The following is a 57671-nucleotide window of genomic DNA, read 5'->3' as shown; positions in this document are numbered from 1 at the left end:
TGCCTCTCCCTGACGCTTCGCTCGTAATAAGGAAATCTCTTCATCAGAGAATGATAGATTGATTTTTTTAACCACATCTTCAACACCCTTATTGTCCAGTCCAAAAAATATTTTTGTGTGACTATTTTCAATCATAGCTGCCCCTAGGTTATCCTCGGTATCCAGTACGTCGATAATTTGTTGCGTACCTGCGATAGCACCGGCATTATACTTCCTAAATCGTTTATAAGCTTGATAAAAGAATCTCATCGAATCCGGGTTCTTTGATAAGAAGTGGAATTCATCAATAAATAGGTACACCAATTCCTCTTTTGTTTTCGTCACTTCGTCCCAAAGGAAACCAAAGATATTAAAGTAACAAGCAGCCTGCACATCCACTTCATTTTGTAGTGATTTTAGATTAAAAGAGAATAGAGAGTTATTGATATTCACGTTCGTATGGCCATTAAATAACGAGTTAGACCCATGAACATAACTTTCCAGGATAAAATAAAAATCCTGTATTTTTTCATAGCGTTCTAAATCATTTGTCTTCAATGTACCTAAATCTTCATAAAAGTCCTCGAGAATCGGGAAATCCTTTGCCATTAAACTTGTAAAATTGCTCTCTTCATTAATGGAAAAACGATTGTAAAGGTTGATCAGTGTCTTATCTAAAATACTAGATTCAACCTGGGATAAGTCAGCTTTTAGGACTTTGAAAAAGGCCTTAAGACGTTGAACCTTTTGTTTAACAAGGTCCCTTATGAATTCCGCATCGTCATTAAAATCTTCGGTGTCCGTAATTTCTGAGGAGAATATCTCCAAAGGGTTGATTTTCGTTGAACTATTACTACTGAGATGAACAACTTCACCTCCAAGGATTTTCACAATATGCGAATACTCATTTTCTGGATCAATGATATATATCTTGATTCCCATGGCGTAGCAGCGAAGAATCTTTTGGACCATAAAGGTAGATTTTCCAACACCTGATGTCCCAATGACCACCATATTTTGATTTAATGTACGCTGTGTATCCAAATAGTCTATGGCAACCAACGAATTGGTCGTCTTATTGATCCCTTCCACCTGAGCCGTCAGGGATAAATAGCAAATCTCTGAATCATCGAACGGAAAGAAAGATGAGGCCGCTTCACTGTTGCACATCTGATAGGTATAATCCTTTAATTGGTTATCCCCTAAAGGCAGAGCCGACCAGAATGCCATCGGTGTTGCGTAATGGGGGTTTAAAGCTTTCATTCTTAGTTTTGTTAAAATCCTCTGGACATTGTCTTCTAAGATCTTCAGCTCTTCTAAGGATGCAGCTTGAATGAAGATGTATGTATACAGATACATAAAGGTGGAACGGTTTGATAATACCTGATTTAGTTGATATTTTGCGCTTTCCAGTTCGGATTGCAACCTGATGCGTGTGGCTGGATCTCTTGTTTTTAATAGTTCCGCATCTTTATTTTTAATAGAGTCATTGTAATAGCTAATCATGCCTTCTGAATTGGACGGTTCTAGGTACTGGACAAAGGATATGTTTCCTTTTAATCGCTTCAGATCCGATAGCCAGTTCCCTTTTTGTTCTTTAGGATAAGCAACGACCGCCAGAACCTTAATAAAGTTGCCACCACTTTCGATATAATTCTTATTTTCCTTCCAGACAAAAGGATAAATGGAATTAAGTTCTTCGGTCTCTAACATCCCATGTAAAACATCTACGGGATATTGTTTCACCTGTTCGTCCTGCTTATTTTCACGTTTTATTAAAGAAAATAAAGTAGCTAAAGAAAAAGGCATTTGACTTGCTCCTTTCCGAACCGGTTATCCGTATAGTTTTGACATTTCAAAATCAAAATATCTATATAGCAACGATAACGTATTTTTCTCAGACAATTTTCTAATCGTGATATCGTACGATTCAAAAGTGGATCGCAGGGAGTTTGTCATTTCCTCCACCTTTTTTGTTAGAATAGTTTCAGCACGTTCTAAATCTTGGAACGTACGTTTATTCATTTTCTCCCTAATGACAACAAAATGTTGTTTTGTCGACATTTCATCTTTCATCCTTATCCTTTGGAAATGATCGATGTAAGATGTGATTAGGATTCGCTTGTATTCATTACCTGTGTTATCCTTATTCTCCAGTTCGTGCAAATAGCGTTTTTTCCAACCTAAGTTATAGGAACGGAAATCCACGGGAACCGTCATCGATATGGTTTGTAATTGATCATGGACTTGACTCATTAAGAATGAACCGTAATCTTCAAATAAACGATTCTGTTCATACTCCGCCAATAAATCTAGGTTGATACCACTCACTTGCAGGATGGACGTCAGATAACCATTTTTCAAAAGAACATAGTCTTTGTATATCCCTTCTATAATACTTATGTCTTGAATTGTCGATTTTCCTTTTTTTATAAGGGTTTCTACTTCATAGTCAAAGTCTTCCTTATCCATTTTCTTATTATGATTAACCACGGAAATCATCCCTTTTATTCGATTTCATAAAGAACATCTTCTGTCTATTGTTGTAATGAATAATTCGTTTTAAATAGCTACTATATGTGATATTTGGCCGAGCAGATATGGGACGTAAAACAGCAAAGGTTAAGGATCCTAACAGCAAAAGGGCCATAAAGAACAATTTAACCATCATAAATCCTAATGAATAAGGGGGAATGAACAGGATAGTGGCGGAAATAACGACCGCCGGTAATATATATCTAAAGAAATTCATTAATGATAAGCCCTTAACAATGTTATATGATCGATCGACATTATCAGGGAAAACAAACGTTTTCCCCTTGCGACTGTCTTTTTCTCCAAGTAACGTTTTGAGAGCCTCTCTAAGCTCTTCTTTTTCCGTCATCTAGTTCACCTCAATTAAGCGAATAACGCGTACATCCACGGAACAAGCCATACGATTGCGGCTGCTAACCCTACCCCTGCCAAAGCCATTCCTACTCCACGAAACATTTCGTTTTTGGTATGAGGATCATCCACGCCTGGTAATTTTTTAATGATGATCCATATGGATACACAAATGCCCACTGTAACAACAAGCCCTGTTAACAATGTTTGAACTTGTTTCAGTCCCTCTTTGATTTTTGCTGATACATTGGCGGCTGCAGATGCTTGCTCTGGTGCGATATGTAAAAGTAAAAGAATTGCAGCAAACATCAGTAAGATTTGTAATTTTTTTAACGAAGTCATATGTTTCCTCCTTAGTCGTTTTCCCTAATTTCTTTGAATGGAATATCGGTTTCCACCTCTTTTACCTGACTATCTTTCTGCTTTTCTAGTTGAATGTGATTATTTAAATTTCCCAACTGTTTCTCGGCCTCTTTCTCAGAGAAGTAAGGGGAAACTTTTTTCACTTTGCCATTGCCACTCAATTTCCCAATATACGAGCCAACTTGATTTGAAATCACCTCAAAATCATGTTGCTTCGCTTGGCTTTCTTTCTTTATTTCCATGCCATAAAAAGCAAGGAAACCTTCTGCAATGGAACGACTATCCATGATAACTTCATCAAACAAAACCTTCATTCCGGGGCTATCCCTTACTTTTTCCACCCACTTTTCTGCAATGTCAGGCAACCAGACGTCCCGTTCTTTCTGATTCTCCACTAATGACAGCCTTGTCCCTTGACCATCCATTGAAATATTTTGGATTGTAACGGTCTTTCCTAAAAGATCTGAAGGGATAAAATGCTCTTCTAAAGCCCTACGAAGAGATTGTTTTCTAAGTTTAGGATCATTTTTTAGTTCCTCTTTTACAACAGAGGAGCGTGCTTGTTCGATATTTTCATAGGTTTTTAGGGTTGTATAAGATTTTGCTAAATTTAGCCGAAGTTGTTTATTGTCATGGAGGGAGAAAGCTTTTCCATCTCCCATAAGGAAGAATGAGTGCATTCTAAACTTTTCGAATTGAGAAGTGCCGAGTGTTTTTTGAAGCAGGTCCTCTTTGGTTGGAAATCCTGGTGTGACGATGTGCGCTTCCTTAGATTCTTGTTTATAGACCCCGAAGTATGCATCTTTATCCTTCAGGATGAAAAAAACACTTTTTTCTTTATCGACTGGGAATGTTTCAATGTAATCCCCTTTTATTTCAAATAACTGAGGGTGATGGTCTTTTAACATAGCGTAATATAGCTCATATTCAGCCTCTGTCTTTTCTTTGGTAGACCAAGAGGTGGAATCTTGTTTCAAACTCATCTTTTCCTGGTTCATGAGACTTTTCCTATCTAAACTTTTTTGTTTAGTCTGTTCAATCATTTGTAGAATAGAGTCAGCAATCGTAAGCATGGAATCGTTGACCGATCTTTCAATCGAATCATTTCTCATAACAAGATCCTCTCCTTACTGGGTCGAAATGATTTTACAGAATGCAACAACTTAGAGTTCATCTGTATCTCATACACAAACAATTTTCCCTCTCCACTAAAAAGGATGCTATGGCAATACCTTTGACGTTTCTCTTGCTTGTATTTTACCAGTGATATTCCTTTTATTGATTAAATAAGCCAAAAAATTACAAAAAATGAACCTATTGATGGGATTCGTAGTCATATAACCCTAACTTTTCTGGTTAGTATTCTAGAGACTTTAGTCTTGTTATTATCCTTTTTACTAATCCTTGATCTATTTTTTTCTGGCTAGATCTAATTGCAATTAAGATTTTTAAGTTCATAACGGTAAAAACCTTCTTTTAACAAAATACGCGGCTGTATTATTCTCAAGGAATAATACAGCCGCGTATTTTTGTTTTTATATTATTGCTATTGTCCCATCATCTTAACGTCTTCCATATGCTTTGGAACATTTTCATTAAATTGGTTAAATAAATAATTAAGGTAGGAGTTTAGTTCGAATCGATCTTCCTGAATAAAATGGACAAATGGGGTTTTATTTTCTGCTTCCATCTTTTCCTCCCCTTTACTTTATCTTTAATATCATCCAGAACGATAAGCACACCCCAATTTGAAGTACATTACATTTTCCGTTTGGAAATAGTAATTTTTTAATGGATCATCATTTTTATAAATGTAGTATTGGCCCTGCCTACGTCAAGATACCATCGCCTGTTTTCATTATAAAAGAAAACGCTTACATTTTCTAGCGCTAACGTAATACAAATTTTGACAAAACTTTTAAATATAAAATGTGGGTCCTACTTTGTGAACTTTGTATAAGGATCCATCCACTCAATGGAACCCCCTATATATAACATTTCTAAAAGGGCTCTTTCATTTGAATTGGATGTAAGGTTAACAAAAAAAGAGACTGAATCAAATTAGTCGTTATTCAACGACCTTTTGATTCAGCCTCTTACATATAACTGAGCTCTATTTTTAAAAGTGTTTTATCCCTTTAAATTGGTCATCTTCCCCAACTTCAATAGTTTAGAAAGGGCTTCGTTTGATTGACCCTTACCTTCCTTAGCATCTTCTTCATGATTCACAGGCGCTTCAGATGGGACGATTGGTGAGGAAGCTGGCTCACTTTTCTGGGATACCGGCTGCACCATTTGCTGGGCAAGCGCCGTCCCTTCGGGATTCCCTACAATTAAAGAAACAATATTATAAAGAATCCTTTGCCCTTCCTCCGTTTTCAAAAGTGCTAATTGATCATTCGCAAAGGTGTCTAGTGGAAGGTAAATACCTTGTTCTTTATAAGATCCATTCCGAACCTTTAATCCATCTTCTATAAGCGCGCTAATAAGTTCATTTCTGCTTTTAAAGCTGTCTACCAACTCATTAAATTCATTAGCCCATTTTATCGAGGTTTTTGGGGTATATTGAATCCCCCTACCTGGAGTGATTTTTCTATTGGACAACGTTACCACCACCTTGTATCACAACTAAAAGAAGATGCTGCTCCTACTCTTGCAATTTTATGCTTCAATTGATTGCTTTTCAATTTCAGCAATAATATTTTTCAAGAGATATGCTTTACTTGTAAAGAAACTGGCTTGATCGATATTCGGAGGAAATAAACAATCTTCTTCTTTAAGTTCCGCTAGGTATTGATAAGCGAAGAGAAGCCCTCCCCCGACGATAATCATTTGCCCAACGTTTGTATCAACAAAATACCGGATGACTTTATCTTTCACTTCTTCGGCATATTGTTTTGTATATTTTTCTACAATCTTGGTGATATCTGCTGTTTTGGACTGCCATGTCGCTTTAAAGACAGGAGAATATTTAGGTTTTTTAACCATTTTATCGATTTCCGGCTTGATGAACTTCCTCATGAATTCTTCACGTGTAAACGAGATCTTAGGAGTTTTATTCACCCTTTCAAAACGGGCCCTTATGCTGTCGAATTCCTTTAGTTCAGCTGCTTCTTTCATGATTAAATCAATATATTTATTTGTACCTATCAGATGGTTTGTAGATTTAGTTGAATTTAAACCATTTTCATCATAAAGAGCTAAATCCAATGTTCCAGCTCCCAAATCAGCAATGGCAAACTCATCATGGATCTGTGATGAAAATTCAGTTTCCACCACTTCCCCATCCACTAAATCAAAGGCCAATGCTAAGTAGCTCGTTACGCCTTCCACATTAAGCTGAACATCTGTAATGTTAATGGTTATGGTTTTGCCTTTATAAGGCCCTTTTATTGCTGTAATTTCATGCTCACCCATATATAAGTTGATTTTTTCCGATGACGCCTGTTTGGCCTCTTCTATTGGAAGCCCAAAACTCAATGGAACGTCTACCTTATTGGTCTTACCCGATTTCCAAGCAGCTAAGGCTAATCCAGCTAAAGTTGTTACAACATGGATTTCATTCCCTAATTTATCTCTTGCATCACTGCTGGTTTCTCTTAAATTATTTTTGTCATTTGTTGAAATTTGAGCATATTCCCCTACTGTATAATAAGCATTTGTTCGATTCTTTGGTAAGGCTTTACTTTTAATATGTACATGAAGGATCATATCATCAGGAAAAGATTTATCTGCGCTTTCATCTGGCATATCTTCGGCAGTGGTTTCCGCGTTTTCCCCGATAATACTCGCGATATTTAATGAAACGACATTTCCATTTTGATCGATATACGTAATTTTATTGGAAATGTTCCCGCTATCTACTCCTGCAATTAAATAATCCTCTTTAAATAAAAAATCAAGTTTTGTCATGGTCTTCCTCCTTCGGACTAATCTAGTTTAGTCTACTTACTATCCAATATATAGAGATCCCCTGTTAAAGTCAATGAAAAACTAGCGATAAATTGACGTTAACGATACTTCAGCGCCGATTTAATATCGATAAACTATCGATACCCCGACGCTAACCATCAACCTTTGTGATCAGTCGGTTCATATTAACTATATATTTGACGGTGAATTGACGTTATCGATTTTTTAACTACTTTTATCACGAGAAAATTAATGGCAACTTATCGCTAAAATATTCGACATTATTGTTACTTATCGTCAAATTAACGTTATCGGTTCTTTAACGTTGGAGGTTCTAGGAGGAATCACTTCATATAAACCGCACTAAACTAGATTAGACTAGTTTGGTTATTATTGTACTTATAGATTAAACTAGACTAGATTGAAATTGGTCAAATATGTCCATTATTTCTATTAAAGCAAACAAACCTAGTTGATTAGTCTTTATCTAGTAGGTAAACTATAGATAAAGATAAATTGACGCTTAGCGATAGGTAGATAAAAATAAGCTATAGTTAAACTAGCGTTAAGAGGAGGGTTATCGTGACAAACAGAGTCCAGGCTAATAAGGATTTCATTACAGAAGCACTTCGTGACGATGCTTTATTCACTTCGTTGGTGCTTGATAAGGAATACAGTGCCAAACTATTTAAAGAAGATATACTAGAGTTGGATCCGAATGCCATGTATTCAACCACCGATTGTTCTGATAAGATCTTTAATATCGCTAATTCGACGTTAAGGTATTACGTTAGGATGCTAGAGGGATACTTAGAGATTTATGTAGAAGGTAGAAAGAAGCGATTGCCATTTCTCACCGTTTTTAAAATCCACATGACTTTACTGTCAATTGAGAGGGGAGAAACGATTTCCGATATTCAAGTTAAGTTATCGCTAAAGTCGATTCCTCAACAAAATGGCGGAAAAGCAAAAGGGAGTAAATATAATGAGGATACCTTAGATCAATTATTCTCGGAATTTGATAGAAGGCAGAATGTAATGATGAGAACCTTCACGCTACAAAACACAATCAATCTAATTGAAGTGGAGTTGTTGAGAAGGAGAACTGGAATAGCTGATAGAAAAAGACAAATTGAAGTTATAGAAGAAAAGATTAAAAATCATAGGTTAAATCGAAAAATGGATCGACAAGCTGCGAATGTGTTAAGAAAGAGTTTGGAGCAAAAGAAAAATACAGGTTTTTTCTCTTTCTTTGCAAAAAAAAGTACAGAAGATACTTTGAATATAGAATCTGACATACTAGTGGATGAAAGGGATATCAAAGCAGACCATATAGAAGTGGAATACATTGAAGAAATAGATACAATAAGGCAGAAGATTAGTCAAATGGAAGAAGAATCACTTGCTTTAGAAAAAAGGTTAAAATCAGAAACAGCACTTCTAACAAATGAAAGGGAAGTATTAGAACAAACTATGGAAGATTAATAGTTCTTTTTTATTTATTTTTGATCTTTGGGATAAGGTGGAAAATTGGAACCTCCCAAAATTTTTATATGTAAGCTTTCTAGAAGATGGATATTTAACCTTCATTTTGTAGATTCAAATTAGGAATAAGAGTATCCTTTTGCTTTATAGAGATCAATGATGGTTTAAAGCTTCTCAATGAGCTCTCTAGAGCTTTATAGCAAGTAAAAGGGGCCTTGCCCCTTAATTAAATACGTTGAATGCAGGAAAAGGATATAAGTTTAGGCCACCGTCTTGGGTGGTCTAATTTTTTTACAAAGTAGTTTCTTTTTTAAGGTATTACTTGCAGAATTTTTGGTGAAAAGCGATTTCCTGAAAGGTGTTATAGACTGCTGCTCACTTGGGCTGAATTTTCATAGCTGCCGTTTTAAGCTCGTCCCAACTAATTGAAGGTTTCTTCTGGTGATTGTATAAAATTTACAATAAATGAACCTTAATCTAACTAATATGGTTATTAATCTTTTCATTAGTTTTCAATATGTAATTGTTGAAAGGCTCATTGTTTTACAGTGAGTACATTAATCCTAATAATCCAATATTTTAAATTCTGTTTGAAGTGATCTATTTCGTAAATAAACAAATTTAATAAAAAGGCATATTTAATAAGAGAATACAGATTTAATAAAAGAAACAGAAGTAATAGGCATTTTTCTATTGTTAGATATATCCCTTGAGCGACAAGGGTTCTAGTCATTTCTAAGAGTCATTTTAACAGAGTTTCCACTTTCCCACATATAGAATGTAAATGAAGTCACATATACACAGGGCTTTTTTTTAACTATTTACATATTCACAGGAGTGTATTTTTAATATCCACTATTTCACAAGGTAACATTCGGAATCTATTAAGCGTAAAAAAATAATCCTTCTCGAAAATTCTGCCAAAATTCGTGACAGAGGAGGGAAGGAAAGACTTTTGTTTTAAGGGAATACTTTTAATATAGTTTTTGCGTATATTCGAATAGCCCTGTGAATGTCTTATTTTTTCACAAGGCTGGGTTAAGCTATTAAATTACACCGTGTAGCTCTGGTGCTTGGCCGGTTTGGGTGTACTCTCTGATTTTGGCTTCATGAATTAATTCATAAGGAATATTTTTTAAGGCCCCAGGAAGATACTTTCTAAAGGCCATTCTGAAAAAGGCCCCAATCGAGTAGAAATGGAAAGAACCTTTTCGTTGTTTTTCTGTATGTATATGAATACCAATCTGATCCATTGTTTGTAAAAAGAAGTTTTTCATGAATCGATCACGTATGGTGAAGCTTTCATCGTCCTCATCCATAAGATAGTTCAGTTTATTCATTACTTCCTGCTTAAAGGAAATCATGACATCGATTTGGTCTCTTGGTTTAAATTTAATTTGATGTCCATCAAAGAAATAGGTGAGCTCTTTTGATAGTTTCGCCATGAGTGAGTTGACATTGAATTCATCCGTGTTTTCTTCCACACATTCCGGCTTTAAGGAAAAGGAGGCTTTTTTAATCCATATTTGCTTCCCACGAATCTCTATCCCTGTGAATTCGATGGAAAAAAGAGCTTCTAAAACGCTTAAAGTTTTACGAACCCCTTTTGCATTTTTGTTTAGTTGAAGTTTAAGTGTCTTCATTGTCCGTTCTTGTTTTATTTTCTCCATTTCACCTGTCTTGCTGAAAGACAGACCAGTCCGGAACTGGTTAAGTAAGGATAAGAGAAGTTCGATACCTTCAGGGTTCGAGGTACGTACGAATTCTGCTAAAATATTCGTTTCAAAAAGGGCGTGTGGTATGATTAGGTAGTTGAGGGATACACCATTAAGTTCAGGTGTATTATACTTATCAACATCTTTTAACATGATAACAGGTAACCCTTCGTGGATTTCCTCTTTTACAAAATGATGATCTTCTAAAAATTTTTTTCCTCCCCAAAGGGTAGAATAAGAGATCCCAAGTTTCTTTGCCCAGTAAGAAAGATTATATTCCTTAAGCATGCCTCGTTGGTTTTGTTCTACTTGTAATTGGTTTAACATGGTCATATATACGACATAGGCAGAGGCAGGAGGGCGCTCAAATGACTGATCACGAAGAAAATGGAATTCTTTTAAGATGGCATGATGCATTCTAAAACCATCGATTCTTATTCTGGATTCTTTCATTTTAAGCCCTCCTCTCGTCTATTTTTCTAGTTTGAATTATAGCAGAATGGTAAAACAGGAAATGGTGTCCTTTATTAAGGGATTTTCAAAGTTGCACAACGTGTGCTCATCCCTTGGGGGGCAAGGGATTGAAAAAAACTCTAAATATTTTTGTGTGAAAGGAAACGTCATTTTTTCACACTGTTTGTGCATATTGTGAAAGGAAACGTCATGCTTTCATGGATAAGCAAATTAGGATAAACGTTGATATATCAATGTTTTCATAAAATTGTCCATCCATAAATGGACAAGAATAAAAAAACTTGCACAGAAATGTGTGCAAGTTTGTGTGAGAGCAAACGTCATAATTCTTCATTTTAGAACAAAAAGAGATAAATTTATGCACTATTTTGTGTGGGCTCCTAATGTTTTCTGAGATTTTGTTGGTGATGTAGGGGTGTAAAAGGTTGGTTGATTAAAAATGTTTTAAAAAATCCCAGATCAAAAGAGGGAATTGTGCACATTGTGAAAGGAAACGTCAAAATATAAAAAGTTGCACAGTTAATTATGGATGAGTGAGATGTGCAAGAAGGCGTCAAGCTAATGTGATGTTATTAATGGAAGATAAACTTGCATATCCATATCTTTGTGCACATTGTGAGAGCAAACGTCAAATGAAGGAAAAGTTGCAATCCCATATAATGGTGTGCTTGTTGTGAAAGGAAACGTCATTCTTTAATCATTAAGAGGGCTGAGATAAAAACTGGTATATCAACATTCTAATGAAAAAAGCCATTTATAATCGAACTAAAAGCGTAAAAAACTTGCACAAAAACGTGTGAAAGGAAACGTCATTTGCCTATTTATTTGACCTTGAAGGACATTACTTTATGCAAGGCTTTTGGTAAAGAATCTATATTTTAATAGAAGTTTTATAAACAGGCTTGTGCATATTGTGAGAGGAAACGTCAAAGGGAAGATAAGTTGCAATTTTATGGAAAGCAGCCAATAGACCAACGGGCACCAAACTTTATAATTATGGACGCTAGCGCAATTTAAAAAACTAAGTGCTCAGCTTGCCCTGAACCGATTGTTTATGTTTTTTTTCGTTCTACCTACTTGCAAATGGCTAAAAGCATCCCCTTTGCAAGTTTAAAGGGAAAATATTGCAAGTGAAAAGAGAAGACAAGAAGTGTTTTGTGCACATTGTGAAAGCAAACGTCAAAATATAAAAAGTTGCACGTTTAACTCATGTGTTGACAAAAGCAACAATACTCACTCATAATTACCATATTACTAGATTAGAAGGGGAACATTTATGGATTTTTTAGTAGGAGTTAAAGAGGTGGGGGAAATTCTCGGCTGGGATCGGAGAAAGGTTTCCACCTATCAACTGCGTGGCGTGCTTCCTAAACCAGTGGTCCACTTATACAGTGGTCCCATATGGTTTCGAAAACAAATCGAAATTTATAAGGTTGGGAAAGATTCTGGTGTCAGGACTTATTATATAAAAGATGATATGGTCTATGAATGTATGCATAATCAACCCTTCAAAGATACGATCTATTCCCCTAACGACATCAAAGAACAGATGGGAAATTATATCCTTTATCAGGAAAAGGACATCCAACAGTTGAAAAAAGCCATCTTAGAAAAAAATCCGATTGTTCAGTTCCTTTCTTTTGAGTCCGTTAGCTTTCTGCACGATTTGGGTATTTTGGAAACCGCTGTTTTTCAAGATTACATCCAACAGTACTCATTTGAGGACATAGAGTCGACAAAAGAAGGGCGGTTTAAAGAATAATGTTACTACCCCTGCAAACGAAATTTTTGAATGTCATGAAAACGATTTTCCCAGATTTTCCTCAACTCTTTGTCGAATGGAATATGGATATCAACCATCTTATGTCCGGTCAAGATGATTACCAGCCTAGCCAAACATTAAAAGCATTTTTTGTGATTTTGGATAGCTTGGTGAAAGATTATGGATTGAAATTCGAGGATATGGAACAATGGGTTGATGATTACATAGAAGAAATTAGAAATTTTGTCCTTCCACACATACAGATTATAGGAGAAGAGAATTCAGCACCTTCCCCAAAGTCTAACAACAGGGAAGTGATAAATGCCTTGCTGAATCAAAATTTTGCCGAGTCCGGCTCAGCCTTATTATTTCATAAATTAAGGGAGACCATCAGTAAAAATGAATTCGACATTGCAACTGAGATTCCTACTGCAAGGATTGCGGAGAGGGCTTTAGAAGCGACGGCTCAAGTGAGGGCAGAAAATGATTATCTGATGATGAAATCCAATGTAGCCATCGAACAATGGAAAAATCTCACCTCTCAAGCCATCACGTCGATGGATGACTTAACCGCAGATATTTTTGATATTGTCTCGATTCTTTGGATGCAACAGGCTACTCATAAGGACCAAATGATTCATTTCCATACGGATGATGCTTTGAATCTAAGGAGATTGCAAGGTCGGAAAGAAGATTTAGACGGCTATCAAATGTCTTATAGAAAAAAAGAACGGGACGATATCATGAAAAGGTTGGCCGCTCTCACAACGATATGGATAAGAATTGAAAAAGAGAATTTGAGGTTCATTAATGAGGACCAGGGAGATTTTGAGGAAATTGGACAAGTCCAGTTTAATCCCTTGTTTTTGGTGGATAGTGTGACGGTAGCCTATCGGGGGGATAACCCCATTGGTATTTATGAATGCAGCATTCGTCCAGGGGAATTGCTCGCAAACTTCTTATACGGTTCCCAAAGGAGCAGTGGGCTGCTTGCATTAAAGACTCTAGAATACCATCCAATTAAGCAAAAGTACCATAAACGGTTATCCAGGTACCTGTCCTGGCAGTGGAGGATTCGCCAGAAGAGTGCAGACTATCTCAGGGCTTATCATATTGGGGGAGACAAAGGGCTTTTAAAAGTCATGGATTTGGACGTGAATCCGCGATATGGTTCAAGGATCAGGGAACAATTTGAGGAAATATTGGACACGTTGCAGCAGGATGGAATCATCAAAGGTTGGAGCTATAAGGAAACAACCCTTGAGAAGCAAATTGAGCAGGAGAGAAATTGGTTCGCAAACACCTGGTTGAAGGCACGTGTCCAAATCATCCCACCTACTGAAATCACGGGAATGGGAGATGACCAGGACTTATTATTGATTGAGGATCAGGACTATGACACAGAGAATTTTCTAACTATGTTGAAGGGTATGACAGACAGGGAGACTGGTGCTACCAAGGAGATGGTTGAAGAAAAGCAGGTTTCTCCTGAAACGATAAATAAGGAAAGAACGGATCGGGGATTAAGCATTTTTGAGGCGGCTAAGGAAATGGGAATCTCCCATAGTACCTTGTCCAGGTATGAAAGGAATCTAATTAAACGCCCGTATACAGTCAGCTTAGAAAAGATGAAAGAGTGGTTAAATGCAAAATAAGCATCTAAACGGTGCTTATTTTTTTTGAAGATTTTCCTAACATATTATGCGGAGCATCATCTCAATAATTAGATAAATTCATCCTAATTTGCACTGAAATAAATATTGAGGAGATTAAAATTTTTGTGATTGAAATGAAGCAGAGAGCAAGGATTGCTGGTGGAAGTGCTATTGGTGACTAAGTTGCCTTGCTCGAAATATAATATTCCCTCAAAGGGCGAATGTTACATATCAAACTAAAACGGTGATTGTTACAGTCTGAAAAAAGTAACTAGCCACCGGCCAGGTCAAATGTTGCTACAAATACTAATAATAGATAGGACTTGTCTCCCTGTGTAAGCCAGTATGCCAATTCGATATCCGATAATATTGGGGTGATTATTGATGAAAATATTGTTGGATCAATAGTCCGTTGATATGAAATAGAAGAGAAGTTATTGGTTAACGATGGGGGCTAGTGTTGAACAGCGAAAAGCAAAGGTAATGAGCTTGGAGAAACTTATACAAGTTCATTACCTATGTAAGTTGCATTGTGAATGCATAGGTTCATATTTTGAAATTTTGTCTGAGATTAATGGTTTTTCCCTAGAGTTTCGTATATTCTATTCGGTTTCATCATCAAGCAGGCGCAGGATATTTTCTATGACACCCGCATGATCACCTTTTCGAAATTTATCAATAAAGTCTATATAAAGTAGCTCAAATACCTTTTCTAGTGTGTAGCCATGTCCTGGCTGAACTTCCTCCATATCGGCAAGCAAAATCTCTCCACGTAAGGCGTATTTCCTTCTCATGCGTAAATTCAACGTTTTTATTTCTTGGTTCTTTTCTTTATGGATTAATTTAAAAGCAGATTCCCCATACTTTTCAAGTCTTGAATCTTTACCAGCATACTGATCCAATGAGGTGAGCAATCGGAATATGGCATTTGAGTCTGGATTCTTTTTTGCAAATAGTAAAAAGTCATTATATAAAAGATTCATCAAGTCGTTTTGTTCGAAATGCAGGTCTGATAGCTCTTGAATATCTTCACAGAAAACTTCTGCTCTTAGAAATAGATTCAAGGGGACATCTATACTCAGTAAGATGGTTGAAGATTTATTTACTTTATGGAGTAGCTTTCCGATAAAGGTTGTTGATCCGATTAAAGATAGTTCTTCATCTATAAGATTGGCTTGGCTATATTTCCCCATCGGTTACGCCCCCTAGTTGCCTTTTTTTGTATGCTTCTATAAATATCCGATGAGCTGCTTTTCGAACGCTACATTTCCAACCGGCCGCATAATCGCCTATCCTTTGATACGTTTCATGATCTACTTTGCAATGAACCGTGTAAGGCTGGTCAGTATAGGTGACGTCAGGGTATACGAGCACCTGTTCAAGACCAAACAACAGTATTTCCGTGCCGAAAGCTGTTTTGGAGCCATTCCAGTATCGTCGGGATTCCCTTCTTAATATCATGTCCATGGGTTCGTCCACGGGAATTTTTATGTCATGAAGCTTATCCGAACGAACTTTTCTTTTTTGTGGTTCAATCGCTTTTTTATTAGAAGAAGAGAGAACCGGATTCAAATGTTTAACCTTTCCCATTTGGTTTTCCCCTTTCAGAATCGTCTTTTTCTTTGGGTTGGTTGGTCAGTTGGTTACATCGTTACGCTATGCCAAGAGTGGAGGGAGGTATATTTGCTAGGGATTATGGCAAGGCTTTTTTTTAAGTGAGGTGATACGAAATGAGTAAAGATATTTCAAAAGAACTGGCTGAAAAGCTTGCTAATAAGGCATCCACGCTACATTACGTAAAAAGCACAAATGAATCTAAAAAGAAATAATTAGCCTAAAATAATCTTAATTCCACCCTGTTCAGTGAGTTTGTATGGGGCTTGATTCTGTTTGGTAATATAGTTTTGATCTGTCCAGCAACCCTCTTCATCCCGCCCCCAATCCGGGCAGGGGAGAGGGACGTCAGCAATTTTATGTTTTTGAAGGATACTTTTATACTCGTTTGAATGTGCGGCAACAAATAAGGCCAAACGGATAATTTGATTACGGTCTAGATCGGTCGCTTTGTACACATTCTCTATATAATTTTTATAAATGTCCGGGTATCTTACGGTAGGTCTATACACCATTTTCCTTCCTCCTTTTTAAATAGTATATGGACGTCTACTGGTTAAAATGCCATTTGGTCAAATATGGTTTAGTGCAAAAATTCTGAGATTGATTAAGGGATAATTAAACTAGATTAGTCTGGTCTGGTTTTTAAAAAACCCAAACTAGTCTAATCTAGATTAGACTAGTTTGGTGTGGTTTAGTTTATTTTGTTATTTGAAGCCAAGGAACTTTCAATAAAGAGGGATAGTGAAAAAAAGAAAGAAAATTCGTCTGTTTGTTTTACTACTACACCGTTGGATCGAGTAAGTAAGATAAGGCATCTATCATCATGTCCACTTTACCTGATTCAATTTTGGTTTTTTCTTTCATGATATTAATTATTTAAAAGACAAAATAATACCATTACTGATAAGAACTAAATAATTCATACTAAGTATAAAAAACTAAAAGGATAAAAAATGGTACCACTATCATGAAAATTGAAATGAAGAAATAGCGAAACTGTTTAAGTGTGGTTAATTTATGGGGCTTTAAGAATGGCATAATCTTATTATTTTTAATGGACTTCTTCATCTAAACTTTTTATCTGTCGTATTACATATTCTTTATTTTTATTTTTAAAATTAGCTAATACTTTTAGTAAGTTTTCCGTGTCCTTGAGGGACATACTTTCTGCTTCTAAGTACTTTTCCAAAAGTGCTCCTTTTTGAATCAGTCTGCGCGTTCGTTCTTTTCTGGATTCGTTTGAAACTTTATGTTCTAAAACCCTCTTCTTTTGCTCCAGAACCTTTATTCTGTCCTTCATTTTTTGTAATTCTTCGTTAGGCATATAAATTACCCTTTAGGTGGATTTCGTAAAAAAATCTTCTCTTCCACATTATCCTGTTTTGAAGAAGAGACTTCACTTAATGATTTTACTTGATTATTAAATGAATCTATTAATTCCTTTGCTTCATTCACATCCTCCACTTCCCATGAATCCATTAGATATTTCCCAATTTCCCTTTGAGTGTTGTTCAATATCCTTTTCTGTTTTTCTTTCAATTTTTTGATTTGCTCTTCAATACTTAAAATTTGTTCTTTTGTATTCCGCTTTACCAACACCAGCACCCCTTATGGATATTTTTCCTAATTGTAACACTTGTCCTAAAATATGGATAGTGATAGAATAATCCCGAAGATATTGATCAAGGGCGCACTTATATACCACTATCGTGATATTGTGCTTTGGCTTCTCCTTCGGAGAAACCAATTTCGTGAAGCGTCTGAAAAATTCGCTTCGCTCATGTTAGGAAAAGAAAGGGAGGTGCATGAACCGTGGCCATCTATCATTTCTCCAATCAGATTATCTCAAGAAAAAAGCAACAAAATACCATTGCTGCAGCTGCATATCGTTCCGGTGAGAAATTAGTGGATGAAAGAACCAATGAGTCCAAGTTTTATAAAAGACAAGTGGAACCGATCACTCATATTCTTGCGCCAAGTCATGCACCTAAATGGGTATATGATCGTCAGCAATTGTGGAATGAAGTGGAGAAAGTAGAAAGACAATGGAATGCCCAACTGGCCCGTGAAATGAATGTAGCCTTACCTAAGGAGCTATCTCATGAAGTGCAAGAACAATTAGCCATTGAATTTTGTAAGGAGGTTTTCGTGAAGGATGGCATGGTTTCAGATTTAGCGATCCATAGGGATGATGAAGAAAATCCACACTTTCATATCATGTTAACCATTCGGCCTTTTAATGAAGAGGGGACATGGGGAAATAAACAAGTGAAGGTCAAAGAAGTTATTAATGGAAAACAACAAATAAAAGCCACACATACAACGGATTGGAATACCAAAGAAAAGCTTGTTTACTGGAGAGAGCAGTGGGCGACTTATGCTAATCAATACTTAGAGAAAAATGGTTTTCCTGAAAGGATCACACATTTATCGAATAAAGATCAAGGGCTTGAATCACTCCCGACCATTCATGAAGGAGTGGTTGCAAGGCAGCTGCAAAATGAAGGGAAAGAATCGGAAAGAATTCGATTAAATATGGAGCGTAAAGAGTACAACAAAATCATCATGGAACTGTCAGAGGTGAAGAAAGAAAAACAGAGAAAAGAAAGAACAGAGAAGTTTGTTCGCCGCTTTACTCCTTTAGAGAAAAAACAACTGCGTGAGTCAGCCAAATCCTTGCGGATTTTTGTCAATTACGAAAACATTAACACCAGAAGGAGCCAGTTAGACAAATGGCATGCGCGGCTAGAGTTTAGTCAGGATTCCATTGATGCATTAAAAAAAATGAACCGGATTGAAAGAGAAAGGGACGTGTTAGATCAAGCTGAAAATATTTTGGGAAATGAGGCCTGTAGGTTTTTAGAAAAGTATTATCCGAATTTTAATATGGAGGAATTATCTAAAGAACAAAAGATTGAAGTGGTAGAAATGACGGTCACGCAGAATAAAAGGATAAGTAGCCATGAAATTGAAAAAGTCATACTTGATTTAGAGAAAAAACAATTCGAAAAGGACTTGTACGTCTTACTGAATAATAGACCAAAGTTTGTTCTTTCCATACAAAAAGAAATAGAACGTGCAGAAAAGCAGTTCAAGAATTTGCGTTTGAAAAATGGGGTTAATTTTGCTGATGGATCAACCATCCAAAATGCTTCTGAAAAAGAGTTACGTAAAATGCAGTTATTATTAAAACAAAAAGAGAATTTGAATAAATCATTAGGCCTGTTGGGACTGCTTTATGACCACCAACTTCAAGTTATGTATCCTAATTGGGATGGACGTAATTATTTATCGATTGAACAAAAGGAATTCTTTGTCATGGCAGAAGAGTATTATGGGAAAAACATTACGCCTGAGGATTTTTCAAACCCACCAAGAAAATACTCTAAAGATGAACAAATCGAAATTATTTCCTCTATTTATCAAATAAGTAAAGGTCACAGGAATTCATCCAGACGACATCAATCTATTGAGCTCTTAAATAAGAAGTATCCAGATTTCCAAACGGATAATCAATCTTATAAACATATGTTCTATTATGAGTGTATGCGATATTCTGACGAAATTGGCCAAGAACGAATGAATCAACTTCAACGTGCCTTTGATGTCCAGTCTGTTGGTAAAGAAGAGGACTTTCAACTTGGGCATTCCACCACTTTTGATTCGAAATCTAATCATCATTCATATTCCTTGCCTTATGATGGTTCCGATTTCTTTTCTATTCTTGAGAGCGCCATCCGTGAAGCTGATCGAAAATGGAGGGAAGATGAACTTGAACAGAAGAATAATAACAAGAGCAAAAGACAAAAGGGGATGGAACGCTAATATTGGGGTTATTTGATGGATGTCGAACATATTCTAGCGTTCTGGTCGAAGGCTTGCTATCTCACCCTTTTTCGTAAGGTGGACAACAAAGCAGATAAAATCAGCAGGATCACTACCTTGAAGCATTTTTGAGGGTCCTCAAGCTATAACCTATGGTCCAATGATTATGTAGACCCAATCTGTTTTTGTTGAAGTTAGAAATCTGAGTCATATAGCTAGAGAAGGCTTTTATTGTTCATCCCCTGTGCATGCGATTAAGAAAGTAGGATTAGAATAAGTTCCATTATCTTCTACATATTGGAGACTTTATTTGTAACTGGAAAAGATGCACATCAATAAATGGAAATTAAAGGGGGTTATATTTTTGACCATTAGGAAGAGAGCATATGAAAATATTAGTGATTGAATAAAATAAAAAAAAACCAACAATCTCAGAATCATTGGATGAGTGTTGTCATGATTTAAGCTATGTTTTAAACATGCCAGTGAAAGATGTGGGGGAGCATTTTATCATGGCAGCGATAAACAGCAGGGAATCCATTGAAAGCTGTCCATGTATTTCAAAAGAGACTACAGGCATAGTAACACGATATTTCGAGGGGATCCTGAAGCAGAGGTAATCTAGAAGAGGAATATCATTCAGAAGGAAAGGCTTCATTTAAGATTCAAGGCATCCGATCATGAAAGAATCAGTTCTTTGGCCTACTCAATGGATTGCAGTATCAGTTTGGCGACAACAATGCTGCTGACGTCTGGCATTCGTAATGCAGAAATCTTCAATGAAGTGGTGGATTCCGAACTTGTCCGTCTGCTCGATCCAGAAAGGCTTAAAAGGTTGCGGGTCATCCAGAAGTACATAAACAAATTAAATGGTGATTCTAAGATATCGATCTTTCTAATTGTGGCTTATGTAGCACATGAAGTAGTGGACACGACAAAAACCATGCACGAAAAAGTGAATGATTGTATAGATGCCAATATAAAAAATATTGAGTGAAAAAAACCAATTAAATTATACCATTATAAAAATAAGTCCCTCAGTCAATCTTCAAAGTCATGCATAAGACCTTTAGTAGTATAAAGGTTTCATAATTAACATAATGTAACTCACAGATTACTCAACAATCAATGCTACAATTATTATGAGGTGGTAACTTTGTTTATTTCTCCAAAGCTTTTGCACAAAACAGAGCAACCCTTCGATGATGGGGATATCATAAATGAGCTGAAGCTTGATGGTATCAGATTAATACTTTCTAAGTTTGATGATCGAGTAAAGTTGTACACTCGTCATAACAATGAGGTCAGTTCTAAATTTCCTGAATTGCTTCAGGTAAATATTCCGGAAGGAACTATACTTTACGGTAAAATTATCTTAACTGACCAACAAGGAAAGCCTGATTTTGAAGCAATGATGCAAAGATTTCAATCTAAGAAATCAGAACATACTATACAATATTGCGTGTTTGACGTAATTTATCATAAGGGTCAAAAGGTAACTGATTTACCTCTACACGAGAGAAAAGAACTGCTTGAAGAAATAGTGGAAGATTCCAATTTAATTTGCAAGGTAAAATGGATGTATGGTAATGGCTCGGCTTATTTTGAGCTTGTAAAACAGCAAGGGCTTGAAGGGATCGTCCAGAAGAAAGCAAATTCGAAATACCAGATTGGTAAACGATCATATGACTGGCTTAAGGTTATCAATTATCAATATACTGATGCAGTGATTACCGGATTAAGAAAAGATGAATTTGGTTTGCTTCTAGGGATTGAAGAAAACAATCGGATAAAGCCAGCTGGCATAATGGAGTTTGTTACTCCTGCAGCCAGAAAACAATTCTATAGCCAGTATGAAGATTTAATAGTAGATGAAAACAAAAAGTTCATTTTTTTAGAACCAAAGATTAAGTGCAAAGTTAAGTTTGGAAATTATACATCGGTTGGACTTTTGCGAATTCCGTCTTTTATAGAATATATATTCTAGACGTCTATCTATCCGATAGGCGTTTTTTTGTTTGTGTCCTTTGCTTCACCAGTAGATAGTGGGTTAACATACCTCTGCATTATGGGGTGACGTCAGGAAAATCCGTTTTACAAGATAAGCATTTTGATATACGTCTTATGAGACATTATGAAATCCTAATTTCACAGTATACTTGATTTAAGAAGTACGCCAAAACGCCAATCCCATATCTATAAGGGATTGGCGTTTATTTGATTTTTATCGATTAAGCACGATATTATAAATAAGTTATTATTTGTTCCAAAACTCGTCCTTTTCTGAACACATCACTGTTCGACACCAAAAAAGGTTCAGCCTGGTTGTATTGTTATCATCCATTATCGTCAAGGGTTTAATGGGTTAGACTTTATTTTGGGTAAAGAGCAGGTTTTCGTGGTAGATGGTGGCGGCGGGAATCGCCGCCATAGAAGTTTCTTATGGAACTAGAGAGGTAGTATAGTTGAAAAAGCTTAGTGTAAACGCACAGTGAATGACGTTTGCTTTCACAATATGACTGTATGGATATGTGTAGTACAGTCTCTCAGTTTATTCGTACTGTTCATTGTCAATTGCTTACACTAGTGCTAGTGTTAAAAGACATAGTGTCTTTTCCTATGAGAAGGAGAGTACGCTATGCTAAGTGTAGAGGAACGCTTTCTAATAATAAGAGAACTTGGACGTTTACTAATTGATTTTAATAATCTTCGCAATGTCTTAGGGATGACTGCTATTTATTAGCGGTCTTTTTTAATGCACAGTTTTTGTCCACTGAATATCACACTAACTTTCTTTTGATAAAGTTGAAATATTGTTGGTTTTTACTCAAACAACTGGATTATAAATCCTAATTATAGCTTCTACATAATTGTGAAATTCAGGAAGAGTTGTATTCCTGCGCTCAGCACGTGTATTAGTTCCAAAGAATGCGTAACGTTGTGCAGTGGATATCTCTAATTGCAATCCCATTCTCTTTGTTCCTTTATTGCAAATGTTGTCGGGGTCGCTACCAGCGAGGTATCCCCCAACAGGTACAATTTCACAACTAAAACCAGCAGCGGTTAAAGCTTCAAATGCAGATTGTTTTGCATTTGAATCACGACCGCCAATCATTGTGTGTTTATTTACTGTATCGCTGTAACCGTGAAAAGCTATAATATGTTCAGTTTCTCCAACCATATCCAAACAAATTGGCTCATCAAAATTAGTTGAAGTGATGTGTAATTCATGATTGTTTGAAGTCCTCCAACCTTCAAAAGCATATTCAGAAAAAATCCCATTAGCTGAGAATAAAACAAGTTCAGAAGTCCCTATTTCTATTCCTCCACCATGTGGTGTCATCATGAGAATATTTGAATTTCGTTTTGTAGCTTCAATATGGTAATCTATTTCAACCACCGTATTTGCTTTTAATTCATTAAAATTCGCATAGATATCTTTTGCCATTTTCATTCCTCTTTTCTGTTCGATATAGTTAGAACTGATCAAACACCATTACCTTTAAAAACAAATAGCAGCAATAAAGACCCGTTACACCTAAAACATTAGTATTCACGGAGCGCCAATCTCGTTCTTCCACAGTTTCATTACCGGATGACTTACATTAAGTTCCTTTTGTATATCTTTATCTAGCCTAAAATCTTCCTTTTGCTACTTATACCATTCCAGGGTGAAGTATTCCGGCCTATTCAAGACAATGTATTTGTTACCACGCATCGGATCTGACGCTTCTTCCAATGTGTAACCAGCTTCTATACGATATCGAAACGTTTCATACGGAATATCGTTGTCTAAAGCTTTTTCTCTCCATAACTCAGATATTGATTTCACCCCTTAATCACCGTCCGTGTAAATAATCCACCAAAATACAGTACTGCCCCTATTAAAAATGCATCGACTATTGGCATGTGTTTATCCTCCTTAGAGGGGAAAACCCCTCACTTCATTTTTCTGGAAAACTAACTGTGTCCTCAATATTTTTTAAATACCGTTCAGACTTCTTTAGGAAGCTTTTCGCTTGTTCAAAAGCTGTATGATTCCGGTTAGATGACTTTGTTTTAGTTGATCCAGTGGAATATCCCAATTCTTCTTTATCTTCTCGTCGAATTGTTCTTCTGTTCCCCTAGCTTCTTTCCATTGTTCAAGCACTTCCTCTACTGTTAGTTGTGGTTATGCCCAATCTGGTAACAATGGTACTCTCCAATATATTGTTGTTTCTTATCCTTGGTTTTGGCTTGATTATATCCGTTCATGTTTTTAGGTCTTTCTAACGTGCATTCAGCGAAGTTTTCCGTCAGGTACAAATACCTTGCGATTCCATAATCACTGGCAACACCCCTTTTAAACGCTCCTGATATACCACCTTTGAAAGCTTCCATTTGTGTTTCACTTGCTCCGTTTTCTTTATAAATCCAACCTTTATCCGTGAACCCCCCTAAGGGACAAATCATATTACCTTCTGCGGATCGGTATTCATCTGTCCAACCATCCCAACCAAACACTTCATTCAGCCTTTGTTGTATCGCTCTTGCTTGCACATAGGCTAATACAATAAAAAAAACCGGATAAGGGACACTTTTTTATGTGTGTCCGTTATCCGGGGTATAGTTCATACATTTCCGCAACTTTTCTCAAAACTTGCAGTCAGTTATTAGTCCAAGCATATAAATCACCCTTCTATATAATAATGTGAGGTGATAAAAAGATGGTGAAAATTTTTTTAGACCCAGGACATGGTGGTTCTGATCCAGGGGCTTCGGGGCATGGTCTTCAGGAAAAGAAACTAACCTTACAAATAGCCACATACCTTAAAGATATCTTAATCAATGAATATGAAGGTGTTTCAGTACTGTTAAGTAGGACAAGCGATCAGACAGTTAGCTTAAGTCAAAGAACAGATGCGGCTAACAAATGGGATGCTGATTATTTTCTTTCCATTCATATTAATGCAGGAAATGGTACAGGCTTCGAAAGCTATATTTATCCAGGAGTAGGAGTACCTACTACCACTTACCAAGATTTCATTCACGAAGAGATATTAAAGCGAGTAGATTTTACTACTCGAGGTAAAAAAACTGCCAATTTCCACGTATTACGAGAAACTATAATGCCAGCATTATTAACTGAAAATGGGTTCATTGATAATGTCAATGATGCTAAAAAATTAATATCTAGGAGTTTTTTAATTAATATTGCTAGAGGACACGCTAATGGATTGGCAAGAGCATTTAAGTTAACTAAAAAACCTACTATTCTGTTTAAGGTTCAAATAGGTGCTTTTAGCGACAAGTCTAATGCAGACAGCCTTGCTTCAGAAGCAAAATCTAAAGGGTTCGATTCGATAGTTATACTTAAAGATAAATTATACAAAGTCCAAATTGGTGCCTTCTCATCTAAAGAAAATGCTGAAACTCTAGCGAATAGAGCAAAGAATGCTGGGTTTTCTTCTTTTGTATATCAAGAGTAATTTTTAGTTTCTAGATGTCAGTCCTTTTTTTCTGTATAAGATTATATTTTTATCAACGGGTGCGTTACTTACAGATCGGGGCTGCCAACTGAACTGACCCCCTAAAGTTAGACAGGTTATTTCGTTAGGCAGCCCGTTGGGCATGAGCTCGGTATTGTACCGGGCACATGCCTTTCTTACGATTAGTCAATGTCTTTGTTTGAATTAATTTATTAGTATTGGAGTTAGTATAGTTTCATGGACACATTTTAGTTAAGTCCTTACAATGATTTTTGAGAGGATGTGTCCGTAAGCAAGAGGGACCAACGGCTGATATCTCTTTATAAAAGGAGCTGTAAAAATTTCCACCAACCCATTTTCTTATTGAATTAGTGTTATTTCCTTCTTATTAAACTATCGCCATTTTAGTTTAACAAGAAACAATAAGACGATTTTTTCCCTTAGAGAGGAAAAATCGTTTTTTCAATTCCAAAAAATGTCTTAGCGTGGGTTTTACGTTAAAATGTTGACGGTACCCCTTATTAAGCTAATAAAAATCAATAATTCTTTCTCACAACTACAATAATTCACCTTAAACTAATAGGCGCAAGAAATGAGTCCGATTCTACTTTAGTGGCTACTTTTAAATATCATAAATATTAATAATCTTGCAAAAAAGTGAATAAGGTAAAACAGTATATTCATGAAGGGGGAGTCTAATTGAAACACTTTACAAAATGGATAAATCAGACGTTCAATCATTATCCCAGAAAAAAATTGACTCTCTTTATGGGTGCTCAATACAAACCGCAAACATTTGGACAACCAGTTGAACGAAACCAAACTTCGTTAATAAGTACCAGAGATGCCGAAAAATACTTTCGTCCTTCCCGCCTCCCTATTAAAAATGCCCTTGTCAAGATCAGCCAATTTTTTGATCCCTATTATGAAAAAAACTACAAAGAAATTAAACTCCCTGCAACATTAACTCGGACTCCTGATGAAACTGTTTTAAACTACTTTAGTATTTTAAGAGAGGCAGAAAACCTCACTCAAAACCAGCTGGGTGGTTGTGGAACTGTCGGGATGGCAAAGTTGCCCTATCCAATTGCTTATAACTTTTTTACTAAAGACTATCACAAAAGGGTTTCCTATAATGAATATCTTCAATCGTTTGCTGGAATTGGACATCTAAATTTAATTAAGATGAACAGACTTCCTGATGAAAAAGGTATTGTTCCTTATTTCATTGAACTAGAAAGCATCGAAGGTTCATCAAAAGGTGTCACCTATTTTGCTTATTATTACGGTTATGTCCAATTAAAAAAAGTTCAAACCCTGTATAAAATTGAACAGATGAAATTGTACGGAGAGGACTTCCTATGTGCACCCTATCATCTCTGGCAGCATGATGCGGAAGCAGTCGTTGCTATTATGTATGGAGAATGGTGCAAATTAATAAAAAAACAGCTACCTACTAAACAAGATGGTTACGTCAAAACCATTGATTATATTGGTGCGGATGGAGCCGATTATCGGTTTATCTTTTATCAATTAACAAATGATACAGATGTATTAATTTCTCAATATAAAAAGGATTCTGAAGGAAACTGGGAATCCATCAGAATTGATCCTGTCAAATGTCTAAAAAACTAAGCGTGATATTAAAGAAACTCGAACCTTTACTCTAAGGCACATTAAATGAATGTTCTTTTTTCTTTGTGAAATATTATACTTAAACTATGGGGTGCTTTAGTTCATTAACAAGGGTTGCTGCGGCAGCCTTTTTTGTATGAAAACACATTAGTAAAAAAGCCATGCTAAAATAAACCCTCCATATTCTCATTTTTTTGATGGGGGTAAATGTCCTATTTCGTTATTTTAACTGGTTATGCAGTTTGTTGTTCAGATGGAGCGATTGTATAGCCTTTCTTTTTTAGGTATTTGATCATTTTTAAATCTTTGTTATTTTGTTTTTCTTCAAGGTAATTTGAGCCTAGTTCATGATAAGGTTCTCCTGTTTTTAAGATGTTGTAAGTAATCGTTAATAGTAAATGGGCAGAAGCGATTCGTCCCTTCATTTTTCCTTGCCGTTTGGTAATCCTTTTTCGATGTGAAGCCATTCGATTATTTTGCCTTGATGTCGCTAATACACATTCTACGGCCATCGTTTTTAAAGCTTTATTTCCTTGTGTGGTTTTACTCGTTTTTTTTTTACCAGCACTTTCGTAATTTCCAGGACTCACACCAGCCCAAGAGGCAAGATGTTTAGCGGACTTAAATACGGACATATCAACGCCCATCTCTGCAATAAAAGTAGCCGCCGCAGCTTTGTTCACACCAGGTATACCATCCAATAATTCTACTTCCTTACGATATGGGGACAGGAGTTGATCGATTTGTTTTTCCAATTCTTCTATGGTTTCTTATAAATAACTCATATGCTCCCAATGGTAACGCAACATATCACGGTGATGCCGGCGAATACGACCATTAATTGCATGGGCAATGTCAGTAATACTTGCTTTTGTTCGCCAATCCACCATTTTTCGAAGACCATCGGTCTCTATTTTTTCACCGTTTAGAATCGCTTCAAGGATACGGCGTCCCGATACACCAAAAATGTCTGATAATACGGATGTTAGCTTGATATTAGCATCTTGAAGAATTTTGTGAATGCGATTCTGCTCTGAGGTGCGATGATGAATCAATTTTTTTCGATAACGAGTAAGATCTCGTAAATCACGAATGTCCTCCGGTGGAACAAAATTGCTTTCAATAAGTCCGCATCTTAGAAGCTTGGCAAGCCATTCGGCATCTTTCACATCAGTTTTACGCCCTGGAACATTTTTGACATGTCTGGCATTGGCCAGAACAAGGTGAAAAGAATCTTCAAGTATATTCCATATTGGTTTCCAGTAGACTCCGGTACTTTCCATCACAACATCGGATACCTGAAGGGTAGAGAGCCAATCACTTAAAGCCAAGAGTCCCGTTGTTGTAGTCGAAAACGTTTCAATAGAAGTTTTTGGCTTTTTATCTAATGGACCAAATAATACACAGGCTACTACTGTTTCTTGGTGTACATCTAGGCCAGCACACCGTTCAATCATTGCTTCCATAGGAGAATCACCTCAAAAAAAGATTAACAATACATATGACAGGAGATTTGTTACTAAAATTTTTGTATACGTACTAGCAGTACACTAAATGGTTCTTCAATACTGTCACAACCAGTTTCTTATACAGGGTATCTTCCTTAAAATCCACCAAAAAAAGCTCAGCCTGGTTGTATTGTTATCATCCATTATCGTCAAGGGGTTAATGGGTTAGACTCTATTTTTGAGTTTAGATTTTCGTAGTAGATGGTGGCGGCGAGGAGCGCCGCCATAGGAGTTTCTTATGCAACTTTCAGGGCAGGTTTGTTGAAGAGTAATATATACTAATATGAGGAAGAACCAAAAAACAAAAGGGGAACAGTGTATGAATAATGAATTTGAAAAGGCCATAAATTTACTAAAAAATAAGGATAATGAAACTTATCCTACATTTGCTTACTCTGTATTAAATAATTATATTCCTGGACAGGTATATATGGATGAATTGAAGAAAACTGTTTTAATTGGAACTGATTCAGGTATTTTTATTGTTGGTGGAGACGAAATGAACAATGGTCTTGATAGCATATTTTTAGAGATTTTTAGAAGTAGAAAAAATGAAAAAAAGCGATTCACTTTGTTTTCTCCATCAAAAGAATGGGATCAAGTTATAAATAAGTTGTTTGAAAATGAGTTAAGACAAATGCATAGATATTCTTTTCATTTTAATAAGGATACATATTCAACAATAAAAAAGGGGAAATTACCCAATGATTTTATAGTAAAGAGAATAGATGAAAAAATAATTACTGAAAGTCTAGAATTTAATGAATCTTATTATAATGAATATTGGGGTTCAGTATCAAATTTTCTTGAGAATGGTTTTGGTTATTGTTTGTTACATAATGATACCGTTGTAAGTGAATGTACATCTATATTTAGTTCATCACAATTTGCTGAAATTGATATTGCAACTAAAAATAAGTATAGAGGAATGGGCTTAGCTCAAAATGTTGCAGAGATATTCATTGAACATTGTATTGAAAGAAATTTGAAACCCAATTGGGATTGTAATGTTAACAATTTTGCGTCGATAAAGCTGGCTGAAAGATTAGGATTCGAAAATCCAATGGAATATTCAGTATTCGTTAGAAAGTAAAAAATCCTTATTTCGCTAACAGGTGTTTTACTCCAATTATAGAGGTTGCTGAAGCAACCTTTTTTTTATGGAACTAACGGGTGCTTTCGTATTATAAGGTTGACCAGTAAAAATTACTGGTTGACCTTTTTTAAATAGAATCTATTATATCAGTAGCCAGGGTAGGACGTACGGGTTCGTGGGACTTGATCCCGTGAACTAAACTGTCCGCCCCCTACTTGTAGAAGCATGTTTGAGGATGGTTGGGACGTAGATCTCGTATAACAAGCGAAGCTATGGCACTACATGGAGGACTAGGGGTACTGGTAAGAGGGGGGGGGGGAAACAATGAATCCAGTTGTCGGTCTGGATGTGGCAAAAGGAGAGAGTCGAGTTCAGGCATTTTTAGATCAATCTAAACCGTATGGGACGAGCTTTTCAATGAAGCACATCAAAGAGGAATTAGATCATTTTTTAGACTTTTTAAAAGAGATTGAAGAGGTGACAGGGCAGATGCCTATGGTCATTTTAGAATCTACAGGGCATTACCATACTCCCGTTATTCAATACTTGGAGGAACAAGGGATTCTATATATCTTACTAAATCCGATTATTTCTTATCAGGCAAAGAAGACCAGTTTACGGAAGGTAAAAACAGACGCTATCGATGCGTACCAGTTGTGTGTATTACAAAGAGGATTTTGACCCTCATAAAATGAGAGGAATACAGCTATTAGACCTGCAATTTCTTCACTCCCATATTATTTAAATTTTGATACTTTGGCCGGAAAAAGTAGACCAATGTTGACAGCCCCTGCGTAAAATCTTGACGGATCAGCCGATACACTCTTCCAGCCTACAACTTCTATTATTTCCATACAAGAATTTATTTTCCTGTATTGTTATTTTAGTGGGAGGTAAATTCTCTTATTTCTTTTTCAAAAGTGTTTTTTTAAAGGTATTTCACCATAACCAAGGAGTTTCATAAGAAGTTCAAAAAGTTAATTCAAAGTCAACTTGAGCATTGGATTTCCGGCCTTCCTAGTTATATCAAGGCTTATTTGCCAATTTCACTCTGCGAAAGTTGAGTAATTATAATTTTTTGCTTTTCCAAGGTTAGCTGCCTTGTCCATTTATTATCTAATGAATATATTATTTAGTATTCCTTTATGAAAGGAGGGATTCAAATGGGAAAAGGAAACGATAAATGCTCTGACAACGCGCTTTGCAGAGCCCTTAGGAGATTTGTTGGCGCAGAAGTAACAATACGAACTAGAACAGGAGATATTATAACTGGAGAATTAAGACGTGTATCAAAATATGGCTTAGTTGAAATACTTGAAGCAGAACTGCTGAGCCCGTTTATGGCAGAGAGAGTACGATTTATTTTGGTTCAAGACATCGAAAGCTTTTCAGTTGAATTAACGTCCGCTAATGATGACGATTAACTGATAAAAGGTGACGGCAGTTTCATAATGCCTTCACTGACCACTTTTTACTCAGGTGTGAAAAAAATGAATGTTTTATTTATTTCATCAGGTTACGCAGGAATTTACCCTTATTTTGAACAGTCCATTCAAAACACATTTTTGCGACTGAACCATAGCGTTTTTAAAGTCAGCCCGACATATAATCTTGAGACACTGGAACAAATTGAACAATATCATCCTGACCTTGTTCTTGCATTTGTTGGATATAAACTGCAAAAAATGTTTATCGATTTTTTAAAGCAAAAAGGATATGTTCTTAGCATTTGGTTGACCGAGGACCCATTTTATATCGACGAATCCGTGAATCTTGTGGAAGATTTCAACTTTATCTTTACGATTGATTTAGGAGCTTATGAATACTATAAAAACACCTTTCATTCCAAGTCAATTTATCACCTTCCATTAGGAACAGATCCCGAAATTTACTCTCCCCCTCATATACCAAAGACTGATTACTTTGATTTATGTTTAGTAGGTTATCCCTACCCTGAACGAATTGAACTTGCTCGCCTCATTTTAGAACACACATCTTATACGATGATCATCGCCGGCCCTTTATGGAAAAAGTTTATTAGCAACGAGCATTTCAAAAGATTGAAACTAATCAATAAATGGATTGAACCTGAAATGGTCAAAAACATATTTCATTCATCAAAGATCATCCTAAATCCGCACCGGTCCTATAATTTCCATCAAAATAAAAATACTCTTGGTATTGAAGGTAAAAGTATCAATAATCGTACATTTGATATTGCTGCAAGTAACAGCTTTCAACTTTGTTTGGGTAAATCTGATTTAGAATTACATTTTGACCCTTTAAATGAGGTTATCCCATATACAACCAACGAAGAATGCATTCAATTCATCCATCAATTTGTACATGATGAAACGACAAGAAACCAATGCAGTAACAATGCGATGGAAAAAGTATTAATAACCCATACCTTTTTGCAAAGGATACAGTTTATCATTAAGCATTTAGGATTTGAATAGTACACACAATATTAAGCAGATTATCGATTTAAATCTTCTACTTATTGGAAAAAAGGAGGTTATTTAAGTTGCTAGATTTAAAAGGAAAAACGATCTTAGTCACAGGTGGGACAGGTTCGTTTGGACAAAAATTCGTTAGGAAAGTACTTACCATGGATGTAAAAAAAGTCATTGTTTTCAGTCGTGATGAATTAAAACAATATGAAATGGCACAAGATTTCTCTGACCCAAGAATTCGCTTTTTTATCGGCGATGTTCGCGATAAAGAAAGATTAATTCGCGCATTTGACGGTGTTGATATTGTTGTACATGCTGCCGCCTTAAAACATGTTGGAGTATGTGAATACAATCCGTTTGAAGCCATTAAAACCAATATCCATGGTGCGCAAAATATTATCGAAGCCGCAATAGACAAAGGTGTTGCGAAAGTGATTGCTTTAAGTACCGATAAGGCTGTAAGTCCTGTAAACCTATACGGGGCAACGAAATTGGCATCCGATAAATTGTTTGTTGCTGCAAACTCATATGTTGGAATGAATAAGACTCGCTTTGCCGTTGTTCGTTACGGAAATGTGGTCGGAAGCCGCGGCAGTGTAGTTCCTTTTTTTAAAAAGGTAAAAGCAACAGGAACACTCCCCATTACAGATGAACGAATGACACGCTTTTGGATTACATTGGACCAAGGCGTGCAGTTTGTAATTGATAACCTGGGCAGAATGAAGGGCGGGGAAATTTTTATCCCAAAAATACCAAGCATGAAGGTCACAGACCTAGCCAGCGCCATAGCACCGGAATGCAAAGTAGAGGTAATTGGTATTCGCCCAGGTGAGAAACTACACGAAGCGATGATTACGGAGGATGATGCACGGCGTACATTAGACTTGGGCACATACTATGTCATTCAGCCGGAATTTCCCTGGTGGACAGAAGAAGCCGCAAAAGGTGGAAAACCATTACCTGAGGGCTTCAGTTATGTGAGCAATACGAATGTGCAATGGCTCTCTATTGATGAGTTAAGACAGCTGGTTAATGAAGATCAAACGATCAGGAAGGAAGGGGAACGTGAACCAAAAGCCAATTAGGGACACATATCTTCCTTATGGGCGCCAGTGGATTGATGATGACGATATTGAAGCTGTCGTTGAAGTATTAAAAGGAGACTTTCTGACTACAGGCCCCCTCGTTTCCACATTTGAAGAATCCATCGCCACCTACGTAGGTGCCAAATATGCAGTTTGTTTCGCAAATGGAACAGCAGCATTACACGGTGCCTGCTTTGCCGCAGGGATAACACAAGGAGATGAAGTGATCACCAGCCCCCTGACCTTTGCAGCAAGTGCAAACTGTATTTTGTATCAAGGTGGAATACCTGTATTTGCTGATATCGATGAGAAAACATACAATATCGACCCAAAAGAGATCGAGAAACGGATTACACCGAAAACAAAGGCAATCATCCCAATTGATTTCACAGGGCAGCCTGCCTATCTGGACGAAATAAATGAACTAGCTAAAAAACATAATTTAGTTGTGATTGAGGATGCTGCTCACGCACTTGGCGCCACATACAAGGGGAAAAAGATTGGTTCCATTAGCGACATGAGCATGTTTAGCTTTCATCCAGTCAAACATATTACTACTGGTGAAGGGGGAATTATTACTACTAACAACAAAGGTTATTATGAAAAATTACTGCAGTTCCGTACGCATGGCATTTCCCGGGATCCTAGTAAATTAATTAATAATCACGGCCCTTGGTATTATGAAATGCAGTTTCTTGGATTTAACTACCGGTTGTCTGACATTCAAGCTGCATTAGGAATAAGCCAGTTACAAAAGATTGATCAATTCATTGGAAGAAGAAAGATATATGCTGATATGTATGATAAATCATTTCGTGAAATACCCCAAATTATCACTCCTTACCAGCATTCCCACGGGGTTTCAAGCTGGCATCTCTATATCATACAACTTGATTTAGCGATGCTATCCGGCTCGAGATTAGAAATCTATGAAGCCTTACAGGGTCACAACATTGGTGTAAATGTTCATTACCTCCCCGTTTATCTTCTCCCTTACTACCAAGAGCTTGGCTATCAGCAAGGACATTGTCCAAAAGCTGAACAGTTGTATGAAAAAATTATTACCTTACCTCTTTTCCCGGCAATGACGGAAAATGATGTCGACGACGTTATTCAGGCCGTAAAAAAGATTATCACCTTTTACTCCAAATAAAAAGGAGGCTATTCCATGAAAATTGTAGCAATTACTCAGGCAAGAATGGGTTCTACAAGACTACCCGGAAAAATTATGCGAGAAGTTTTAAGTAAACCATTGCTTGAATATCAAATTGAAAGAGTACGGAGATCCAAGTATATTCACCAACTCGTGATTGCTACTACAATAAAAGAAACAGAGCAGCCCATTATTGACCTCTGTAAAAAACTCAATGTTGACTACTATCGTGGCTCGGAAAAAGATGTGTTATCAAGGTATTTCCAAGCAGCAGTTCAGTATAAAGCTGATATTGTCGTGCGCCTGACATCTGATTGCCCCTTAACGGACCCCGATATTATTGATGCTGTGATAACTGAATTTCTATCGAATGACAATCAATACGATTATGTTTCCAATACAATTGAAAGAACTTATCCTCGTGGATTAGATGTTGAAGTTTTTTCCATGAAGGCATTAGGTCTAGCAAATCGGGAAGCAAAACACCCTGTTTATCGTGAACATGTGACCCCTTTTATCTATCTTCATCCAGTACAATTTCATTTAGGTTTTGTTAAGAATACCATCGATTTAAGCTCTCATCGGTTAACAGTTGATACAGAAGAAGATTTAGACTTAATTTCTTGTGTCATTACTGGTCTTTATAACAAAAATATCGAATCATTTGCCCTTTCGGATATCATTGAATTATTACAAGAAAACCCTGAATGGCTGCTAATTAATTCCCAAATTGAACAAAAGAAATTAGACGATGAAGGATGATTGTATATATACGTGTAGATACATCTAATGAAATAGGAACAGGGCATGTAATGAGATGCCTGACTCTAGCGAAAAGATTACGAACATATAAGGCAGCTGTCACCTTTATTTGTAGAGAACTTACTGGGCATTTATGTGCATGGATTGAAGGAAATGGATTTAACGTGGTTAAACTTCCATCCCCTTCAACTCATGTTCACCTGCCACTTTTCACAAAACATTCGCATTGGTTAGGTGTTCCGCTGATGGTTGACGCAGCACAAACAAAAGCCATACTTGCGGAAGAGGAAGAGACAGTTGATTTGTTAATTATTGATCATTATGCCATTAACAGGGAGTGGGAAGGTCATCTTAGAAAGGTCGTAAAAAAAATCATGGTAATCGATGATTTAGCTGACAGGATGCATGACTGTGACTTTTTAATGGATCAAAATATTTTCGTTGATTATCAAAACCGCTACTTTTCCCTTGTTCCACCTCACTGCAAAACATTTTTAGGACCCAGCTACGTCTTATTACGCACTGAGTTTTATGAACAACGGAAGAAGTTGAAACGGAGAATTGGACCTGTAAAAAGGATATTGATTTTTTTTGGTGGAATTGATTCAACGAATGAAACTGGAAAAGCGCTAGCCGCATTCTTGCGTTTAGGTCGCAGCGATATCCACGTAGACGTTGTTGTGGGTCAATCCAACTGCCAAAAGCAAGTGCTTGCTTCAATTTGTGAGCAGTATGAAAACCTGCATTTTCATTGTCAGGTAAATACAATGGCGGAGTTATTAGGGCATGCTGATTTATCTATTGGTGCGGGCGGAACCACTACGTGGGAAAGATGTTATCTTGGGGTCCCTTCCATTGTGTGGAGTGTAGCTGAAAATCAGGAAGAGATTTGTGAAACATTAGCAAGAAACAAAATAATTAACTATTTAGGAAAAAAGGAACAAATTGAGCAGACATTTTTAAGTCGACAGTTACAGATATTGATTGATAATGAAGCTGAATGCTCTGAAATGTCTCGATTATCCTCTCTATTAATGAAAGACAATTTTGTCAATCAACGAACAATGGTAGCGGAAATCATGAGATGAGGTGTTTGAAATGGATTGTCACCTGAGGGCATTAATCGAAAATGATATGGACATGATTTACAACTGGAGAAATTTGGAGTCCATTCGAGAAAATATGTTTCATGATCAAATGATTCCCTATAAAGACCATTGTAATTGGTTCAGAAATGTACTTATAAATCAAGCAAAGTATTATAGGCTGTTTGTCAATCAAAATAAACCCCTAGGCCTCGTTTCCTTTAAAGAGAGCAATCAACAAAGTCAAACGTGTTTGTGGGGATTTTATATTGGTGAAAGTACTGCTCCAAAAGGCAGCGGTACGATTATGGGAAGTTTAGCATTAGATTATGCCTTTCAGTGTTTATCCATGAGAAAAGTCATCGGAGAAGTCTTGTCAACAAATCAAAAAAGTACAAAATTCCATCTGAAATTAGGATTTATACAGACGGGGCTTGATAAAAATAAACTTTGGAGAAATGGGCAGCCCGTCGACATCCTCCAATTTCAATTAGATTCAGAAGAGTGGGATAGACAAAAGGCAAAGGTCAATTGAAATCTCTCTTGAAAGGTTTGATTTATTATATGAAGGATATGAAATTTGGAGGAAGAATGGTTGGATCCCATTATCCTCCTTTTATTATCGCAGAAATGTCAGGTAACCATAATCAGTCATTAGAACGAGCATTAGAAATTGTCGAGGAAACTGCAAGAGCTGGAGCACATGCATTAAAAATTCAAACTTATACAGCTGATACGATGACATTAGATATAGACAACCAAGAATTTCGCATTAACGAAAGCGACAGTTTATGGACTGGAAATACACTTTATGAATTATATCAACAAGCCTATACACCGTGGGAATGGCATAAACCGATATTTGACAGGGCAAACGAACTGGGGTTGATCCCTTTCAGCACACCATTTGACGAAACGGCTGTCGATTTCTTAGAATCGTTACATGTTCCCATGTATAAGATTGCTTCGTTTGAAAACAACGATATCCCATTAATAAAGAAAGTAGCCTCTACCGGAAAACCAATGATTATCTCTACAGGGATGGCGACAATCGAAGAATTAAAGGAAACGGTCCAAGCCGCTAGAGCAGCAGGATGTAAGGATTTGGTGCTTTTAAAATGTACCAGCACTTATCCAGCAACCCCTGAGAACACAAATATTATAACAATCCCTCACATGCGCGAATTATTTCAATGCCAAGTTGGCCTGTCAGACCATACCATGGGTATTGGAGTTTCAGTAGGCAGTGTCGCTTTAGGTGCTACTGTGATTGAAAAGCATTTTACCCTTAATCGTGCTGATGGCGGAGTGGATTCCGACTTTTCAATGGAGCCATCTGAAATGAAATCTTTAGTGATTGAAACAGAACGGGCATGGCAATCCTTGGGTCAAGTAAATTACGGACCAACTGCGGCTGAAAAAAACTCGATGAAATTTAGAAGATCCATCTACATTGCAAAAGACTTGAAGGCAGGTGAATTGTTGACAAAAAATAATATAAGAATCATTAGACCAGGTTTCGGATTAGCCCCTAAATATTATGAACAATTAATAGGAAAAAAAGTAACAAAAGACATAAAGGCCGGTACTCCTGCCGATTGGAGTTTGGTAAATAAATAGATACACAGAATCAAGGACCTGCCATTACCTGGCAGGTCCTTAGTCTGTACGTAGTTATTTTCCTTTTTTAAACATTAAGACGATTAATTAGCTGAATTAATTTCTCTCCAGAAGAACCGCCATTATAAGAATCAGCTAAATAATTTATTCGAATTTCGTCATACATTTTCTTGTACTCATCAGATTTATAATAGTTTCCGATTATTTCAGTTAGTTGTTTAGGATCTGATTGTACCAACTCACCTAACTGAGCGAAATAATCATATTCGCGATTACTCTCTATGAAATTATAAATAAACACCGGCTTATCAAATAAAATACTTTCTAATACAACTGTTGATAATGTTGCTGCCACTCCATCCACATGAGAAATGAGTTCATAGAGATAATTCTCTCTAGAAGTAAATACTTTAATGCCCTGATATTTTTTTTCAAGATCTAAATATATTTCACACTTTCCCTTCCCAATCTCCCATGGATGGGGCTTTATGATTAGTTGATATTCGGAATGATCAAGAATGTTCTTAATAAGTTCAGTAAATTTTACAGGATCAATATTAGGGCCGGTAATAACTAATAAAGTGTATTTAGCAGGATCCAAGTTAAATCTCCTATAAAAGGGTGTCCCCTTCCCACGTATATGCGTGAAAATCTCATCATATTTGGGATGACCGATTTCTGCAATCCGCTCTGGAAATAACCCCCTGTCTAAATACCACTTTTTTTCATACTCTCCATAGACGGCCACTTGATCTGTGAATACTGGTAGAAATGCCTCTTCTCCCATTAAAATTCCGTGCTGCAGACAAATACTTTTAATCCCGCGCATGGAACCCACAATGGCTAGAACCCTGCTTACCATATCTTCCGTTGTCCCGACCACTATAGCCGATATGTTTAGGTGTTCAAAGAAATTACAGACCGTGCTTATGGTTTTCACGATCAATGGAATACGTTTAAGAAAGGTTTGTTGGAAATACTCATTGCTAAATACCGGATGGTCATGTTTATTCCTAAATAAAGACTGCGCATTTCTGACAAGTTGATCAGAAATGAGCTCATTTGTCTCTTCATATTTCTTGAGTGTCTCAACTGGAATCCCAAAGAGATGGTTTTTTGCAGACCTGGAAAGAATAACCGTTTGATTCGGATCAAATAATGTTTTATAACATGTCTCGGGAATACGGGTATAGTCTGAGTTGATCAGTACTTTCCCAGCCTCCACCTCGTCCGTATGGGTCAATTCCGGATCCCTAAGCCATTTGTCAAAATAGGGCTGAATCATTTCTTTTTGCAGTACATATTTTTGCCGATCATTAGAAAAATCTTCAGCTTCCATTTTGCTTTTAAGCTCCTGGTCAAAATGCTGGTAGAAATTAGTTACGATTGCAATGGGAATATTGTTATATTTGAAGTTTTTAAAGAGTTCAAGGAACTCACGATAGATATTCCAATAGTTTGTTAAATAATGGCTCATGACTGATTCCCCCGTCTCAACGCCCTAAGGGATTCTCTTAATTCCTTGCATGTCCTTTGCGGGGGTAATTTTTGTGCAAATTCACTTGGCTGTTCGTGGAAAATTTGTGTATGAATTGATTTCGGAGTAATGTAATTAAAATCTAGTACCTCATTAAGAGGAAAAAATGGCCAGAAATGATTTAATTTCCAGAAGAATCGAGCATCACCGATCCGATAAAACTGTGGATCTTCATCCCAATTTGCTCCAAAGGTTTTCGTTATCACAGGCAGAACAGCTCTACGATGCATAATTGAACAATGATCCGTCGCACAGGATGCCAGCCATAACATACTCTTGGCAGGTCTGACAACAGAATGCGTGCTTTCCCCCAACTCATTTAAATAGGTTGTTTCTGATGCCGAATAAACGACCATAACCCTTGGATGCCGGTGTAAGTAATCAACCATTTTTTCTATTTTTTCCTTATGGAATACATTATCATCGGTTGCATACGTAATATATTCTCCCTGAGCTAATTCAAGTGCTTGATTAATGAGAACGGCATATCTGGTTTTTGCTACTCTTTCATTGACAGTTTTAATATCACTCTTAAAAAACTTCACCCTAGTATCTGTCAAAAATGGCTGGATCACCTTTAGAGTTGCTTCATTTGAGTTATCATCCATGATGAATAACTCGAAGTCACCATACGTTTGATCCAATATGGCACGAATTGATTTCGCGACATATTCTTGTTTATTAAAACTGGTTAAAATAATAGAAACCTTCGGCACAATCACACCTCATTTTATTTTTATTGCCTTTCATGTTCTTTATCTGCCTCCAACTGATTCTCATAATAATGTAGATTTCCCTTAAATAATGCCTCGTGTGTTCCCGCATCTAGCCACCATTTTTTTAACTTTTCATACTTTAATGATTTACTGTTAATATAAAGATTATTTAAATCAGTCACCTCTTTTTCCCCTCTGCCGGATGGCTCTAGCAATTCAATCAATTCAAAAACTTCTTTATCGTATAAATACATTCCCGTTACGCAATAGTTGGAATTTGTTGCTTTAGGTTTCTCGATTATCGAGAGAATGGAATGGTTATTTCCATCCAGGATGGCCACCCCATATCTTTCCGGATCCGGGACCTCTTTTATAAAAACCTTCGCCTTTTGTTGCCCATTCTTAAATTCTTCAATATAAGGTCCGAGATCATCATCAAACAGGTTGTCCCCTAGTAAAACAACAAACTTATCTTCAACGAATTCCTTTGCACAATATAAAGCATCAGCAATTCCACCGCCATTATCTATTTGAATCGTATAAGATAAGTGAACGCCAAATTCCTCGCCTGTACCAACTATTTCTTGAAAGTCAGTTACATCGTTCTTATTTGTAACGATTAATATTTCCGTAATACCTGCTTGCTTTAACTTGGTGATCGGCCAATGAATCATTGGGTGCGAGCCAACAGGCAATAGGTGCTTATTTAGTACTTTTGTAAAAGGCTTTAAACGGGTACCCGTTCCCCCGGCCAAAATTACTCCCTTCATTCTCTTCACCCCTGTCACGTTAATACACTCCTTATCAATTTATGAGAAAAGGTACTTTTTGGTACAACCTTATGCGGCCATTTATAAAAATGGTCATATTTCCCTTAGTATGACGGTTCCCTCCACAAAAAGAATCCAAATTCATACAATAGAAGAGTGGGTTCTTTTTGCAGTTCTATTCACCATCATTTTTTGTATAGTGCTGTTCAATATAATTCAGGTATTCTTCATTCATTACTTGCTTCCACCACCACTTATTTAGGATAAACCAATCAACAGTCATGGATATTCCTTTTTCAAAAGAATAATGGGGTGCCCAGCCTAATTTCATTAATTTCTTAGGGCAAATGGCGTAGCGCTTATCGTGGCCCAAGCGGTCGGGTACAAATGTAATTAACTCTTCTGACTTCCCTAATGCATGAAGGATCGTTTTCACAACCTCTAAATTGGCTTTTTCATTATTGCCGCCAACATTATAAATTTCCCCATTCACACCTTTATGCAGAACAAGAGCGAGTGCAGAACAGTGATCGTATACATGCAGCCAATCGCGAACATTCTTTCCATCTCCATAAACAGGAATCTTTTCATTATTTAAGACACGAAGGATGGTTAGTGGTATTATTTTTTCCGGAAAATGAAACGGGCCATAGTTATTGGAACAACGGGTTATATTGATGGGAAGATGAAATGTTTCGTGATACGCTCTTACTAAGAGGTCACTGGATGCCTTGCTGGCACGATAGGGGAGCGGTGTTTCTTCTGTAAAAAAGATTGCCGGATCAAAGTCTAACTCACCATAGACCTCATCTGTTGAAACATGGAGGGATTTCTCCACTCCTATATGTTTTGCTGCATCAAGCAGCACTTGCCCTAAAATATTTGTTCGGACAAATACTTCAGGGTCTGTAATGGAGCGATCCACATGATTCTCTGCTGCAAAATGAACAATATAGTCAAATTTTTCTTTCGTAAACAAAGAAAAGATTGTTTTTCGATCGGTAATAACTGCTTTCACAAAAAAGTAGTTCATCATTGATTGAATGTTGCGATGTTTTGTTAACTCGCCCGCATACGTTAATACATCTAAATTATAAATATCATATTCTGGATATTTTTTGACCATGTACTGAACGAAGTTCCCGCCAATAAATCCCGAACCTCCGGTCACCAAGATCTACTTTCTTGTCAATTCACGTCACCCCTTTGGATACTCATTTAGAAATTGCCTTAAAGCAGCCTGCCAAGAGGGAAGAGGCTGAAATCCTTGCATACGTAATTTTTCTTTTGACAACCGTGAATTATTTGGTCGAATTGCTCTTGTAGGATACTCTTCTGAATCAATGGTGTTAACTATTACAGATGTTCCAGTAAGGCTGAAAATTTCCCTTGCAAAATCAGCCCAGCTGCAATATCCTTCATTCGTCGCATGATAGAGGCCAAATTGATTTGTTTGAATAATATCCAAAAGTAATCGTGCTAAATCAACTGTATAAGTGGGAGAACCAATCTGATCCCCTACAACATTAAGCTCAGTGTGACTTTCCGAAAGTTTGAGCATTGTCTTAACGAAATTATTTCCATTTCCGCCAAATACCCATGAGATTCTGACAATAAACCATTGCGATAAATGGGCTTGAATCAGCTTTTCAGCTTCATATTTTGTCAGTCCGTAATATCCAACGGGATCGGGCTGGTCCGTTTCATTAAACGGTATATCTCCTAATCCATTAAACACGTAATCTGTACTAATATACATAAACTTTGCATGAATTTCCTTTGCGGCCTGAATTAGATAGTTTGTCCCATCCACATTTACATTCCAACAGTTCTCCTGATCATCCTCGGATTGGTCAACAGCCGTATAGGCAGCGCAATGAATAATGGCATCAGGCTTTAAATCAGCGATAAACTGGCGGACCACGGGTTCATCCGTAATGTTTAAATCTTTTGACCCGACCCCAATCATTTCCATCCCTCGACATTGACCTTCTTTTATGACATCATAGCCAAGCTGGCCTGTAGCACCTGTTACGAGTATTTTCATCGTTTTTCACCATAGACAAAGTTATTTTCCGCTTCTGCCAATAGTGGGTTTGTTTGATCCTTTGCTGATAATATAGGAGTGAGTAAATCAGGCCAAACTATCCCGATTGCCGGGTCATTCCAACTAATACCTCTGTCACACTGAGGATCATAGAATGCATCGGCTTTGTATTGAACCTCTGTGTTATCTGTTAATGTAATAAACCCATGGGCAAATCCTTTAGGAATGAATAACTGTTTTCGATTATCTGCACTTAATTCAAGGCCAAACCAATCGCCGAATGTAGGGCTACCTTTTCTAATATCAACAGCAACATCATAGAAGGCCCCTCTTGTGCAACGAACAAGCTTTGCTTGGGCTTTCGGATTTAATTGATAATGTATGCCCCGTAAAGTCCCTCTTGTGGCTGAAAAGGAATGATTATCTTGAACAAAATCAATGGCTATTCCGTCTTTTATAAACCATTCGTCACTAAACGTTTCCATAAACCAGCCACGATGATCACTAAACACTTTTGGTTCAATAACTTTTACCCCAGGTAGTTTCGTTTCCATTATCTTCAATTTTAAACACCTCGTATTACTATATGCGTATTAATCCTTGCTTGACCACTCATTTCTATACTTTACAAAAACTCGCATTATCTCTTGGGTTAATTGTTGCAATAACCAATTCTTGTAACAACAACAGATGGATACAAAAATCCCCAAGTCATTTAGGATGATGACTTGGGGATTTTTGATTGCATTTTGGCCTTTTCAAGTGTTGATGGCAATATGGTGATGGTACCTTCCTGTGGACAAAAATGCTGCTTGCGGATATTAACTAACACCGTCAAGCCCAAGCCCTTTTGTAAAATTCTTCTGCTTGTTTAAGATCGCCTACATGAAGGTGGATATGACCCATAATCGTCCCAGAGCATCTCATCATTGTGGAAAGTCATTGCCGATATTCTGGAATCACGCGCCCCATCTCTTTCACTTTATTCACTTCAGTTAACATAATACTGATTATCACCAGACAACTTGGCTGAATGAAATGGAGTTTTAGAAATGAAATTTACCCCAATTTTTGAAGTGGAAGAAATCAAGCAGGAAACCAGGGAGAGGGTTAACCGTTTGATGGAGTAGTGGATACTACAAAAACGCTTCATGAAAAATTGAACCTTTGGATAGATGATAATATAAAAAATGTTGATTAAAATTATATGGAGAATAATATGTTTCAAGTCAAAACGGGTGAGGAGGAATGAGCATGAAAATGTTTAAAATGATTGCTGTGACATTGTTAGCCGCGTTGTTGTTCCCTTCTTCTACATTTGCAAGTGGCTGGGATTACTTGGGGGAACAATCTCTTTATTCTAATGGTGCTGAAAGTGATGTGTTTGCCTCTACTGGTGGAGATTATAAGATTTGTCGGGATTCTTACGTGGGTCCAGCTGGTAAGTTAAAAGTTGAATTATGGGAGTACGATCCTGACAGTTATAATGATTATGTAGGGGTAAGATATATCGAACGAGGCAAATGTGGTATTTTCCGGGGTATTGGTAACTTTGTTGATGGAGGAAATGAAGCAGAATTTTTTGCTAAATCAAGGACTAACAGTGATATGCATTTAATCTTTTATGATTAATTCACTAAATGAATGAAAAAAAAGACCTGGGATTGATTTGTAAAGGCTAAAGACCCTTTTTGCACCCAAACAAATTGGTTTAATCAATAAAACGCGACTATTGCCCTTGTATCAGCCTGAAAAGTTGGTGCGGGGGTTTTATTTGTTTGGCTACCTTTACGTCCCAAGGAAAATAGCGAAATGTTGGAAGCTTTGCCACGTTATTTTTCACAGGCGGGAAAGATCCCTCAGAATATTAGGCAACATAAATCTTTCCCTGTTCATATAGTGAGGTCATCTTCATGTCATACCAACCTCCACAAAATAGTCATAGCAATTCTCTCTTATCGATTAAATTACTTTTTAAATAAATCACATCTCCATTAGAGGAAGTTACACCAAAATAAACCCCTTTGGAGCCATGGGGTTTATCGTCTTTCACTTTTATTAATCTAGAGATACAGAATAAGAGAAAAATGATGGAATAAATATTATCATAAATACCCGAACGGTGAGTTTATTTTGTTTGTTGACCATTTGAAATAAATGGGACTTTTCTACAACCTTCTGTACGTGTCGATTCGGCATTAAATGATTTGATAACGTCGAACTGTACGACTCATGCTTCTCCTAAATTCAGTAGGTTCCTGTACCATTTACGGCTTGCCGCTATACCGAACGAGCCGGAAACCGTAAGAATAAGGGATTAAAGGATTAATAGAATAAAAGGTCACAAGGAAAGCAGCCGGGCGGCTGCTTTTTTTATTATTTTTTCCCTTTGCCTTCCGAATCGTAAAACAGCGCAGGCCGACTAATCTCCCAGCCGGTAGGACACCCGAACCTTTCCGGCAGGAAGCTAAGATGGCCAGCCCATCGATCAAGGGGCAAAAAACTTTTGGATTAGGGACGCTATCGCAACATCAAAAACTTTTTGTGCTTAATCCCTTGACCGATTGTCTATGCGTGTTTTTCGTTCTACATGTCAAAGGGGAAAACTAATCCCCCTTTGGGGAACCAATTCGCTTCGCAAGGCAAATGAAAATAGCAAAGAAACACTCATCATAGAAAACAAAAGGGCAACAAATAAAAAAATGAAAAGGAGTTTTGAAAATGGAATTATCCCCAATTTTTGAAGTGGTACGAATCAAGCAAGAAATCAGGGAAATGGTTGAGCCGTTTGCGGCCTTCCAAATCCGCAATGCAGAAGATGCCCGGGAATTGGCCGCCGCGCAAATCGCAAACGAGGACAGGGAAGTGTTCCTTGTCATGATGCTCAACACGAAAAATCATGTGGTAGGTCTTCATCGGGCGCATGTAGGAAGTCTGAATGCGAGTGTCGTCCATCCTAGAGATGTGCTGAAATGCGCCATTTTAAACAACGCGGCTTCCCTTATCGTCAGCCATCAGCACCCATCGGGTGACCCAACCCCGAGTATGGAAGACATTGAAGTCACAAAGCGATTGGCGGAAGCAGGGAAAATTATGGGGATTGAAGTTTTAGACCATTTGATTGTTTCCCATACGGGTAAGTATGTTAGCTTAAAAGCAAAGGGATATTTTTGAAAAAGAAATTGGACAAGCAAAGGGGGGCAACGTCCCCCTTTAGTTATTGAGTACCTTGAGAAAAAGCACCTGAAGGAAAAAACAATAAAAGGAGGCACACCGGCTGGATCATCAGCTGGTGCGTTCACGCATGGAGAAAAAAATCCGTTTTTTCTCGATTTAGAGCAGGCATCGAGCCTGCTTGACGGTTGTTTGAGGCAACCTCTAAAACTTACAGTAGCGCCTTCAGGTAAAAGGAGCAATTTGCTGAGCAAATATTCTACTCTCGTATTAAAAGTCAGAATGTTATTCCTTCGCTTGCTTCATACTTTACCTTTACAATTTACCCTCCAGCATTGTAACCCGCCTGTTCCATTAGTTTCGCAAACCGTTTCTTTAGCTCTGTAGCCTTTTTTTCTTTTCATCATAATATATCCCTTGCAATGTAATATTCTTGCTAAATAGTACCACCATGGTAAAGGAAGCGCGTAGTTTCAAAATCGAGGTGACCTCAGACGAAAAACGAGCAGAGATTACCCTTCGAATAAAGGAAGCGGAGATTTACTGGGGTGAGGTATTCCTGCATGACAATTCCCCATACTAGATGAAGAGTTGAAGGTCGAGGATTTACTGGTGATTGTTCATGGGAAAGGAAGGGGAATCTCAAGCCAATCTATGAAGCCATTTTATTGAACTTTGAGGATTATTTTTGATAAGCGGTCAAAAAAATCAGGCACAGAAAGGATAGTTTCACAACTATCCTTTAAAGGATCTTTTGCCCGTTGTGATAATTCCGATGAAAATAGAACAAGGAGCAAGACAAGCACTTTACAAAATAATAATAATCCTCAAGATACTCAGTATAATAGAAAAAAGGTAAAGGAGTTGGTTTCTTATGGAAAAGCAATTGCCTGAAACGCTACTGGAACCTGAAGTGACCGCTGAAATGGTACTAAAAAGAGCACTTGCCGATTACATGAAAGCCCAAATTGAAAAACAAATTGACGACTCATTGAAAAACCGTAATAAGGAAGAATTTATCCGGTTAACAAATGAATTAAAACGGACAACATAAAATGCAAACAGAACATAATAAAAAAAGATAACTCCTAACTTAATAGAAAATGAATCAGGTAATGCTGCTTAATTTCCTGATTCATTTTTTATTTTAAGTGGTCTTAGAATGCTTGGAGGACCTTCAAGTAGATTCAATGCTTCCATCTATAAGAATATATAAGAAAATTAAACCCAATGACTGTTGTGTAAGGAAGCATTGTTTTAACATTCAATATAATTATCTTGGACCTTTACAAAAATTCAGGGCTTTCTTTTATGGATAGCCTAAAAACGCTATCAGAAATGATGATCAATGTTTGGATATTTTACTATAAACCTCGTTAGAATATATAAATTGCAACCACCTATATCCTAATTGGTCTACAGACTATAGAAAGTACTTTCAGTAAAACTATTTATTATTTACTTTCAGTTTGACAGCCGCATTCCTCTGTTGAAAAATGCGGCTGTCTCATATTATATGGTTCAATACCCTCGATTCCGATCTACCAATCCATTTAACGGTTGTTTGCTTAAAAATCTCCTTAAATTTTCTATAAAAAAGTTGCTCACTTCGTTAATCGTACTTGGTCCTGACAGATGAGAAGTGACAAACACATTCGGCATTGACCAGAAGACATGTTCTTTCGGCAACGGCTCTGTCTCAAACACATCGAGGACTGCTCCCTGAAGATGTCCTGCTCGCATGACAGATATTAAATCCCTTTCATCTATCAATGATCCACGGCCAACGTTGATAAGGTAAGCGTTGGATTTCATTGCTAAAAGAAGGTCCTTGCTAAGGATATGATAAGTGGAATCCGTTAAAGGAAGGGTTAGGACCAAATAATCTAGATCTTTTACAAATTCACCCCATTGATCTGGAGTAAAGTGGAGATCCACGAGTGTTGCTTGTTTTCCACTAAAGCTTAATCCATGTACATTCATATCAAATGCTCGAGCTTTACGTACAAGTTCAGTGCCAATCGATCCAAGTCCAGCCACCCCGATTGTTTTCCCCTTTAGGGTGTCAGAAATGAAAGGATCCCACCTCCGCTCCATTTGAGATTGTTTCATACGAGGACCGTCTTTCACTATGTCCAAGAGAAACGAAAATACATATTCAGAGATGTAAGCACCAAATTGGTCAATAATTCGGGTTAATGTAATGTTTTTAGGTATTGATTTGTCTGCAATCAAATCATTGACTCCGGCTCCCATTGACTGAAACCAGCGAACAGATGAGGCCATTGGTTTACATAGTAATTGTGTAGGAAAATTCCATCCCAAAATTACTTCAGTACCTGGTAAATATTTTTCTACTTCCCCCAAAGTTTTTGCTGCCTTTACTGATATAAACCCAGTATTGCGGATACAATCAGCATAAGCTTCAACCTCTTTCTGAATAGGACTAAATACAAGAATGTTTGGTTTGTGTGTACCTACCATGGATTCTCTCCTTTATTGATTCCTTAAATATAGTATGAATACTTCCCACTAAGACAATAACTTTAAATCTTACTTTAATAACTTACCACAAAAGTCCAATTCATTCTTTAACACCAGCTTGTTACTTTAAGTAGAAACCTATTTACAAAGAGATACTTATTGGATGAAGAATTGACGGTCGAGGATTAACTGGTGATTTTGTTCATGCACTTTCTACAAAGGATTAGAAAAAAGGGAAACTCCAGCCAAGCCATGAAGGCCATTTTATTGAACTTTGAGAATTACTTTTGATAAGTGGTCAAAAAATTAGCACAGAAAAGATATTTCACAACTAACCTTTTATTAAAGATTCTTTGCACTGTGGTTCAAGGTTGATGAAATCCTGCGATTAAGCGAGTATTCGTGAGCATTATCTATTAAACTGAGGGAGTTCATTAAGAAGAAGTAAAAAAAGTCGATTTCTTAACTAACGGGTACGATTCTTCATTAAGAAGGATTGCTTTTTCTTATGCAGCTAAAGGATCAGGTTAGTAGAATAAGGTTTTTGGAACTTTTTAAAGTAATACCCTCTAAAAATGAGGGGGAGGGCGATAAAATGTGGTGTGTTTTTATTGGTATAACACTTCTTCTTTTGGTAAATGCAGGATGTCAATCAAATAATATTGAGGAAATAGAACTTATTTATCGTTTAAAGTTATTCCCCCATGGCAAAAATGTTTTAAAAAAGAGGTGATTTATTATAGCTACTATTAAAGTTAATGATAATGGTTCATTACGTGTATCAGGGAGTGTAGAGCTAGTCGATGGTGAAGGGAATAAAATTGAAACAAAAGAAGCCTTTTCCCTATGCAGATGTGGACTTTCCGATAATAAACCTTTTTGTGACGGATCCCACAAAAGTAATTTCGAAAGCGTAGTTAGGGCAGAATAAAGCTAGTGGGACAGAAGCTGTAGGGCACCCTTTTGGGAAATCGAACCCCAAAAAGCCGCCCGATTCATTTTTCTTTTACGAAAGAGTATGTTGTTGAACTATCGGGTGCGTTAGTTGAGAACCGGGGCTGCCATTTGGTGGCCTTTTTGGTTTAATGAACTAAAGGGGCAGATTAGCAGGCCTCTGCCTTATGAATAGACCGAACGAAGGAATGTAAGCGCAAATGACGCTAAGAGACATGGGAGGGTACGTCATCATAAGTTTCGCAGAGATCTATTGTGCATCACGTAGTGGAGAAAATAGCTAATGATTTCCATTAGTTTTAGCGAAGCGTATGCTTAATTTAGTAATAAAAACCAAAATTTCAATACTCTGTTTAAAAGTAGAATGAAAAAATAATTCCCCAAATACACCGAGTGGTGCAAACCGTTGATACATCAATGTTTATAGAGGGAGGATAGTTGAACAAGAAATCCTGGTAAAATTCATGAAAATTGTCGAGGTGATTGTATGAAATACACTTGTCTTTGCTGTGGATATAAAACATTAGATGAAGAACCTCCAGGAACGTATGATATTTGTGAAATCTGTTTTTGGGAAGATGATGGTTACCAATATGAACATCAAGATGAGGATGGAGCAAATTATGTTTCCTTTAGAGAAGCACAACAAAACTATAAAAAATTTTGTGCTAAAGGTGAAAGAAGTTTGCAGTATGTAAGAAAGCCAAATAAGTCCGATATAAAGGATCCAAATTGGAAACCGGTAGAGTGAGGGTACATATAGTAATTGATTATTTTCTTCTTCATCTAACGGGTGCGTTAGCTGAGGATTAGAGCTGTCTTTAAGGCAGCTTTTTCTTCTTTAACTAATGTGTGTACAGTGACAAAAAAGTTGTTTAATTTACAATAAAGTCGTTTAAACACTTTTACGAACTTTTTTGATTGAGATTGTTTATATATTATTTACATAATTGATAATGAAAATCGTTTTCAATTATGTTATTATATCTCATAGTCATTATTTTTAAATTATAGGGAGGAAAAGTATGTTTATTGATCTTTTAAAGCATAACAAAAATGTCTCCATTCTTTTGGCTGTGTTGCGTGTGTATCTCGGATATACGTGGGTTATGGCTGGCTGGGGGAAGTTGACAGGCGGACAATTTGATGCTTCTGGTTTCTTACAGGGTGCATTGGCAAATTCAACTGGAGAGCATCCGGCTGTTCAGGGATGGTGGGTTGTATTTCTTGAAAATGTAGCCATTCCTAATGTAGAGATATTCAATACGTTAGTACCTTGGGGAGAATTCCTTGTAGGGATAGGGTTATTGGTGGGTTGTTTCACTAAAACAGCTGTCTTTTTTGGTCTGGTTATGAACTTCTCTTATCTGTTTAGTGGCACGACAAGTACCAATCCACAACTTGTTCTATTATCTATGTTTATCCTTGTTTCTGCTATGAATGCAGGAAGGTATGGGGTAGATGGTATGATTATACCTACACTTAAAGAAAAACTATTTGTTAACAGAACAAGAGAAGTAAAAAATGTAGCTTAACAAAAAGTAGAGTATTAAAAAAAGAGGTCGGGATAGTGTAATCTATCCCCTTTGTAAAGGACATTTAAAAAAAAGAGGTTAGGCTGCCTCTAGAAGATGATCTCTGCATTGAACAGGGGTCATCTTTTTTAAATCCCACTGGTATCTATACTGGTTGTAATAAGTCATATACTCTTTTATTTCCCTTTTTAACGCCTCTAAAGTCTGACATGGCTTTATATAAGCCTCGTCCTTAAAATGGCCAAAGAATGACTCTTGTGGGGCATTGTCCCAACAATTACCCCTTCTGGACATAGACTGGCCCAATTTATATTTCTTCACTAACTTTTGAAAGTCTGGGTGTGTATAGTGGGTTCCCTGATCGGAGTGGATAAAGGCACCTTTAGCCAACTTAATCTTCCTATTCTTCTTCAATTTGTTAAGGGTATCGGTAGCGATATCCATGGTAATGCGGTCTGAGACATGATAAGCCAGAATCTCATTAGTAGATGCATCTTTAAACGTTGATAAATATGCCTTTTGGCTATTCCCGTAAAAAAGATAGGTGATATCAGTAAGCAATACTTTATAAGGGATATCCTGTTTAAACTCCCGGTTTAAAAGGTTAGGAAGGATCCTGTGTTCCTGGGTAGCTTTCATCATACGCTTGTATGGATTTGCTTTTCGGAATGGGCATATGATGTTGTATTTCCCCATGATTCTTCGAATCCTTTTCAGGTTATATACAATATTGTACTGACCTGCCAAAGTCATCTTGATTTGGCGGGCCCCTTTTTTGCGGTTTTTGAATCTAAATGCTCTCAGTATAATATCCCGAAGGGCTTCATCCATCTTCTCTTTTAGCTTCCGTTGTTCAATGGCCCTTTCGGAGTAATAGTTATAGTAACCGGAACGCGAAACCCCTGCGGACTTGCACAAATGGGTGATCATATTTTTCAAGTTGTACTTATCAATCACAAAGCGGATAAGGATAAATTTTTGTTCAGCTGATAAGGTTATTTTTTCTTCATCCCCCTTTCGGCAAATCTGATCTTTTTTAAGAGTTCAATCTCAGCTTTTAATAAGTTGTTCTCTGCCTCCAATCTCTTGAATCTCTCATCAGGGGTAAGCTCCATTACGCGAGGCCTGCCAGAATTGCCACTTCGGTTATCTTGGAGGCCATCTATACCGTTTTTACGATAGGCTGCACGCCATCTATCTCTAGAGGAATGTACACGATCCATCCCAATAATCTTAATATCAAATCCGCATCCTTCGAATATCTCTCTAGCGGGCGTTCCGTTATCAGCATGAGTTATGAATATCTGTTTAAACTCATCAGTATATGTAATTCCTTTAGTACTGACTGATTTCACATATGGATTGGTTGACAATATCTCTATTTCTTTTGTCGTAAAGAGCTTTTTAGCCATTTTTCCGTTCTCCTCTGTCTGTAGTCATTTCATTGTACAAAAAGAAGTCTAATCGTCTCCAGTCCTGCAATGCGTATCTTAAAGCCGTTTTGGTCGATATGGATCCTCCATAGCATCCTTTACAACTTTTAAATAACCACTATAGAATTCAGTAAATTGTTGTCTAGTCATTGACATTGCCAAAGGACGTATATCCACAGGAATTAAATCAGGATGAAGATATACGTCAGTTATAGGATGTTTATTATTCTTCATATTTGAATAAAAAGGCAAGGAAGGTTTACGGTGGATACAAGAAAATACAAAAAGGACCTGGAACATATGTTATAAAATTTAAAAGTGAGAAAAAGTATATTGGAAAAGGTAACATGAATAGAGCACGTGCTTTAGAGAAAGAGGTTCGACTTATCTTTGCGTAAAATACTCATTTTATGAACAAATGGATAGATACTTGGTATAAAAAAGGACTCAAGAAAGAAAATTATCATCGGTGCGAAGTTTTATAAAAAAACTTGATGCATCAACCAAAAGAGCTGAAGTTAGAGGGATTTTGATATATCAGTTTTACGGGGTTACCGTAGATGATTCATTTCGTTGGGATGAGTCTATATATAGAGGTTGATGAGTGTAATAAATAAGGCCTGAGTGAAGCGACCGTACCTAATAGTCTCGTATACAAAGTATAAGGAGGTATGTATGAATTGTGTGCCCGGCGAAAATTAGCGGCAGAAAGCGTGTTGGGTCATATCAAGGGCATGGTTCGTTTCGCCGCTTCAACCAAAGAGGGCTGGATAAGGTAAACATCGAATTCGGATTGGCCTTCACGGTCCACATTTTCTGAAACAGGCGCAGGTAAATACCCTGTTTCAGAATCAGCTAGGTAATAAACGAAAAAATCCGGAGAGAAATGCAATTTCTTTCCGGGTTTTCTTCATTTAGTAAATCTGTGCCTGTGAGGCAAATATCCTGTGCTCTAACGAAAACGAACCGCGATACGGCTAGAAATCGTTCTTTTTGGCCTACTCATAAACAAGAGAGTATAAAGTTTGAATACTCTCTTGTTTTTTATTTAGAAATTGAATGGGCTGCTCTGTACGCCAGTAAGTACATTTTTTCATTTTCATCATGATACGAAAAATAGCTGCCAGGGTTTTTCGTGAAGCCTGCTATTTCCTTACTTGAGATAGTAAAATGATGTTTCTGCAATTCTTCGTCCAAAAAGTAAGGTTGGAATGCCATCGGGTTTGGTGTCGGATAGATGGATTGAATATTTTTTAATGACTTTGATTTCGCTTCATAAAAAACAGCATTCCCTATTATGCAGGAATTATTTTTTAGATATTGTTTTAAAATTTGAACAGGTGATTCCTTGTAAATTAAAGAGTACTGAGAAAAGGAGATACTATCAATAAAAATATCTATTGAATGATGTGTCAGTGGTAAGTGTAAATCGCTATTGACAATGTAAAGAACTGATAAATCCGGGTGAAGTTTTTCAATGCTTTGCTTTAATGTTTTAATCCATTCAAGAGAGTAGCACGTAAAAATATATGACGTATTTTTAGAAAGGGAAGAGAGATATGTTGGTAACATCATTGACATTTCAATGTTTGTTTCTAATACAATTTTATTTTCAATTAGTTGTTGTGTTAATTCGTTATACATCCATAATTTACTCTTTTCTAGTAAACTAATAAAATTAGGATTCCATTTCTTAAGATCAATTTCATAAATGGAATATTTAAAAGGGGACGCCTTCAGGTTGCTTGTGAACAGAATGCCTTTTTTGATTTCCGATTGATAGCCGCAGCTACAAAACAGATTCCCTTCAAAGATTTGATCTCCCAGTATGGAAGCATTTTGTAAACTTAATCTACTTTGGCAATACGGGCAAGAAAGAATGGGGACAAAAAGCAATGGAACACCCTTATTCCTATTATCCTGTTCCAAATTCTCAGATGTATCGGTATTTATCTTTGTATCAATCGAATGAATCGCATTTAAAATTTGATTCTTCTCCTCGATTAATTGCATCTTTTTTTCAACAAGCAAGTTTCTAAAGTAGCTCATATTTCTATAATTCCCATTGTTCGTTATTCGTTTAAAAGATAAGATTTTATGAATTTCTTTTAACGAAAAACGATACAACTTAAGTTCATTAATCAAAGCCATGTCTTCAAGACAGATTGTATTCATCTGAAATTGTGTGTTTATTTTTTCGGGAATCAAAAGTCCTTTTTCAATATAATGTCTTACTGTATCAATCGAAACATTAAAGTTTTTGGCGAACTGTCCAATCTTCATAAAGATTCCTCCTGCTGATTCCGTTAAAGCAAAAAATGGAGTTACTCCATTTTTTTTCACAAATTCGGCAAAAATAGCGCTTGAAATTGTGTTAACCCTATCTATTAAACTAATTATACAGAAAATTTTTAATAATTTAATAAGTTTTCAAAAAATAAGCAAGGGGAGGATGCATTTCTCAGAAAATAAGAAGGTTTAATGGAAGAAAAATTATTACATTATGCGGGGGTTATTTATGAAGAAAGTATGTGTTTTGTTATCGATTATCCCGTTTATTGGCTCTTTAACCGTTATTAATAAAGTAGAGCCATATGTCTTAGGAATGCCCTTCATTATATTTTGGGCCGCCATATGGCTTGTTCTATCTGCTGCAGGTATGGGAATTAGCAATTTGCTTTACCCAATTGAAGAGGATGGTGAAGAATCCTGAATATTTCACTCCTTATTATTTTAGTTTTTCTCATTTTTTCCATTTACATAGGAATTCGTGCGAAAAAGGGAAAAGAAATGAATCTGGATCAGTGGGCGGTAGGCGGTCGAGGCTTTGGAACGATTATTGTGTTCCTGTTATTGGCAGGTGAAAACTTTACTACCTATACATTCCTTGGGGGAAGTGGCGGGGCGTATGGTCTTGGTGGACCAATGATCTATGTATTTAGTTCGCTATGCTACATTGTTATGTATTGGTTCTTTCCTCCTATTTGGAAGTATGCAAAGAAAAACAATATTTTGACCCAATCTGATTTCTTTGTCAGCAAGTACAATAGCACAAAACTAGGTGTTCTTACGGCTGTAGTAGGAATTATTTCCCTTATACCATACCTTGTTTTGCAATTTAAAGGGTTAGGTATTATTGTTTCAGAGGCTTCTTACGGGATGATTTCACCTGCGGTTGCAATATGGATTGGGGCGGTTTCCGTTTCGATTTATGTAACGGTTTCGGGGATACATGGTGCTGCGTGGACAGCGGTTGTAAAGGATATTTTGATGTTAGTTGTCATCTTAGTTATGTCTATCTACTTACCCTATCATTATTATGGCGGGTTCACGCCGATGTTTGAAAAAATTAATGCTGCTAAACCAAACTTTTTAACTCTTCCTAAATCCGGTTACAGTTTGTCCTGGTATATTTCAACGTGCATCCTTTTTGCCCTTGGTGCATCTATGTGGCCGCATTTGTTTGCTGCTAGTTTAACCGCAAAAAATGCACATATTTTGCGACGTAATTCAGCATTAACGCCACTTTATCAAATTGTCCTAATTTTAGTTTTATTTATTGGCTTTGCGGCAGTTCTAGTAGTTCCCGGATTAAAAAATCCAGATTTAGCCTTATTCGAACTAGCTAAAAAGTCATTTGACCCATGGTTTATTGGAATCATAGGCGGAGCCGGATTATTAACGGCACTTGTACCAAGTTCAATGCTTTTAATGACTGCATCCACTTTAGTTGCGAAAAATGTGATCAAAGTTTTGAAACCGGATACAACTGATCAACAGATTGCCCGTATTGCCCGCATGGCTGTGCCGATACTGGCACTATTGTCTGTTTATTTTACATTTAGAGGCGGGGAAATGATTTTCATGTTATTAATTATGGCCTATGGATTTGTAGCTCAGCTGTTTCCATCTTTATTTTTTAGCTTATGGAAAAAGAACCCTGTTACATTGCAAGGAGCATTTGCTGGAATCATCGCCGGAGTCGTAACAGTCGCCATAATGACCATTACTAATTCAACCATTGCGACATTATTTCCTCACTTGCCACAAGTCATTAAGGACATAGATAGCGGAATCGTGGCGCTGGGGGTTAACTTGATTGTTACAGTAGGAGTTAGCGCTATAACAAGATTAAAAAAAGTTTCAGAAAATCACCTGGAAAACGTGGGAGCTAATTCTTAATCATGCTTCCTTTGTGATGGAGAAACAATTGAAAGATGTTTACAACAAATTATCAGGTAAGTAAAAGGTAAAGGGGATAGGGTTAGATGGCAACCATACAAATTTCTGTAAAAGATGAAGTAGTTTCATGGAGAAGGTATTTACATGCAAATCCAGAACTCTCCTTTCAAGAAGTTCAAACATCTGAATACGTTTACAATCTTTTGAAAACGTTTTCGGGATTAGAAGTAACAAGACCAACTAAAACAAGTGTTTTGGGAGTACTCAAAGGTGGAAAACAATCGAGTGAAAAACAGCTGACCATTGCTTTTCGAGCAGATATGGATGCACTTCCTATTCAAGAGGAAGCGAATATTGAATTTCGATCAAAGAACCCTGGAGTCATGCATGCATGTGGACATGATGCACATACCGCAATGCTTTTAGGCGCGGCGAAGGTTCTTTCCGAAAAGAGAGATGAAATAGGCGGTGAAATCAGATTTATTTTCCAACATGCTGAGGAAATGCCTCCAGGAGGTGCAATCGAGCTTGTTGAAAAAGGCGTTGTAGAGGGCGTTGATTATGCCTTTGCCCTTCATGTCACACCATATGAACGCTCCGGTTCGATTTGCATGAGAGAAGGAGTGCTCTGTGCATCAAATGATGACTTTGAGATTAAGGTCATCGGTTATGGGGGTCATGCATCAACACCTGAATTAACAGTTGACCCGATTGCGGTGGGGGTAGAAATTGCGTCCAACATTCAACATATTGTATCTAGAAAACTACCAGCCTTAAATTCACCGGTTATTTCTATTACACAATTCCATGGGGGGAGTGCACTCAATATTATTCCAGAAACGGTAGTGCTTGGCGGTACAATTCGTGCAATTGACCCTGATATCCGTATTAAAGCTAAAAACTATGTCAACCAGATTGTTAAAGGTATTACAGAGGCACACGGGGCTCGATATGAAATCGTTTGGCATGAAGGCTATGAAAGTGTGGTAAATGACAAAGAGGCTGTTCGTATCACAAGAGAGGTAGCAGAAGGCATTTTTAGAAAAGAAAATGTGATCCATGTAGAGGAACCTTTATTTGGTGGAGAGGATTTTTCAGCCATCGCACAAAAAGTTCCTTCCTCGATGCAATTTATTGGTGTTCATCATGAAGATTTTGGTGAAGCGCATCCACTCCATCACCCCAAATTTAAAATCGATGAGGCCGCATTACAATACGGGGTCGATTATTTTGTAGGTATTGCAACAGAATTATGTTGTAAGTAAAGGGAAAGTTTTCAAAGTTATTGAGAATTACCA

Annotated in this window: 56 protein-coding genes and 2 pseudogenes (1 of these 58 only partly in view); 28 read left to right on the top strand and 30 right to left on the bottom strand. The window is 36.9% G+C overall.

The features are described from left to right. The 8 genes from ACFRAK_RS14895 to ACFRAK_RS14860 form a co-directional block, all read right to left on the bottom strand. Nucleotides 1-1788: the 5' portion of a VirB4 family type IV secretion system protein gene (locus ACFRAK_RS14895; protein ID WP_394571994.1), read on the bottom strand. 186 nt of this gene lie to the left of the window's left edge; 1788 of the gene's 1974 nt are visible here — the first part of the coding sequence; its start codon is at nucleotides 1786-1788; its stop codon lies beyond the left edge, outside the window. Between the two features lie 24 nt (nucleotides 1789-1812). Further along, nucleotides 1813-2472: a TrsD/TraD family conjugative transfer protein gene (trsD, locus tag ACFRAK_RS14890; RefSeq protein WP_387704606.1), complete on the bottom strand. Its 660-nt coding sequence runs from the start codon at nucleotides 2470-2472 to the stop codon at nucleotides 1813-1815. After that, entirely contained in the window at nucleotides 2465-2863 is a 399-nt protein-coding gene (locus tag ACFRAK_RS14885) for a hypothetical protein (protein ID WP_394571993.1), read from the bottom strand. The genes trsD and ACFRAK_RS14885 overlap by 8 nt, the downstream gene beginning before the upstream one ends. A 14-nt stretch (nucleotides 2864-2877) precedes the next feature. Then, nucleotides 2878-3207, bottom strand: coding sequence for a CagC family type IV secretion system protein (locus ACFRAK_RS14880; RefSeq protein WP_250211869.1), 330 nt, complete (start codon nucleotides 3205-3207; stop codon nucleotides 2878-2880). An 11-nt stretch (nucleotides 3208-3218) separates the two neighbouring features. Continuing rightward, a complete protein-coding gene (locus ACFRAK_RS14875; protein WP_394571992.1) occupies nucleotides 3219-4340 on the bottom strand; it encodes a hypothetical protein in 1122 nt (373 codons plus the stop codon). A gap of 434 nt (nucleotides 4341-4774) precedes the next feature. Further along, complete coding sequence (locus ACFRAK_RS14870) at nucleotides 4775-4918, bottom strand: hypothetical protein (RefSeq protein WP_387704601.1); 144 nt, start codon at nucleotides 4916-4918, stop codon at nucleotides 4775-4777. 440 nt (nucleotides 4919-5358) lie between these two features. Next, nucleotides 5359-5832, bottom strand: a complete 474-nt coding sequence (locus ACFRAK_RS14865) for a hypothetical protein (RefSeq protein WP_387704599.1) — start codon at nucleotides 5830-5832, stop codon at nucleotides 5359-5361. Between the two features lie 57 nt (nucleotides 5833-5889). Continuing rightward, nucleotides 5890-7140, bottom strand: a complete 1251-nt coding sequence (locus ACFRAK_RS14860; protein WP_387704597.1) for a ParM/StbA family protein — start codon at nucleotides 7138-7140, stop codon at nucleotides 5890-5892. A gap of 582 nt (nucleotides 7141-7722) precedes the next feature. Here ACFRAK_RS14860 and ACFRAK_RS14855 point away from each other — a divergent pair. After that, entirely contained in the window at nucleotides 7723-8625 is a 903-nt protein-coding gene (locus tag ACFRAK_RS14855) for a hypothetical protein (protein ID WP_387704595.1), read from the top strand. Between the two features lie 1046 nt (nucleotides 8626-9671). Here ACFRAK_RS14855 and ACFRAK_RS14850 read toward each other — a convergent pair. Further along, nucleotides 9672-10793, bottom strand: coding sequence for a hypothetical protein (locus tag ACFRAK_RS14850; protein WP_387704593.1), 1122 nt, complete (start codon nucleotides 10791-10793; stop codon nucleotides 9672-9674). A 1297-nt stretch (nucleotides 10794-12090) separates the two neighbouring features. Between ACFRAK_RS14850 and ACFRAK_RS14845 the strand changes: the two genes are divergently transcribed. Both ACFRAK_RS14845 and ACFRAK_RS14840 read left to right on the top strand, forming a co-directional pair. Further along, the gene (locus ACFRAK_RS14845) at nucleotides 12091-12576 is read left to right on the top strand and encodes a hypothetical protein (RefSeq protein WP_387704591.1); all 486 of its coding nucleotides are present in this window, start codon (nucleotides 12091-12093) and stop codon (nucleotides 12574-12576) included. Next, nucleotides 12576-14231, top strand: a complete 1656-nt coding sequence (locus ACFRAK_RS14840) for a helix-turn-helix domain-containing protein (RefSeq protein ID WP_394571991.1) — start codon at nucleotides 12576-12578, stop codon at nucleotides 14229-14231. The genes ACFRAK_RS14845 and ACFRAK_RS14840 overlap by 1 nt, the downstream gene beginning before the upstream one ends. 602 nt (nucleotides 14232-14833) lie before the next feature. On the opposite strand, the gene ACFRAK_RS14835 is transcribed toward ACFRAK_RS14840, so the two are convergent. The 5 genes from ACFRAK_RS14835 to ACFRAK_RS14815 form a co-directional block, all read right to left on the bottom strand. Beyond that, nucleotides 14834-15424, bottom strand: a complete 591-nt coding sequence (locus ACFRAK_RS14835) for a hypothetical protein (protein ID WP_394571990.1) — start codon at nucleotides 15422-15424, stop codon at nucleotides 14834-14836. Then, nucleotides 15411-15821, bottom strand: coding sequence for a hypothetical protein (locus tag ACFRAK_RS14830; protein ID WP_387704585.1), 411 nt, complete (start codon nucleotides 15819-15821; stop codon nucleotides 15411-15413). Before ACFRAK_RS14830 ends, ACFRAK_RS14835 begins: the two co-directional genes overlap by 14 nt. A gap of 239 nt (nucleotides 15822-16060) precedes the next feature. Continuing rightward, nucleotides 16061-16360: a hypothetical protein gene (locus ACFRAK_RS14825; protein ID WP_394571989.1), complete on the bottom strand. Its 300-nt coding sequence runs from the start codon at nucleotides 16358-16360 to the stop codon at nucleotides 16061-16063. A gap of 539 nt (nucleotides 16361-16899) precedes the next feature. After that, nucleotides 16900-17172 carry a DUF3847 domain-containing protein gene (locus ACFRAK_RS14820; RefSeq protein WP_394571988.1) on the bottom strand — a complete coding sequence of 91 codons (273 nt, stop codon included), beginning with the start codon at nucleotides 17170-17172 and terminating at the stop codon, nucleotides 16900-16902. 5 nt (nucleotides 17173-17177) lie between these two features. Then, on the bottom strand, nucleotides 17178-17444 hold the full coding sequence (locus ACFRAK_RS14815) for a hypothetical protein (protein ID WP_394571987.1): 267 nt from the start codon (nucleotides 17442-17444) through the stop codon (nucleotides 17178-17180). A 216-nt stretch (nucleotides 17445-17660) separates the two neighbouring features. Here ACFRAK_RS14815 and mobQ point away from each other — a divergent pair, with 216 nt between their 5' ends. The 3 genes from mobQ (at nucleotide 17661) to ACFRAK_RS14800 (ending at nucleotide 21660) form a co-directional block, all read left to right on the top strand. Continuing rightward, entirely contained in the window at nucleotides 17661-19673 is a 2013-nt protein-coding gene (gene mobQ / locus ACFRAK_RS14810) for a MobQ family relaxase (RefSeq protein WP_394571986.1), read from the top strand. A gap of 727 nt (nucleotides 19674-20400) precedes the next feature. Next, a complete protein-coding gene (locus ACFRAK_RS14805) occupies nucleotides 20401-20670 on the top strand; it encodes a hypothetical protein (RefSeq protein ID WP_394571985.1) in 270 nt (89 codons plus the stop codon). Between the two features lie 159 nt (nucleotides 20671-20829). After that, nucleotides 20830-21660 (top strand): ATP-dependent DNA ligase, encoded by an 831-nt coding sequence (locus tag ACFRAK_RS14800; protein WP_394571984.1) that lies wholly within the window; start codon nucleotides 20830-20832, stop codon nucleotides 21658-21660. A gap of 840 nt (nucleotides 21661-22500) precedes the next feature. On the opposite strand, the gene ACFRAK_RS14795 is transcribed toward ACFRAK_RS14800, so the two are convergent. The 4 genes from ACFRAK_RS14795 to ACFRAK_RS14780 all read right to left on the bottom strand — a co-directional run bounded on the left by ACFRAK_RS14795 (nucleotide 22501) and on the right by ACFRAK_RS14780 (nucleotide 24212). After that, a complete protein-coding gene (locus ACFRAK_RS14795; RefSeq protein WP_394571983.1) occupies nucleotides 22501-23121 on the bottom strand; it encodes a poly-gamma-glutamate hydrolase family protein in 621 nt (206 codons plus the stop codon). Between the two features lie 204 nt (nucleotides 23122-23325). After that, nucleotides 23326-23505, bottom strand: coding sequence for a hypothetical protein (locus ACFRAK_RS14790; RefSeq protein WP_394571982.1), 180 nt, complete (start codon nucleotides 23503-23505; stop codon nucleotides 23326-23328). A gap of 171 nt (nucleotides 23506-23676) precedes the next feature. After that, nucleotides 23677-23823: a hypothetical protein gene (locus ACFRAK_RS14785; protein WP_394571981.1), complete on the bottom strand. Its 147-nt coding sequence runs from the start codon at nucleotides 23821-23823 to the stop codon at nucleotides 23677-23679. A gap of 11 nt (nucleotides 23824-23834) precedes the next feature. Then, nucleotides 23835-24212: an RAD52 family DNA repair protein gene (locus ACFRAK_RS14780; RefSeq protein ID WP_394571980.1), complete on the bottom strand. Its 378-nt coding sequence runs from the start codon at nucleotides 24210-24212 to the stop codon at nucleotides 23835-23837. 167 nt (nucleotides 24213-24379) lie between these two features. On the opposite strand from ACFRAK_RS14780, the gene ACFRAK_RS14775 reads away from it, so the two are divergent. Together ACFRAK_RS14775 and ACFRAK_RS14770 are read left to right on the top strand one after the other, a co-directional pair. Continuing rightward, the gene (locus ACFRAK_RS14775; protein WP_394571979.1) at nucleotides 24380-25141 is read left to right on the top strand and encodes an N-acetylmuramoyl-L-alanine amidase; all 762 of its coding nucleotides are present in this window, start codon (nucleotides 24380-24382) and stop codon (nucleotides 25139-25141) included. A 699-nt stretch (nucleotides 25142-25840) separates the two neighbouring features. Beyond that, complete coding sequence (locus ACFRAK_RS14770) at nucleotides 25841-26776, top strand: hypothetical protein (protein ID WP_394571978.1); 936 nt, start codon at nucleotides 25841-25843, stop codon at nucleotides 26774-26776. Nucleotides 26777-27009: 233 nt separating this feature from the next. Here the strand turns inward: ACFRAK_RS14770 and ACFRAK_RS14765 are convergent, their stop codons facing one another. After that, nucleotides 27010-27477 (bottom strand): transposase, encoded by a 468-nt coding sequence (locus tag ACFRAK_RS14765; RefSeq protein WP_394571977.1) that lies wholly within the window; start codon nucleotides 27475-27477, stop codon nucleotides 27010-27012. 69 nt (nucleotides 27478-27546) lie between these two features. Continuing rightward, nucleotides 27547-28242, bottom strand: coding sequence for an IS110 family RNA-guided transposase (locus tag ACFRAK_RS14760; protein ID WP_394571976.1), 696 nt, complete (start codon nucleotides 28240-28242; stop codon nucleotides 27547-27549). A gap of 361 nt (nucleotides 28243-28603) precedes the next feature. Here ACFRAK_RS14760 and ACFRAK_RS14755 point away from each other — a divergent pair, with 361 nt between their 5' ends. The 10 genes and pseudogenes from ACFRAK_RS14755 (at nucleotide 28604) to pseI (ending at nucleotide 37541) form a co-directional block, all read left to right on the top strand. Next, nucleotides 28604-29377: a GNAT family N-acetyltransferase gene (locus ACFRAK_RS14755; protein WP_394571975.1), complete on the top strand. Its 774-nt coding sequence runs from the start codon at nucleotides 28604-28606 to the stop codon at nucleotides 29375-29377. Between the two features lie 327 nt (nucleotides 29378-29704). Next, nucleotides 29705-30107: pseudogene (locus ACFRAK_RS14750) on the top strand (IS110 family transposase); the annotation flags it as partial. Between the two features lie 436 nt (nucleotides 30108-30543). Then, nucleotides 30544-30804, top strand: a complete 261-nt coding sequence (locus tag ACFRAK_RS14745) for a hypothetical protein (protein ID WP_394571974.1) — start codon at nucleotides 30544-30546, stop codon at nucleotides 30802-30804. A 66-nt stretch (nucleotides 30805-30870) separates the two neighbouring features. After that, nucleotides 30871-31839, top strand: coding sequence for a CgeB family protein (locus ACFRAK_RS14740; RefSeq protein WP_394571973.1), 969 nt, complete (start codon nucleotides 30871-30873; stop codon nucleotides 31837-31839). Nucleotides 31840-31907: 68 nt separating this feature from the next. Beyond that, nucleotides 31908-32921, top strand: a complete 1014-nt coding sequence (pseB, locus tag ACFRAK_RS14735; protein WP_394571972.1) for a UDP-N-acetylglucosamine 4,6-dehydratase (inverting) — start codon at nucleotides 31908-31910, stop codon at nucleotides 32919-32921. Further along, nucleotides 32869-34074 carry a UDP-4-amino-4,6-dideoxy-N-acetyl-beta-L-altrosamine transaminase gene (gene pseC / locus ACFRAK_RS14730; RefSeq protein ID WP_394571971.1) on the top strand — a complete coding sequence of 402 codons (1206 nt, stop codon included), beginning with the start codon at nucleotides 32869-32871 and terminating at the stop codon, nucleotides 34072-34074. Before pseB ends, pseC begins: the two co-directional genes overlap by 53 nt. Before the next feature lie 15 nt (nucleotides 34075-34089). Then, nucleotides 34090-34836: a cytidylyltransferase domain-containing protein gene (locus tag ACFRAK_RS14725; protein ID WP_394571970.1), complete on the top strand. Its 747-nt coding sequence runs from the start codon at nucleotides 34090-34092 to the stop codon at nucleotides 34834-34836. Continuing rightward, nucleotides 34833-35924 (top strand): UDP-2,4-diacetamido-2,4,6-trideoxy-beta-L-altropyranose hydrolase, encoded by a 1092-nt coding sequence (pseG, locus tag ACFRAK_RS14720; RefSeq protein ID WP_394571969.1) that lies wholly within the window; start codon nucleotides 34833-34835, stop codon nucleotides 35922-35924. The genes ACFRAK_RS14725 and pseG overlap by 4 nt, the downstream gene beginning before the upstream one ends. Before the next feature lie 10 nt (nucleotides 35925-35934). Beyond that, the gene (gene pseH, locus ACFRAK_RS14715; RefSeq protein WP_394572005.1) at nucleotides 35935-36456 is read left to right on the top strand and encodes a UDP-4-amino-4,6-dideoxy-N-acetyl-beta-L-altrosamine N-acetyltransferase; all 522 of its coding nucleotides are present in this window, start codon (nucleotides 35935-35937) and stop codon (nucleotides 36454-36456) included. Between the two features lie 29 nt (nucleotides 36457-36485). After that, nucleotides 36486-37541, top strand: coding sequence for a pseudaminic acid synthase (gene pseI / locus ACFRAK_RS14710; RefSeq protein WP_394571968.1), 1056 nt, complete (start codon nucleotides 36486-36488; stop codon nucleotides 37539-37541). Nucleotides 37542-37608: 67 nt separating this feature from the next. On the opposite strand, the gene ACFRAK_RS14705 is transcribed toward pseI, so the two are convergent. The 7 genes and pseudogenes from ACFRAK_RS14705 to ACFRAK_RS14675 form a co-directional block, all read right to left on the bottom strand. Beyond that, complete coding sequence (locus tag ACFRAK_RS14705; RefSeq protein WP_394571967.1) at nucleotides 37609-38880, bottom strand: hypothetical protein; 1272 nt, start codon at nucleotides 38878-38880, stop codon at nucleotides 37609-37611. Nucleotides 38881-39014: 134 nt separating this feature from the next. Then, complete coding sequence (locus ACFRAK_RS14700; protein ID WP_394571966.1) at nucleotides 39015-39794, bottom strand: glycosyltransferase family 2 protein; 780 nt, start codon at nucleotides 39792-39794, stop codon at nucleotides 39015-39017. 20 nt (nucleotides 39795-39814) lie between these two features. Continuing rightward, a complete protein-coding gene (locus tag ACFRAK_RS14695) occupies nucleotides 39815-40564 on the bottom strand; it encodes a sugar phosphate nucleotidyltransferase (protein WP_394571965.1) in 750 nt (249 codons plus the stop codon). A 175-nt stretch (nucleotides 40565-40739) separates the two neighbouring features. Then, a complete protein-coding gene (gene rfbB, locus ACFRAK_RS14690; RefSeq protein ID WP_394572004.1) occupies nucleotides 40740-41741 on the bottom strand; it encodes a dTDP-glucose 4,6-dehydratase in 1002 nt (333 codons plus the stop codon). A gap of 21 nt (nucleotides 41742-41762) precedes the next feature. Then, nucleotides 41763-42611: a dTDP-4-dehydrorhamnose reductase gene (rfbD, locus tag ACFRAK_RS14685; protein WP_394571964.1), complete on the bottom strand. Its 849-nt coding sequence runs from the start codon at nucleotides 42609-42611 to the stop codon at nucleotides 41763-41765. After that, nucleotides 42608-43174 (bottom strand): dTDP-4-dehydrorhamnose 3,5-epimerase, encoded by a 567-nt coding sequence (gene rfbC / locus ACFRAK_RS14680; RefSeq protein WP_394571963.1) that lies wholly within the window; start codon nucleotides 43172-43174, stop codon nucleotides 42608-42610. Before rfbC ends, rfbD begins: the two co-directional genes overlap by 4 nt. 198 nt (nucleotides 43175-43372) lie before the next feature. Next, nucleotides 43373-43529, bottom strand: a pseudogene (locus tag ACFRAK_RS14675) (VOC family protein); the annotation flags it as partial. Between the two features lie 336 nt (nucleotides 43530-43865). Between ACFRAK_RS14675 and ACFRAK_RS14670 the strand changes: the two are divergent. The 3 genes from ACFRAK_RS14670 (at nucleotide 43866) to ACFRAK_RS14660 (ending at nucleotide 46839) form a co-directional block, all read left to right on the top strand. Beyond that, the gene (locus ACFRAK_RS14670; protein WP_387707894.1) at nucleotides 43866-44243 is read left to right on the top strand and encodes a hypothetical protein; all 378 of its coding nucleotides are present in this window, start codon (nucleotides 43866-43868) and stop codon (nucleotides 44241-44243) included. 1089 nt (nucleotides 44244-45332) lie between these two features. After that, entirely contained in the window at nucleotides 45333-45785 is a 453-nt protein-coding gene (locus ACFRAK_RS14665) for a JAB domain-containing protein (protein WP_377454307.1), read from the top strand. 874 nt (nucleotides 45786-46659) lie between these two features. Next, nucleotides 46660-46839 (top strand): IDEAL domain-containing protein, encoded by a 180-nt coding sequence (locus tag ACFRAK_RS14660; RefSeq protein WP_394571962.1) that lies wholly within the window; start codon nucleotides 46660-46662, stop codon nucleotides 46837-46839. A 467-nt stretch (nucleotides 46840-47306) separates the two neighbouring features. Here the strand turns inward: ACFRAK_RS14660 and ACFRAK_RS14655 are convergent, their stop codons facing one another. Continuing rightward, nucleotides 47307-48269 carry a D-2-hydroxyacid dehydrogenase gene (locus tag ACFRAK_RS14655; RefSeq protein WP_394571961.1) on the bottom strand — a complete coding sequence of 321 codons (963 nt, stop codon included), beginning with the start codon at nucleotides 48267-48269 and terminating at the stop codon, nucleotides 47307-47309. A 508-nt stretch (nucleotides 48270-48777) separates the two neighbouring features. Here ACFRAK_RS14655 and ACFRAK_RS14650 point away from each other — a divergent pair. The 4 genes from ACFRAK_RS14650 (at nucleotide 48778) to ACFRAK_RS14635 (ending at nucleotide 50758) form a co-directional block, all read left to right on the top strand. Beyond that, entirely contained in the window at nucleotides 48778-49002 is a 225-nt protein-coding gene (locus ACFRAK_RS14650) for a hypothetical protein (protein WP_394571960.1), read from the top strand. Nucleotides 49003-49005: 3 nt separating this feature from the next. Further along, nucleotides 49006-49200: a CDGSH iron-sulfur domain-containing protein gene (locus ACFRAK_RS14645; RefSeq protein ID WP_394572003.1), complete on the top strand. Its 195-nt coding sequence runs from the start codon at nucleotides 49006-49008 to the stop codon at nucleotides 49198-49200. 510 nt (nucleotides 49201-49710) lie between these two features. Beyond that, nucleotides 49711-49974, top strand: a complete 264-nt coding sequence (locus ACFRAK_RS14640; RefSeq protein ID WP_394571959.1) for a CPCC family cysteine-rich protein — start codon at nucleotides 49711-49713, stop codon at nucleotides 49972-49974. A gap of 274 nt (nucleotides 49975-50248) precedes the next feature. Further along, entirely contained in the window at nucleotides 50249-50758 is a 510-nt protein-coding gene (locus tag ACFRAK_RS14635) for a DoxX family protein (protein ID WP_394571958.1), read from the top strand. A gap of 78 nt (nucleotides 50759-50836) precedes the next feature. Here the strand turns inward: ACFRAK_RS14635 and ACFRAK_RS14630 are convergent. Then, nucleotides 50837-52170, bottom strand: a protein-coding gene (locus ACFRAK_RS14630; RefSeq protein WP_394571957.1) for an IS3 family transposase whose coding sequence is annotated in 2 segments (ribosomal slippage) — nucleotides 50837-51760 and nucleotides 51763-52170 — 1332 coding nt in all. Because the reading frame shifts where the segments join, the coding sequence is not laid out codon by codon here. A 1065-nt stretch (nucleotides 52171-53235) separates the two neighbouring features. Continuing rightward, nucleotides 53236-54534 carry a MerR family transcriptional regulator gene (locus tag ACFRAK_RS14625; RefSeq protein ID WP_394571956.1) on the bottom strand — a complete coding sequence of 433 codons (1299 nt, stop codon included), beginning with the start codon at nucleotides 54532-54534 and terminating at the stop codon, nucleotides 53236-53238. Nucleotides 54535-54709: 175 nt separating this feature from the next. Here ACFRAK_RS14625 and ACFRAK_RS14620 point away from each other — a divergent pair, with 175 nt between their 5' ends. The 3 genes from ACFRAK_RS14620 to ACFRAK_RS14610 all read left to right on the top strand — a co-directional run bounded on the left by ACFRAK_RS14620 (nucleotide 54710) and on the right by ACFRAK_RS14610 (nucleotide 57638). After that, nucleotides 54710-54904, top strand: a complete 195-nt coding sequence (locus ACFRAK_RS14620) for a DUF3311 domain-containing protein (RefSeq protein WP_144551260.1) — start codon at nucleotides 54710-54712, stop codon at nucleotides 54902-54904. Continuing rightward, complete coding sequence (locus tag ACFRAK_RS14615; RefSeq protein ID WP_394572002.1) at nucleotides 54901-56373, top strand: sodium:solute symporter family protein; 1473 nt, start codon at nucleotides 54901-54903, stop codon at nucleotides 56371-56373. Before ACFRAK_RS14620 ends, ACFRAK_RS14615 begins: the two co-directional genes overlap by 4 nt. Before the next feature lie 86 nt (nucleotides 56374-56459). Next, nucleotides 56460-57638, top strand: coding sequence for a M20 metallopeptidase family protein (locus ACFRAK_RS14610; protein WP_394571955.1), 1179 nt, complete (start codon nucleotides 56460-56462; stop codon nucleotides 57636-57638). Nucleotides 57639-57671 lie beyond the last annotated feature (33 nt).

The organism is Peribacillus sp. NPDC056705 (assembly GCF_043656335.1).
Note: the sequence above shows the minus strand (reverse complement) of the source record. Positions and strands in the feature narration are given on the sequence as shown.

Bases quoted from the DNA above. Each gene is read 5' to 3' on its own strand.
- ACFRAK_RS14670 (WP_387707894.1), top strand. From the start codon at position 43,866: ATGAAAATGTTTAAAATGATTGCTGTGACATTGTTAGCCGCGTTGTTG.
- ACFRAK_RS14695 (WP_394571965.1), bottom strand. From the start codon at position 40,564: ATGAAGGGAGTAATTTTGGCCGGGGGAACGGGTACCCGTTTAAAGCCT.
- ACFRAK_RS14860 (WP_387704597.1), bottom strand. From the start codon at position 7,140: ATGACAAAACTTGATTTTTTATTTAAAGAGGATTATTTAATTGCAGGA.
- ACFRAK_RS14660 (WP_394571962.1), top strand. From the start codon at position 46,660: ATGGAAAAGCAATTGCCTGAAACGCTACTGGAACCTGAAGTGACCGCT.
- ACFRAK_RS14775 (WP_394571979.1), top strand. From the start codon at position 24,380: ATGGTGAAAATTTTTTTAGACCCAGGACATGGTGGTTCTGATCCAGGG.
- ACFRAK_RS14655 (WP_394571961.1), bottom strand. From the start codon at position 48,269: ATGGTAGGTACACACAAACCAAACATTCTTGTATTTAGTCCTATTCAG.
- ACFRAK_RS14875 (WP_394571992.1), bottom strand. From the start codon at position 4,340: ATGAGAAATGATTCGATTGAAAGATCGGTCAACGATTCCATGCTTACG.
- ACFRAK_RS14635 (WP_394571958.1), top strand. From the start codon at position 50,249: ATGTTTATTGATCTTTTAAAGCATAACAAAAATGTCTCCATTCTTTTG.
- ACFRAK_RS14830 (WP_387704585.1), bottom strand. From the start codon at position 15,821: ATGGGAAAGGTTAAACATTTGAATCCGGTTCTCTCTTCTTCTAATAAA.
- pseC (WP_394571971.1), top strand. From the start codon at position 32,869: ATGAAGATCAAACGATCAGGAAGGAAGGGGAACGTGAACCAAAAGCCA.
- ACFRAK_RS14755 (WP_394571975.1), top strand. From the start codon at position 28,604: ATGAATAATGAATTTGAAAAGGCCATAAATTTACTAAAAAATAAGGAT.
- ACFRAK_RS14640 (WP_394571959.1), top strand. From the start codon at position 49,711: ATGAAATACACTTGTCTTTGCTGTGGATATAAAACATTAGATGAAGAA.
- pseI (WP_394571968.1), top strand. From the start codon at position 36,486: ATGAAGGATATGAAATTTGGAGGAAGAATGGTTGGATCCCATTATCCT.
- ACFRAK_RS14665 (WP_377454307.1), top strand. From the start codon at position 45,333: ATGGAATTATCCCCAATTTTTGAAGTGGTACGAATCAAGCAAGAAATC.
- ACFRAK_RS14760 (WP_394571976.1), bottom strand. From the start codon at position 28,242: ATGGAAGCAATGATTGAACGGTGTGCTGGCCTAGATGTACACCAAGAA.
- ACFRAK_RS14620 (WP_144551260.1), top strand. From the start codon at position 54,710: ATGAAGAAAGTATGTGTTTTGTTATCGATTATCCCGTTTATTGGCTCT.
- ACFRAK_RS14880 (WP_250211869.1), bottom strand. From the start codon at position 3,207: ATGACTTCGTTAAAAAAATTACAAATCTTACTGATGTTTGCTGCAATT.
- ACFRAK_RS14835 (WP_394571990.1), bottom strand. From the start codon at position 15,424: ATGGGGAAATATAGCCAAGCCAATCTTATAGATGAAGAACTATCTTTA.
- ACFRAK_RS14795 (WP_394571983.1), bottom strand. From the start codon at position 23,121: ATGGCAAAAGATATCTATGCGAATTTTAATGAATTAAAAGCAAATACG.
- ACFRAK_RS14825 (WP_394571989.1), bottom strand. From the start codon at position 16,360: ATGGTGTATAGACCTACCGTAAGATACCCGGACATTTATAAAAATTAT.
- ACFRAK_RS14740 (WP_394571973.1), top strand. From the start codon at position 30,871: ATGAATGTTTTATTTATTTCATCAGGTTACGCAGGAATTTACCCTTAT.
- ACFRAK_RS14885 (WP_394571993.1), bottom strand. From the start codon at position 2,863: ATGACGGAAAAAGAAGAGCTTAGAGAGGCTCTCAAAACGTTACTTGGA.
- pseG (WP_394571969.1), top strand. From the start codon at position 34,833: ATGATTGTATATATACGTGTAGATACATCTAATGAAATAGGAACAGGG.
- ACFRAK_RS14745 (WP_394571974.1), top strand. From the start codon at position 30,544: ATGGGAAAAGGAAACGATAAATGCTCTGACAACGCGCTTTGCAGAGCC.
- ACFRAK_RS14725 (WP_394571970.1), top strand. From the start codon at position 34,090: ATGAAAATTGTAGCAATTACTCAGGCAAGAATGGGTTCTACAAGACTA.
- ACFRAK_RS14845 (WP_387704591.1), top strand. From the start codon at position 12,091: ATGGATTTTTTAGTAGGAGTTAAAGAGGTGGGGGAAATTCTCGGCTGG.
- ACFRAK_RS14705 (WP_394571967.1), bottom strand. From the start codon at position 38,880: ATGGAAGCTGAAGATTTTTCTAATGATCGGCAAAAATATGTACTGCAA.
- pseH (WP_394572005.1), top strand. From the start codon at position 35,935: ATGGATTGTCACCTGAGGGCATTAATCGAAAATGATATGGACATGATT.
- ACFRAK_RS14650 (WP_394571960.1), top strand. From the start codon at position 48,778: ATGCAGCTAAAGGATCAGGTTAGTAGAATAAGGTTTTTGGAACTTTTT.
- ACFRAK_RS14840 (WP_394571991.1), top strand. From the start codon at position 12,576: ATGTTACTACCCCTGCAAACGAAATTTTTGAATGTCATGAAAACGATT.
- ACFRAK_RS14850 (WP_387704593.1), bottom strand. From the start codon at position 10,793: ATGAAAGAATCCAGAATAAGAATCGATGGTTTTAGAATGCATCATGCC.
- ACFRAK_RS14870 (WP_387704601.1), bottom strand. From the start codon at position 4,918: ATGGAAGCAGAAAATAAAACCCCATTTGTCCATTTTATTCAGGAAGAT.
- ACFRAK_RS14820 (WP_394571988.1), bottom strand. From the start codon at position 17,172: ATGCCTAACGAAGAATTACAAAAAATGAAGGACAGAATAAAGGTTCTG.
- ACFRAK_RS14610 (WP_394571955.1), top strand. From the start codon at position 56,460: ATGGCAACCATACAAATTTCTGTAAAAGATGAAGTAGTTTCATGGAGA.
- rfbD (WP_394571964.1), bottom strand. From the start codon at position 42,611: ATGAAAATACTCGTAACAGGTGCTACAGGCCAGCTTGGCTATGATGTC.